This is a genomic window from Winogradskyella psychrotolerans (assembly GCF_018860565.1).
In the GTDB taxonomy this organism is placed as follows: domain Bacteria; phylum Bacteroidota; class Bacteroidia; order Flavobacteriales; family Flavobacteriaceae; genus Winogradskyella; species Winogradskyella damuponensis.
On sequence record NZ_JAHKPS010000022.1, the window covers coordinates 405,881 to 463,551 of the forward strand.

47 protein-coding genes (2 of these 47 running past the window's edge) are annotated in these 57,671 nt (G+C 33.5%); 30 read left to right on the plus strand and 17 right to left on the minus strand.

The genetic code is table 11. From position 1 onward, the window contains the following. The 4 genes from KO504_RS10710 to KO504_RS10725 form a co-directional block, all read right to left on the minus strand. Positions 1–724, minus strand: the 5' portion of a protein-coding gene (locus tag KO504_RS10710) for a flotillin family protein (protein WP_215926741.1). The gene continues 707 nt to the left of window position 1, outside the view; the window shows 724 of its 1,431 coding nt (coding positions 1–724); it begins with the start codon at positions 722–724; its stop codon lies beyond the left edge, outside the window. Positions 725–749: 25 nt separating this feature from the next. Next, a complete protein-coding gene (locus KO504_RS10715; protein ID WP_215926743.1) occupies positions 750–1,391 on the minus strand; it encodes a hypothetical protein in 642 nt (213 codons plus the stop codon). Between the two features lie 832 nt (positions 1,392–2,223). After that, positions 2,224–2,532: a GIY-YIG nuclease family protein gene (locus KO504_RS10720; RefSeq protein WP_215926744.1), complete on the minus strand. Its 309-nt coding sequence runs from the start codon at positions 2,530–2,532 to the stop codon at positions 2,224–2,226. Between the two features lie 1,002 nt (positions 2,533–3,534). After that, on the minus strand, positions 3,535–5,361 hold the full coding sequence (locus tag KO504_RS10725) for a TonB-dependent receptor domain-containing protein (protein ID WP_215926746.1): 1,827 nt from the start codon (positions 5,359–5,361) through the stop codon (positions 3,535–3,537). Between the two features lie 70 nt (positions 5,362–5,431). Between KO504_RS10725 and KO504_RS10730 the strand changes: the two genes are divergently transcribed. After that, the gene (locus KO504_RS10730; RefSeq protein WP_215926748.1) at positions 5,432–6,928 is read left to right on the plus strand and encodes a PLP-dependent aminotransferase family protein; all 1,497 of its coding nucleotides are present in this window, start codon (positions 5,432–5,434) and stop codon (positions 6,926–6,928) included. On the opposite strand, the gene KO504_RS10735 is transcribed toward KO504_RS10730, so the two are convergent. Both KO504_RS10735 and KO504_RS10740 read right to left on the minus strand, forming a co-directional pair. Then, positions 6,918–7,334 (minus strand): putative signal transducing protein, encoded by a 417-nt coding sequence (locus KO504_RS10735; RefSeq protein WP_215926750.1) that lies wholly within the window; start codon positions 7,332–7,334, stop codon positions 6,918–6,920. The two genes, KO504_RS10730 and KO504_RS10735, sit on opposite strands and share 11 nt — an antisense overlap. A 68-nt stretch (positions 7,335–7,402) precedes the next feature. Further along, positions 7,403–7,951: a hypothetical protein gene (locus tag KO504_RS10740; protein ID WP_215926752.1), complete on the minus strand. Its 549-nt coding sequence runs from the start codon at positions 7,949–7,951 to the stop codon at positions 7,403–7,405. Positions 7,952–8,176: 225 nt separating this feature from the next. On the opposite strand from KO504_RS10740, the gene KO504_RS10745 reads away from it, so the two are divergent. The 7 genes from KO504_RS10745 (at position 8,177) to KO504_RS10775 (ending at position 14,429) form a co-directional block, all read left to right on the plus strand. Continuing rightward, positions 8,177–8,686, plus strand: a complete 510-nt coding sequence (locus KO504_RS10745) for a DUF2975 domain-containing protein (protein WP_215926754.1) — start codon at positions 8,177–8,179, stop codon at positions 8,684–8,686. Positions 8,687–8,688: 2 nt separating this feature from the next. After that, positions 8,689–9,498 carry a DUF2975 domain-containing protein gene (locus KO504_RS10750; RefSeq protein WP_215926756.1) on the plus strand — a complete coding sequence of 270 codons (810 nt, stop codon included), beginning with the start codon at positions 8,689–8,691 and terminating at the stop codon, positions 9,496–9,498. Between the two features lie 2 nt (positions 9,499–9,500). Further along, positions 9,501–9,707 carry a helix-turn-helix domain-containing protein gene (locus tag KO504_RS10755; protein WP_092446321.1) on the plus strand — a complete coding sequence of 69 codons (207 nt, stop codon included), beginning with the start codon at positions 9,501–9,503 and terminating at the stop codon, positions 9,705–9,707. Positions 9,708–9,751: 44 nt separating this feature from the next. Further along, a complete protein-coding gene (locus KO504_RS10760; RefSeq protein WP_215926758.1) occupies positions 9,752–11,548 on the plus strand; it encodes a M61 family metallopeptidase in 1,797 nt (598 codons plus the stop codon). 152 nt (positions 11,549–11,700) lie between these two features. Next, entirely contained in the window at positions 11,701–12,957 is a 1,257-nt protein-coding gene (locus KO504_RS10765; RefSeq protein ID WP_215927419.1) for a Y-family DNA polymerase, read from the plus strand. A gap of 86 nt (positions 12,958–13,043) precedes the next feature. Next, complete coding sequence (locus KO504_RS10770) at positions 13,044–13,487, plus strand: LexA family protein (RefSeq protein WP_092446327.1); 444 nt, start codon at positions 13,044–13,046, stop codon at positions 13,485–13,487. Positions 13,488–13,661: 174 nt separating this feature from the next. Beyond that, entirely contained in the window at positions 13,662–14,429 is a 768-nt protein-coding gene (locus KO504_RS10775) for an XRE family transcriptional regulator (protein ID WP_215926760.1), read from the plus strand. 71 nt (positions 14,430–14,500) lie between these two features. On the opposite strand, the gene KO504_RS10780 is transcribed toward KO504_RS10775, so the two are convergent. The 7 genes from KO504_RS10780 to KO504_RS10810 form a co-directional block, all read right to left on the minus strand. Next, the gene (locus KO504_RS10780) at positions 14,501–14,776 is read right to left on the minus strand and encodes a F0F1 ATP synthase subunit epsilon (protein WP_115815700.1); all 276 of its coding nucleotides are present in this window, start codon (positions 14,774–14,776) and stop codon (positions 14,501–14,503) included. 97 nt (positions 14,777–14,873) lie between these two features. Further along, positions 14,874–16,382, minus strand: a complete 1,509-nt coding sequence (gene atpD, locus KO504_RS10785) for a F0F1 ATP synthase subunit beta (RefSeq protein ID WP_215926762.1) — start codon at positions 16,380–16,382, stop codon at positions 14,874–14,876. 190 nt (positions 16,383–16,572) lie between these two features. After that, positions 16,573–18,210 carry a G-D-S-L family lipolytic protein gene (locus tag KO504_RS10790; RefSeq protein ID WP_215926764.1) on the minus strand — a complete coding sequence of 546 codons (1,638 nt, stop codon included), beginning with the start codon at positions 18,208–18,210 and terminating at the stop codon, positions 16,573–16,575. Between the two features lie 10 nt (positions 18,211–18,220). Continuing rightward, complete coding sequence (locus KO504_RS10795) at positions 18,221–20,953, minus strand: TonB-dependent receptor (protein WP_215926766.1); 2,733 nt, start codon at positions 20,951–20,953, stop codon at positions 18,221–18,223. Between the two features lie 173 nt (positions 20,954–21,126). Next, positions 21,127–22,974, minus strand: coding sequence for a glutamine--fructose-6-phosphate transaminase (isomerizing) (gene glmS / locus KO504_RS10800; protein ID WP_215926768.1), 1,848 nt, complete (start codon positions 22,972–22,974; stop codon positions 21,127–21,129). A gap of 9 nt (positions 22,975–22,983) precedes the next feature. Then, the gene (locus KO504_RS10805; RefSeq protein WP_215926770.1) at positions 22,984–24,681 is read right to left on the minus strand and encodes a DUF4270 domain-containing protein; all 1,698 of its coding nucleotides are present in this window, start codon (positions 24,679–24,681) and stop codon (positions 22,984–22,986) included. Positions 24,682–24,690: 9 nt separating this feature from the next. Then, entirely contained in the window at positions 24,691–25,503 is an 813-nt protein-coding gene (locus KO504_RS10810; protein ID WP_215926772.1) for a glycogen/starch synthase, read from the minus strand. Positions 25,504–25,612: 109 nt separating this feature from the next. On the opposite strand from KO504_RS10810, the gene panC reads away from it, so the two are divergent. The 13 genes from panC (at position 25,613) to KO504_RS10875 (ending at position 42,831) form a co-directional block, all read left to right on the plus strand. Continuing rightward, positions 25,613–26,464 carry a pantoate--beta-alanine ligase gene (gene panC, locus KO504_RS10815; protein WP_215926774.1) on the plus strand — a complete coding sequence of 284 codons (852 nt, stop codon included), beginning with the start codon at positions 25,613–25,615 and terminating at the stop codon, positions 26,462–26,464. Between the two features lie 13 nt (positions 26,465–26,477). Then, on the plus strand, positions 26,478–26,828 hold the full coding sequence (gene panD, locus KO504_RS10820; protein ID WP_215926776.1) for an aspartate 1-decarboxylase: 351 nt from the start codon (positions 26,478–26,480) through the stop codon (positions 26,826–26,828). Positions 26,829–26,832: 4 nt separating this feature from the next. Then, a complete protein-coding gene (locus KO504_RS10825; protein WP_215926778.1) occupies positions 26,833–27,792 on the plus strand; it encodes a lysylphosphatidylglycerol synthase transmembrane domain-containing protein in 960 nt (319 codons plus the stop codon). A gap of 42 nt (positions 27,793–27,834) precedes the next feature. Continuing rightward, positions 27,835–28,983, plus strand: a complete 1,149-nt coding sequence (locus KO504_RS10830; protein ID WP_215926780.1) for an alpha/beta hydrolase — start codon at positions 27,835–27,837, stop codon at positions 28,981–28,983. Positions 28,984–29,061: 78 nt separating this feature from the next. Then, a complete protein-coding gene (locus tag KO504_RS10835) occupies positions 29,062–30,264 on the plus strand; it encodes an alpha/beta hydrolase (protein WP_215926782.1) in 1,203 nt (400 codons plus the stop codon). Next, a complete protein-coding gene (locus tag KO504_RS10840) occupies positions 30,251–30,400 on the plus strand; it encodes a hypothetical protein (RefSeq protein ID WP_215926784.1) in 150 nt (49 codons plus the stop codon). The genes KO504_RS10835 and KO504_RS10840 overlap by 14 nt, the downstream gene beginning before the upstream one ends. Positions 30,401–30,461: 61 nt before the next feature. Then, positions 30,462–31,820, plus strand: coding sequence for a DNA repair protein RadA (gene radA / locus KO504_RS10845; RefSeq protein WP_215926786.1), 1,359 nt, complete (start codon positions 30,462–30,464; stop codon positions 31,818–31,820). 394 nt (positions 31,821–32,214) lie between these two features. Beyond that, a complete protein-coding gene (locus tag KO504_RS10850) occupies positions 32,215–36,615 on the plus strand; it encodes a GEVED domain-containing protein (RefSeq protein ID WP_215926788.1) in 4,401 nt (1,466 codons plus the stop codon). Between the two features lie 184 nt (positions 36,616–36,799). Then, positions 36,800–40,204 (plus strand): isoleucine--tRNA ligase, encoded by a 3,405-nt coding sequence (ileS, locus tag KO504_RS10855; protein ID WP_215926790.1) that lies wholly within the window; start codon positions 36,800–36,802, stop codon positions 40,202–40,204. A gap of 6 nt (positions 40,205–40,210) precedes the next feature. Then, the gene (locus KO504_RS10860; protein WP_215926792.1) at positions 40,211–40,591 is read left to right on the plus strand and encodes a TraR/DksA family transcriptional regulator; all 381 of its coding nucleotides are present in this window, start codon (positions 40,211–40,213) and stop codon (positions 40,589–40,591) included. 109 nt (positions 40,592–40,700) lie between these two features. Beyond that, positions 40,701–41,321 (plus strand): hypothetical protein, encoded by a 621-nt coding sequence (locus KO504_RS10865; protein WP_215926794.1) that lies wholly within the window; start codon positions 40,701–40,703, stop codon positions 41,319–41,321. A gap of 66 nt (positions 41,322–41,387) precedes the next feature. Next, positions 41,388–42,005 carry a lipoprotein signal peptidase gene (locus KO504_RS10870; protein WP_215926796.1) on the plus strand — a complete coding sequence of 206 codons (618 nt, stop codon included), beginning with the start codon at positions 41,388–41,390 and terminating at the stop codon, positions 42,003–42,005. 31 nt (positions 42,006–42,036) lie between these two features. Further along, on the plus strand, positions 42,037–42,831 hold the full coding sequence (locus tag KO504_RS10875) for a hypothetical protein (RefSeq protein WP_215926798.1): 795 nt from the start codon (positions 42,037–42,039) through the stop codon (positions 42,829–42,831). 14 nt (positions 42,832–42,845) lie between these two features. Here the strand turns inward: KO504_RS10875 and KO504_RS10880 are convergent, their stop codons facing one another. From KO504_RS10880 to KO504_RS10895, 4 genes are read right to left on the minus strand one after another with little or no spacing between them, the layout of a single operon-like run. After that, positions 42,846–43,412, minus strand: coding sequence for a 5-formyltetrahydrofolate cyclo-ligase (locus KO504_RS10880; protein ID WP_215926800.1), 567 nt, complete (start codon positions 43,410–43,412; stop codon positions 42,846–42,848). Then, the gene (locus KO504_RS10885) at positions 43,412–44,377 is read right to left on the minus strand and encodes a succinylglutamate desuccinylase/aspartoacylase family protein (RefSeq protein WP_215926802.1); all 966 of its coding nucleotides are present in this window, start codon (positions 44,375–44,377) and stop codon (positions 43,412–43,414) included. Before KO504_RS10885 ends, KO504_RS10880 begins: the two co-directional genes overlap by 1 nt. 4 nt (positions 44,378–44,381) lie before the next feature. Then, on the minus strand, positions 44,382–45,257 hold the full coding sequence (gene rimK / locus KO504_RS10890; RefSeq protein WP_215926803.1) for a 30S ribosomal protein S6--L-glutamate ligase: 876 nt from the start codon (positions 45,255–45,257) through the stop codon (positions 44,382–44,384). Beyond that, entirely contained in the window at positions 45,254–45,682 is a 429-nt protein-coding gene (locus KO504_RS10895; protein WP_215926804.1) for an ATP-dependent zinc protease family protein, read from the minus strand. Before KO504_RS10895 ends, rimK begins: the two co-directional genes overlap by 4 nt. An 88-nt stretch (positions 45,683–45,770) precedes the next feature. Here KO504_RS10895 and uvrC point away from each other — a divergent pair, with 88 nt between their 5' ends. From uvrC to pgi, 9 genes are all read left to right on the plus strand, one after another. Continuing rightward, positions 45,771–47,564, plus strand: coding sequence for an excinuclease ABC subunit UvrC (gene uvrC / locus KO504_RS10900; RefSeq protein ID WP_215926805.1), 1,794 nt, complete (start codon positions 45,771–45,773; stop codon positions 47,562–47,564). Positions 47,565–47,600: 36 nt separating this feature from the next. Then, positions 47,601–49,838: a patatin-like phospholipase family protein gene (locus tag KO504_RS10905; protein ID WP_215926806.1), complete on the plus strand. Its 2,238-nt coding sequence runs from the start codon at positions 47,601–47,603 to the stop codon at positions 49,836–49,838. Positions 49,839–50,053: 215 nt separating this feature from the next. Continuing rightward, positions 50,054–51,214: a homogentisate 1,2-dioxygenase gene (locus tag KO504_RS10910; RefSeq protein ID WP_215926807.1), complete on the plus strand. Its 1,161-nt coding sequence runs from the start codon at positions 50,054–50,056 to the stop codon at positions 51,212–51,214. Between the two features lie 26 nt (positions 51,215–51,240). Then, positions 51,241–51,720, plus strand: a complete 480-nt coding sequence (locus KO504_RS10915) for a CCC motif membrane protein (RefSeq protein WP_215926808.1) — start codon at positions 51,241–51,243, stop codon at positions 51,718–51,720. Between the two features lie 43 nt (positions 51,721–51,763). Then, the gene (gene hppD, locus KO504_RS10920) at positions 51,764–52,924 is read left to right on the plus strand and encodes a 4-hydroxyphenylpyruvate dioxygenase (protein WP_215926809.1); all 1,161 of its coding nucleotides are present in this window, start codon (positions 51,764–51,766) and stop codon (positions 52,922–52,924) included. 359 nt (positions 52,925–53,283) lie between these two features. Further along, complete coding sequence (locus tag KO504_RS10925; RefSeq protein WP_215926810.1) at positions 53,284–54,072, plus strand: DUF3108 domain-containing protein; 789 nt, start codon at positions 53,284–53,286, stop codon at positions 54,070–54,072. 14 nt (positions 54,073–54,086) lie between these two features. Continuing rightward, the gene (locus KO504_RS10930) at positions 54,087–55,019 is read left to right on the plus strand and encodes a tryptophan 2,3-dioxygenase family protein (protein ID WP_215926811.1); all 933 of its coding nucleotides are present in this window, start codon (positions 54,087–54,089) and stop codon (positions 55,017–55,019) included. Positions 55,020–55,031: 12 nt separating this feature from the next. Further along, a complete protein-coding gene (locus KO504_RS10935; RefSeq protein ID WP_215926812.1) occupies positions 55,032–56,345 on the plus strand; it encodes a peptidoglycan DD-metalloendopeptidase family protein in 1,314 nt (437 codons plus the stop codon). A gap of 2 nt (positions 56,346–56,347) precedes the next feature. Then, on the plus strand, positions 56,348–57,671 hold the 5' portion of the coding sequence (pgi, locus tag KO504_RS10940; protein WP_215926813.1) for a glucose-6-phosphate isomerase. It continues 332 nt past the right edge of the window; the window shows 1,324 of its 1,656 coding nt (coding positions 1–1,324); the start codon lies at positions 56,348–56,350; its stop codon lies beyond the right edge, outside the window.

Genomic DNA, 57,671 nt, shown 5'->3' on the forward strand with positions numbered 1-57,671 from the left:
CAGCAACTTGAGTTCTTTCGTCTTGTACTGCGTTAGCTTCACCAATAGATCCATCTCTGGTTTTCTCTGCAACCGATTTACGTGCAGCGTTAATAGCGTGAGCTGCAGCTTCTTTACCAAGGGCTTCAATATAACCCGATTCGTCAACGATATCTGTTATGTTTACGTTGATGAGTTTTAAACCTACTTTCTTTAATTCCGTTTCAACAGATTGCGAAATGTTAGTTAAGAATTTGTCTCTATCATTATTAATTTCTTCAATATCCATTGAAGCCACTACTAAACGTAACTGACCAAAAATAATTTCCTTAGCTAATTCTTGAACATCTTGTGCTCCTAAACCTAATAAACGTTCTGCGGCATTTTGCATAATACCTGGTTCTGTAGATACACCAATAGTAAAACGTGATGGTACGTTAACACGAATGTTTTGTTTAGATAAGGCGTTAACTAAATTTACTTCGATAGAAATTGGTGTTAAATCTAAGAATTCATAATCTTGAATAACCGGAATGATAAAAGCCGCTCCACCATGAATACATTTTGCCGATTGGCCACCTCCAACTTTTCCGTAAACCACTAAAATTCTATCTGAAGGACAGCGTTTGTAGCGTTTTATTAAAATAATTAAGGTTACCACTATAAATAGTGCTACAAAAATGAGAAGCATTGGTCCGCCAAGACTCTCAGGGTTAAAATTTTCTTGAATGGTTAGTAAATACATAGTTTATAAATTTGAAGAATTAGTTTTATTTTGAAATTTTCTTTTGAGTAGCATTACTCAACAAGGGGTCTTTTATGTGTTTTGAGGGTTCAATAGGTTTCCGTGTTTGGTCTACGATGAGAATGCCGTTAGAAGTAACATCGACCACTTTTATGATGGTGCCTGATTTTAGTTCGGTTAATGCATCGGTAAGCGCATCTAATTCGCGCATGGTGCCTTGTACACTCACGGTTACTTTTCCCATTTTAGAGCGCTCTGCTCCAATAGTTAGATAGACTTCACCAACGGCATCGAGCGCATTTTTATAATTTAAAGTACCACTATCTGAAAGTTTGCTAATAAAATAAAATAGTGAAGCCATAATTACCATCATTAACAATCCGCAAATCACAGAAATAATTATAGTTAGTGGTGTAGAAAGTCCGGCATCTATACATGCAATGCCACTCCAACCAAATATGGTGAAAAAGCCCACAAGGTTTTTAAAAGATATAAATTGAAAACCAGCTCCATCAGCATCAATATCGGAGTCTAGGTCGCCAATATCATCGGCATCTCCTCCTGTAAAAGCCATAATCATAACAATAGAGAAAATGAGTGAGCCAATGATAGCCACTAACCAATACATTTTGGATAGAAATTCTAAATTTGAAAACCATTCAGCCATAAGATTTAGTTTAGAAATGAGTTAATAAATATACGACCATTGTGAGATTATACAATCTTATTTTGAAAGTAAATCGGTCCCAGTATAACCACCATTAAAAATTTTGAAATCTTTTAGTTCTTAATGAAATTTAGTTTGAATACTAATGGATTCAAATTTGGAATGTCAATTGTAATTTTGATGGTTATTGCAAGTACGGTCGTTTCTATACTTTGGGGTCTCAATATAGTTTTGAGATTTAGACCACTTTCAATATATAGGTAGTAGATGAAGGAATTTTGTTACAGGTTTTTTGAAAAATATTTTGTTTTGAAGCAGAAGTCATCAATTGATTTGTATCCTGTAAGGTTTCAAAACTCTTGTAGGCTATTACAAGACTAATTATGTTCTCTCTACTTGTCATTCCTGCGTGAGTAGGGGTCTACTTATTTACTTTTGTGCTTTATAATATTAATAGTTGTTGGAATTATAGGACATGTTTAAGCTTGGTGGTGGTGTTGTGGATTCCTGCTTTCGCAGGAATGACAAAGCGTATTGTTATTTGTAATGGCTTAGCTTGGATGCAGTTGAAGGTTTTTCTGCTTTGGCTAGAATGATAGAGCGTGTTGCATTTAGATTATACTATTCATTGTTTTTAGTCTTTTGTCATTCCTGCGAAAGCAGGAATCTACTTTATATGATTGATGTCTGTTTGATTAATTATTATGAAGAATTAAGTTATTTAACGCATAGTAATTGATTTAAAGGTGTAGTGTTGTTTTTGGATTCCTGCTTTCACAGGAATGACAGGCATAAAGAGAATATATGCTCTTAAATATTAATACATATTCTACTATTGAAAACAAGTCCAGTCTTTAGATAAATCTTTCCAGATTGGATTCTCTTCTTCAATAAGATCTATTTTCCATTGACGCTTCCATTTTTTCATATTCTTTTCTCTTTTTATAGCATCATTGACATATTGATAGGTTTCAAAATATATTAATCTATCTAAACCGTATTTTTTTGTAAAACCTTCGACTAATTTGTTTTTATGTTCAAACATTCTACGCTCTAAATCGTTGGTAACACCAATGTACAAAGTACCGTTATATTTGTTAGATAGTATGTAGAGGTAATATTGATGTACATTTCTATGCATATTTTTATAAATGCATTGTGGATGAGGTTTCTTTAAGTTGAAGGTTTGTCTTTTTTAAAATAGAGACAAAATATGTCGATTTTAATAAAGATATAAATTGTTTTCAAAGTTGTGAAATACAGAGGGTTACTTTTTTAAAATAGGTTTGTTTGATAAGTACTTTGTCATTCCTGCGTAGGCAGGAATCTACTTTATATAGTTGATGTCTGTTTGATTAATTATTATGAAGAATTAAGTTATTGAACGCATAGTAATTGATTTAAAGGTGTAGTGTTGTTTTGGATTCCTGCTTTCGCAGGAATGACAAGGTGTGTTGCTATTTGTAATGGCTTAGCTTGTATGTACCTGAAGATTTTTCTGCTTTGGCTGGAATGATAGAGCGTGTTGCATTTAGATTATACTATTCATTGTTTTTAGTCTTCTGTCATTCCTGCGTAGGCAGGAATCTACTTTATATAGTTGATGTCTGTTTGATTAATTATTATGAAGAATTAAGTTATTTAACGCATAGTAATTGTTTTAAACTAGGTTGTATTATTGTGGATTCCTGCCTACGCAGGAATGACAAAGCATGTTGTTATTTGTAATGGCTTAGCTTGTATGTACCTGAAGGTTTTTCTGCTTTGGTTGGAATGATAGAGCGTGTTGCATTTAGATTATACTATTCATTGTTTTTAGTCTTTTGTCATTCCTGCGAAAGCAGGAATCTACTTTATATGGTTGATGTCTGTTTGATTAATTATTATGAAGAATTAAGTTATTGAACGCATAATAATTGATTTAAAAATGTAGTGTTGTTTTGGATTCCTGCCTGCGCAGGAATGACAAGGTGTGTTGTTATTTGTAATGGCTTAGCTTGGATGTAGTTGAAGGTTTTTCTGCTTTGGCAGGAATGACAAAGTTTGTAGGGATGACAGTATTTTGTAGATTGGTTTAATGATGAAGTGTTGTTGTGGATTCCTGCTTTCGCAGGAATGACAGTATTCAAAGGAATGAAAATATTTATTTAAATTTATAACGCAAGCCAAACAACACATTACTTGGCGGCATTGGTGTAAAGCCAGATTCAATATAATCGGCATCAAAAATGTTGCTTGCTGTTACGGATAATTCCATCTGGTTCAATTTCATAATTATTGAAGCGTCCCAAACATTATAGGTTTGTCCTGTGGTGCGTTCGGCATATTTGTAAATGATGCTTTGGCTCACGTTTTTGAGTAGTTGTGTGCTTAATCGTGTGGTGTAATGATGTTTTAAGGTGTTTAAAGCATAACGTGATAGTTCCTCGTTTTGCTCTAAAATATCATCTTCTAAATAGGCATATCCAAAAGCTAAGGTTTGGTTAAAGCTATTTATTTCAAAATTATAAGCCACATCAATTTCGAGCCCTTTGGTATTGACTTCTGCAATGTTAGTGGCTGTAAAGATTTCTTCAATGGTGTTTGGTCTTATAAAATCAATCAAGTTTTTGGCATCGCGATTAAAAACGGATAGACTCGCTCTAATACTTTGGGAATTGTATTTAACACCAATTTCTTGCGCAAAGGCTTCTTCTGGTTCTAAATTTTCGTTGCCGTTGGTTCTTGGATCGCTGTAATATAAATCGGTATAGGTAGGGATTCTATAGGTAAATCCAATATTTCCGTAGGCTTTAAGGTTGTTGGTAATATCGAACCCTACATCTAATCCAGGGAATCCGTTAAATTTAAAATCCGAAAAATAGGTGACGGCAACACCAGGTGTAATATCTAAACGGTTATCGATAAATTGAAAACGGTGTTCTAAAAAAGCTGTTGCCATAAAACGGTTGTGATTACCTAAGTTATTACTGCGTAAATAGGTTTTAGAGAGGTCTATCCCAAAGCCTGTAATCCCTAATTTAGAGGTGTATGCCGCATTGGCCTCGGCTCCAATTTTGTTAGACAGGTGGAAATTTCTGAAGAATGCAGGTTCAAAACGTTTTAGAAGGAACATATCTTGGTTGCGTTTCCAATAGATACGCGGTTGAATTTTTAGTTTTTCAGATTGAAATTTCGTGGTGAAGGCGATTAAACTGTTTTGTGTTTCTTCATATTCATTATAAGCAGGATTGGTGGTGTAAAAATTTTCGGCACCAAACTTACGTTCAGAAAATGTGGCAATCATTTCAATAGGTTGATCTTTTTTGTTGAAGACACTTTTTAAGACATAGTTAGAATTGTCATAATCTGAATTGTTCCGGTAGCCTTCAGAGGTCATTTTTCCTATATGAAGGATGTGTGTTGAGTTTTCTAATTCATTACCAACAGTTACAGAACCATTAAGTTGACCAAAAGAACCCGTTTCAAGATTTGCAGACACGGCATTATCTAAACTCGATTTTGTGACAATATTAATAGCTCCTGTAAATGCATTTTGTCCAAAAACACGTGCCGCAGGTCCTTTTATGACTTCTATACGTTCAATAACTTCAAGCGGAAGCGCCGCATTTAAGGTATGATGCCCTGTTTGTGCATCGTCCATTTTAATGCCGTCTATTAATAACAATGTTTGATCGAAACCACCACCTCTAATAAATAAATCGGCCTGACTTCCTCCGGTGCCACGACGTCTAATATCGACACCTGCGATTTGCTGTAATACATCTGAAATGGTCACCGCAGCACTACTTTTAATATCTGCTGAGGTCATAATATTTATGGTTCTGGAATTGTCCTTGAAGGGTAAATCAATACGTGTTGAAGTGATGATTACTTCGTTTAAAGAATCGGTTTTTATGGTTTGCTCTTGTGCGTTTATTTGAGATATGAAAAGCATAATAAAAGCAAGGTGTATGTATTTATTTGTCATTGTGTTCTAAGTTTTAACGAGGCAAAAGTCGTAACTTTCCGGACGATTAAGATAGTCCAGTTTTAAAACAATGAATAGTCCGGTTAGTGATCTTATAAAACAGCTTGTTAGTTTTGACAAAGCTTCGGTGCAACCTGTATACATACAAGTAGCACAGCAAATAATTAATGGTATACAACGTGGTTATTTATCTAAAGGGAGCAAATTGCCAGGTACTCGTGTCTTTAGTGAGTTATTAAATATACATCGTAATACCGCTGTGGCTATTTATGAAGAATTAGCCTCTCAAGGTTGGGTAGATATTATACCAAATAGAGGGACTTTTGTTTTGGTGCCAGAGCAGGCTACTGCAAAAATAAAAGCTACAGCAGAGCGTATAGATCGTGCTTATAATTATCCTAAAGTCGCTGGTTTTCCATTTCAAAAATCGTTTCATTTGGCATCTACACTTCAAGAAACGTCGGCTAAATATATAATTAATGATGGTCAGCCTGATTTACGTTTGCATCCAGTACATCAGTTTTCGAGATGGTATAGTGCTGCTATGAAACGCAAACCTTTAATTAATAAATGGAATAGAGCATCGGTAGCAACGCCTTCGGTGTTTAAAACACAATTGTGTAATTATTTAAATGCGACACGTGGTTTTCGTATTAACCCGAACAATGTCATAAGCACGCGTAGCACAGAGATGAGTTTGTACATTGTATCGCAACTATTAATTAAGAAAGATGATGTGGTGTTGGTTGGGCAATTAAGTCATTATGCCTCAAATACAATTTTTCAAGAAGCCGGAGCAGCGTTAAAAGCTATTCCTGTAGATGACGAAGGCTTAGATGTAGATTATATAAAAAAGCATTTTATAAAACACAGCATTAGGTGTGTTTATGTCTGTGCACATAGACAGTATCCAACGACCAAAACATTAAGTGCTCAAAGGCGATTACAACTTTTGCAATTAGCAAAAACTTATGGATTTGCTATTATTGAGGATGATTATGATTACGATTTTCAGTTTGAAGGATCTGCTATGTTACCTATGGCAAGCGCAGATGCCAACGGTATGGTAATTTATTTGGGTAAAATGGGCCAATCATTGTTTCCTAGTTTTCAAACGGGTTTTGTGGTTGCGCCAGATAATTTAATTGCCGAAGCTCACAACTATTTAAGTTTACTTGATGAGCAAGGTGATTTAATACAAGAGCAAATGTTGTCTGAACTTATATCTGAAGGTGAAATTTATAGGCTAGTGAAAAAGAATATTGTGACCTATAAACAACGCCGTGATTGCTTGTGTAAATACTTGCAGCAATACTTTAATGGCATTATTAGCTATGAACAACCCTCTGGAGGTTTGGCTATTTGGTTACAATTTAAGCATCCTTTGTCGTTAGTAAAGCTTGCCGAAGAAGCAGCGCGTATAGATTTGTTTCTTCCAAAAACGATTTTATATCAAGATAAAACGACTTGTGCAATTCGTTTTGGATTTGGACATTTAAATGAAGACGAACTCGAAATTGTGATTAAAAAACTGAAACGTGCTTATGATAAGGTGCTTAATTTTTAATGGGAAATTCAGTTTTGCAATCTTCACATTTGTATTGGTAACGTGCGCTAAAAGGTAGTGTAAAGAATAGGAGGCCAATTAGAAAAGATATCAAGGATTTAAAATTAGTAATGGTGGTGTACATTTCAATATGTTCACCTTTACAATTGGGACAAACAATAGGGTGCCCTTCGTTGTCTACAGAATAGGCTTTAATTGATTTTAAAATGGCTCGCGCTCGTTCTTCGTCCTTGGCAAGTACTTTTAATTTTACACCTCCAATGGCTTGGCTCACTAAAGGATCTGTGTCTATGGTAAGATTATCTCTTAAAAAGACTTCGATACCATCGGCTTCTAATCGTCCTTTTGCTATTTGCGCTTCTGTAGAATAGGGGAATCTGGCTATGGTAACGAAGGTGTCTTGCATGAGGTAAAGATACTATATTCTTGTGGAGACCTGCTAGGTTTTTAAAACCTGATAGGTCTAAAGAGAGGTTATTCAATGTTGCCAGATGCCATCTTAGCTTTCCATTCGTCTTTATCAATCCATTTAAAGTCGTTAGGCACTGTAGCGTCTAGCAAATCGATGTTGAGTTGTTCTGAAAGTTCGTAACCGATGAGAAAGGCTTCTTTGTAGTTGTCTTCTTCGTACAATTCAAAATGCTTGTTGTTATCGTACCACAGATTGACTTCAAATATATAATCACCACCGACAATGGGTTGATGAAATACAGATACATATTGATAGTTTTTGATGGTTTGCCATGAGCCTATTTTTACAGGGCCAACTTCAATGGTTGGTCTAAACCGGGAATTAGCAATGTCTATATGGATGCGTTTTCTAGAGCAAAAACTGGCGCCAATACCAGTAAAATAAATAACACCTTCAAAATCTAATAACCGTATACCTAGCGGTTGGTTTGTTGTTGTCCATAGAAAAACTTTATAACCCATAATTCCGAAAGCCACCGTAAAGAATAGCGCAGCAATAGGTATTTGCCAAATAGGTCTAGGGCTTTCTGAAATGATGGTGTTGGGTTTCATGTGTTTATATGCATTGTTTTTTATCGGTCACATGGTACATCCATTTTATCATTCCCTTGGATATCAAAAGCTAGTTATGGATGTTTCATGTTTCAAATATATGAAAAAGACCTGCTAGGTTTTTAAAACCTGCTAGGTCTATTATATAAATCATCTATTTAATAAAAATTATTGTTTATCGATAATTTTAATATATTTGTTATCGTAAAACGATAATTATTTAAAATGCGAAAATTAATAATTTTAAAAAGTTTAATAGATTTTGTCTGGATAGTGACCTGTATTCCTGCACTATTGATACTTAGTTTTTTGGCTGTCTACATGTTTATTGAACCAGAATCGTTGGATATGATATTAGATGCAGACAAGTCCATTATTAAAACATTTTCAGTATCTGCTCAGTTATTTGGCTTGGTCTTTATTGCTTTGGGGTTTATAACTATTTATTGTGTGTATCTGTTTAGAAAAACCTTGCGTTATTTTCAGAGGGTTAAGCCTTTTCATGCTGATGTTATAACTAATTTTTATAAGATTGGTTATTTGCTTACAGGTGTTGGGATTATAGCTTCTGTATTAATTTTTGTAGGCCAATTAGTTTTTACAAGTCAACTAAAGATAAACCTCGGGTTAAGCCCTTACCTTATGCTCATCTGTTTGGGCTTATTTTTTATGGTATTAAGTGAGGTGTTTAAGGTGGCGAAAAAGGCAAAGGAAGAAAATGATTTAACGGTTTGATTATGAAAAAGGAAAATACACTTGTTGGGTTATTATATTGGTTTTGTAATATTTCATTTTATACGTTATTACTATGGTTTGTAGCGTCAATTAGTATTGATGTATTTACTACTGATGGAAAGATTGGCAATTTTTCTTCAGGAAGTCATCATTCTATTGGTTATCAGATGCCTGTAAAAGTTCAAATTAGTCCCAAAAAGGCAATGTATAATAATAGTCTTTTTAAATTAGAAAAAGAAGGTATTAATACTTTGGGGCAAAGTTATTCTAGTGGAACAGGTACTTATGTTAAACCAATAACTTCTGAAGATTCTTTAGATTTTAAATCGATAGTAAGTATTCATAATAAGGATATGGTGGATCATTATGAATTTACTTCAACACAACTCGTAAGCAATGGATTCATAACGGTTAATCCGAAAACGATGGTTAATAAATTTCTTATAATTGTTAGATCATATTCAGGTTTATTGATACTATTACTTGTGTTCCTTTTTCTTAAAAGAATATTTAAAGCTTTAAAAACGAATTTTTTATTTTCTCAAAAATTATATAAGAGTATTAACTTGATAGGTATATTGTTAATATGCTATGTATTATTAAATTCTATAATTAATTTTATCTTAGGTATTGATTTGCCTTATGTTAGTATTAGTCCTTTAGATTACAATTTAAAGTATGTTACTATTTCTATGAATCCACGTTTGGATTTTGATTTTGTACTATTTTTAATAGGATTTATGTTGCTTGTTTTAAGTACACTTCTTAATAAAGGAAACCAAATTCAACAAGAAAACGATTTAACTATATAACCATGCCCATAATAGTCAACTTAGACATCATATTAGCCAAACGTGGCATGAAGAGTAACGAACTTGCAGAACAGGTTGGGATCACAACCGCAAACCTTTCTATTTTAAAAACAGGAAAAGCAAAAGCCATTCGGTTTTCTACTTTAGAAGCGATTTGTAAGGCTTTAGAGTGTCAGCCTAGTGACATTCTAGAATACGTAGAGGATTAAAGGTTTTAAAAATTAGTATCTTGGGTGTCTAAAAAATTGAATAGATGCGAAGCCTAATTTTATTACTGTCTTTTTTATGTTTAGTGAATTGCAAAGACGACAAAACTTCTGAAACAGAATTAACAACTACAGGAAGTTCAAGTTATATAATTTCGTTTGAAAATGCAGCACATCATGAAGCTGAAATCACTGCCACTTTTAAAGGTTTAAAATCCGGTGAAGCTGAATTTAGAATGTCTAGAAGCTCACCAGGACGTTATGCTATTCACGAATTTGCTAAGAATGTTTATAACGTAAAGGTTACAGATGGGAAGGGTAATGTTTTAGAAACAACACGTCCCGATCCGTATTCTTGGATTGTGAATAATCACGATGGCACTATCATAGTCAATTACACCTTATATGCCAATCATGGAGATGGAACCTACGCACAAGTTGATGAAACGCATGCGCATCTTAATATGCCAGCGACGTTTATGTATGCTCCGAGTTTGGAGAATGACACCTTCAACATTGAATTTAAACCTCGCAAAGACTTAAACTGGAAAATTGCAACGCAGTTAAAGCTCGTAGAAGGCAACAGGTATTCCGCTGAAAACTTACAGTATTTTATGGATAGTCCAACGGAAATTAGCGACCATATGGTACGTTCGTTTGAGGTTGATGATCAAAAGATCAATTTTGCATTGCACCATAATGGAACCGCAGCGGAATTTGATGATTATTTTGAAAAGGTTAAAAAAACAATCTTACAACAAAAAGCAGTTTTTGGCGAATTACCAACTTTCGATTACGGAGAATACACATTTTTAGGCTGTTATATTCCTAATGCCACAGGAGATGGTATGGAACACCGGAATTCTACTATCGTCACCAGCACACGAAGTTTAGCTGATGGAGCCGATCGTAATATTGGTACTGTTTCTCATGAGTTTTTTCATTGCTGGAATGTAGAACGTATACGACCAGAAAGTTTAGAGCCTTTTAATTTTGAAGCCGCTAACATGAGTGGCGAGCTTTGGTTTGCTGAAGGATTTACCAGTTATTATGACGATTTAACCTTAACCAGAGCCGGACTTATCACACAGGAAGATTATATAAAAGGGCTTACAGGAACGTTTAATTACGTTTGGAATTCACCAGGACTACAGTTTTTTAATCCTATCGAGATGAGCTACCAAGCTCCGTTTGTAGATGCGGCACGTTCTGTAGATGATATCAATCGTGGCAATACTTTTATTTCCTATTATTCGTATGGCAGTATGTTAGGTCTGGCTTTAGATTTATCGCTTAGAGCCGAAAACCTGAATCTAGATGATTATATGACATTGGTTTGGAATACTTACGGCAAGACGGAAACCTATTATACCATTGCTGATTTACAGCAAACATTAAAGGATTATGCAGGTGCTGAATTTGGTGATGCTTTTTTCAACAATTATATCTATAAAAGCGACATGCCAGATTTTGAAAGCTTGTTTAAAACGGTTGGTGTGCAATTACAACAAAATACAGACCAGCCTGCTTTTGGATTGCGTTTAAACAATCAAGTCATTACAAGTAATACAATGGTCGGTTCTGGAGCTTATGCCGCAGGACTTGAAAAAGGAGATAAGTTACTTAAAATTGATGGTGTTGAGATCAATGAAACATCAGACTTAAATAAAATTTTAGGCACCGTAAAACCGAATCAAACCGTTGATGTTGTTTATGAACGCTTTGGAAAACGACACACTGTAAAACTCACTTTAGATGCTGATACGTCTTATACTATTTCAAGTTTTGATGATTTATCTGAAGCGGCTAAAGCAAATCGTGACGCTTGGTTGGGTGCCAAGTAAAATTAGTGATGTCTTATTTGGTTAAGCAGAAGAAAGAAGACCAAAGGGAAATTATAAGTATTTGAAGACGCTTAAATAATATTTTATAATAAATTTTAAACTAGACCTTACAGATTTTAAAAACCTGTAAGGTCTTTTTGTATTTTTACATTATGTATGCCTTAGTAGATTGTAATAATTTTTATGCCTCTTGTGAGCGGGTTTTTAACCCTAATTTGCGTCATCAACCTATTGCTATTTTAAGTAATAATGATGGTTGTGTTATTGCGCGCAGTGATGAAGCTAAGGCTGTTGGTTTGCCTATGGGAGCTCCAATTTTTAAATGGGAAAGCTTTTGTAAAGCTCATAATATTAAAGTGTTTTCATCTAATTATCCGTTATATGGCGATATGAGTAGTCGTGTAATGCGCATATTAGAGCAGTTTACTCCAGATGTTGAAATCTATAGTATAGACGAAGCTTTTCTTCAGTTTAAAGGTTTTGAAAATTATAATTTAGAAGCTTACGGTGGTCAAATAAGAACACGGATTTTAAAGTGGACCGGTATTCCTACTTGTGTAGGTGTTGCTCCTACAAAAGCATTAAGTAAAGTTGCCAATAAAATTGCACGTAAGTTTCCTAAAGAAACTAAAGGCGTTTATGTTATAGCTTCCGAAGCATCTCGAATTAAAGCCTTAAAATGGATTAAGATTGAAGACGTTTGGGGAATAGGTCGTGGTTTGCAAAAACGCTTAAAAGCAAAAGGATGCCATACAGCTTATGATTTTACACAGTTATCTGATGATTGGGTCCGACAAACATTTTCTATTACCGAGTGGAAACTTAAAAAGGACTTAGAAGGGGTTTCTAAAATTACTTTAGATGAGCCAACCACAAAACGCGCTATTGCTACCACACGAAGTTTTGAATATACCTATTCTGATATCGATAATATAAAAGAACGAATCTCTACCTTTGCAACAAGTTGCGCAGAGAAATTACGCAAGCAAAACTCTAGTTGTCACATGATTATTGTTATGCTAAGTAGTGATAGGCATAAAAAAGATTTAGAACAGCATAAGGTTAGTACAATGGTTAGTTTTCCGTTTCCTACAGATTCTTCCTTGTTAATTAGCACACAAGCTGTAAATGCAGTAAAATCGATTTATAAAAAGGGGATAAAATACAAAAGAGCAGGAGTTATTGTTACCGGTTTGGTGCCTACAGATAATTTTCAGTTAGATTTGTTTCATAAAGAAGATCCAAAGCATAAGCCTTTAATGTCTGTAATAGATGTTATAAATAGGAAATATAAAGGCAATAAAATAAAATTAGGAAATCAAGATTTAGAACGTACTTGGAAAATGCGTCAAGAACGATTATCTCCAAGATATACTACTAATATTAATGATATAATTGTTGTTAAGTAGTTTTATGTATAGCTATTAGCGAAGTAAAATATATAAGGTTAAGACCACATTTAAAAGTTTCTTATAAAGACAAATAAAATTAAAATATGATAACGTATAAGTCACAACATCTAACGTTTTTTATGCCAGAAGCCATTGAAGGCGCTGGTACTAATTTTTTTGATACAGGAATTTCTGCAGGGTTTCCATCACCAGCAGAAGATTTTAAAGAGCAACGTTTGTCTTTAGATGATGAGTTAGTTAAAAATAAGGAAGCTACATTTTACGCTAAAGTAAGTGGGCAATCTATGATTGGTGCAGGTTTAGATGATAATGATTTATTAGTTATAGACAGAAGCTTAGAACCTGCAAATAATAAAATAGCAGTATGTTTTCTAGATGGTGAATTTACTGTAAAACGCCTTAGAGTTTCTAACGGAGAGGTGTGGTTGCAGCCCGAAAATCCAAACTATCCTATTATAAAAATTACAGAAGATAATAATTTTGTGATTTGGGGAATAGTAACCAACGTAATAAAAAAGGTTTATTAATAATCCCTCAATCTTTTAAATTTAGTTTTATATGCAAAGCATTGCGGTTTTAACTGTATTGCTAAGATGTTGTATTGGTTTTTAAAATTGGCTATTATATGTAGTTTTTATTGCTTAGTTTTGTAGTAATTAATATTAAATAAAATAAGCTTCCCACTTTCTTGGGAAATAAATATGAAACCAATTCAGGCCAATATAAAACATTTGCGTACGCTAAAGAAACTGTCTCAGGAACGTTTTGCGGACGAACTTAACTGGACACGCTCTGTTGTGGGGTCTTATGAAGAAGGACGCTCTGAGCCGCCAATAGACCGTTTAATAGACCTGTCTAACTTCTTTGATATTCCTATTGATATTTTGGTTAAAAACGATTTGCGTAAAGCAAAAGACACCTCATTTATCGAAGTAGGGAACAAGCGTGTATTATTTCCTGTAACTGTAAACGAAGATAATGAGGATTTAATTGAGATTATACCAGCAAAAGCATCTGCAGGTTATTTGTCTGGTTATGATGATCCCGAATATATTGAACAGCTTCAAAAAATTAAGTTACCATTTTTGCCAACAGGGACACATCGTGCATTTCCTATTAAAGGAGATTCTATGTTACCTGTAAAAGATGGTGCGTTTATAGTGGCAAAGTTTGTGGATGATATTAGGGATGTTAAAAGCGGACGCACGTATATTATATTAACTAAGGATGATGGTTTAGTGTATAAGCGGGTTTATATTCCAGAAGGTGATGCTTCAAATTTATTATTAAGCTCAGATAATAAAACGTATGAACCTTATTTAATTGCACGTGAAAATATTTTAGAGATTTGGGAATTTACATGCTGCATTAATACTCAAGAATACGATGAAAAAGAATTGAAATTAAGCAGTATCATGATGCTCTTTCAAGAATTGAAAGTAGAGTTGGAAGCTGTAAAACGTATGTGATATTTTACGATTAGACATAAAAAAAGCGCGAAATGAAACATTTCGCGCTTTTTATTTATATAATGATTGGATTAATCTGCTAAAATAATTAGCTTATTATCTTTCATTTCAAGTGTTCCAGAATTGATTGCTAACCAAACGCCTTTATCAGATTTAGTGAATTTTGCTTCAACTTCTTCTTCTAATTGAACGTTACCAGCAACTTTTACATGTCCTTCTTTAAGAATAGAAACAATAGGTGCGTGATTGGTTAACATTTCAAATTCACCATTTACTCCAGGAACTGTTACTGAAGTAACTTCTCCGCTAAATAATGTGGCTTCTGGTGATACAATTTCTAAATACATAGTTAAACTTGTTTAACTACCCTGAATTTCCTTCAGGGTCTTTTAATGTTTCCTTTATTTTTGTGAGATACTGAAACAAGTCCAGTATTAGCTTTGTCTACGCCTCAGCTAACATTTTCTCTCCTGCCTCAATAGCTTCTTCGATAGAACCTTTAAGGTTAAATGCCGCTTCTGGTAAGTGATCTAATTCACCATCCATAATTAGGTTAAACCCTTTAATAGTTTCTTTAATGTCTACCAATACACCAGGAATACCTGTAAATTGCTCAGCTACGTGGAAAGGTTGCGATAAGAAACGTTGTACACGTCTTGCTCTACCTACAGCCATTTTATCTTCTTCAGATAATTCCTCCATACCTAAGATGGCAATAATATCTTGTAATTCTTTATAGCGTTGCAATAACTCTTTTACACGTTGTGCACAAGCATAGTGCTCATCACCTAATATTTCAGCAGTCAAAATTCTTGACGTAGAATCTAATGGATCTACCGCAGGATAAATACCTAACTCTGCAATTTTACGAGATAATACTGTTGTTGCATCTAAGTGTGCAAAGGTTGTTGCTGGAGCCGGATCCGTTAAATCATCCGCAGGTACGTAAACCGCTTGTACAGATGTAATAGATCCTCTTTTTGTTGAAGTAATACGTTCTTGCATCGCACCCATTTCGGTTGCTAATGTTGGTTGGTAACCTACCGCAGAAGGCATACGACCTAATAATGCAGATACCTCAGAACCCGCTTGTGTAAAACGGAAGATGTTATCTACGAAAAATAATACATCTTTTCCTTGTCCTTCACCAGCACCATCACGGAAATATTCTGCTATAGTTAATCCTGAAAGTGCTACACGAGCACGAGCTCCAGGAGGTTCATTCATTTGTCCGAATACGAAAGTTGCTTTAGATTCTTTCATTCCAGATTTATCAACTTTAGATAAATCCCATCCGCCTTCTTCCATAGAATGCATAAAGTCATCACCATATTTAATAATACCAGACTCTAACATTTCACGAAGTAAATCGTTTCCTTCACGTGTTCTTTCACCAACACCTGCAAATACAGAAAGTCCACCGTGACCTTTTGCAATATTGTTAATTAACTCTTGGATTAATACTGTTTTACCAACACCAGCACCACCAAACAATCCAATTTTACCACCTTTTGCATAAGGCTCAATTAAATCGATGACTTTAATACCAGTAAATAAAACTTCCGTAGATGTTGATAAATCTTCGAATTTTGGAGCTTGTCTGTGAATAGGTAAACCAGCATCACCAGCTTTTGGTAAATTTCCTAACCCATCAATAGCATCACCAATAACGTTAAAAAGACGTCCGTAAACATCTTCACCAACTGGCATTTGAATTGGAGCACCAGTAGCATGAACTTCTGTACCTCTACTTAAACCATCTGAAGAATCCATAGCGATAGTACGTACTGTATCTTCACCAATGTGAGATTGTACTTCTAATACTAATTTGGAACCATCTTGATTGTTAATTTCTAACGAATCATAAATCTTTGGAAGCTCTAACCCAGCAGCGAATTCTACATCAATAACTGGACCTACGATCTGTGCAACTTTACCTGTAACTTTTGACATTACTCTTATGTTTTTGTTTTGCAATTGTTTAAATGTGAAAAACGGACTTAATCAATCTACTTGAGTACCTCGGTTTTTCGCGCTGCAAAGATATAAGATTTAATTTAAATACCATGTCAAAAATTAGGCTTTTTTAAACAAAGAAAACGCCCTCAATTTGAGAGCGTTTTTTTTATCAATTTTTATAATATTATTGAAGCGTTGGTGGATAGTTAGTAGGGTAATTACCTATATCTAATAAGTTTCCTGAAGCCTCAAAGTTAGAACCGTAAGTCTCATCTATTGCTTTCATAAACTGGTTTGCAAGTAATGCATAACCTCTTGCTGTTGGATGTACACCATCTAAAGAAAATGCACCACCCGATACTAAACTAGATGTTAAAATAAAGTTTCCATCAGGGTAACCTCCATTATCTAATTGTGACATTAATGAGTTGGCATCAACAAAAGCAAAACCAGCAGAGGTTGCTGCCGCTTCTAACGTAGCGTTAAAGTTATCTGTTGCTATATTAATTTCATCTTGTTCTGTTGGTAGTAATACCCATTTGTCTTCTAAAGGAAGTGAAACACCTTCTACTGAGAATTGTCCAGCTAATGCTTGAGGAAGACCTTGGTTCATTAATGAAGCAACTGATTCCATATTAACGGTTCCTATTACACTACTACTTGGTAATACTAATAAATCATCTGCCGTAGCTTGTCTCGTTTGCCCATATGTTACACCCAATAAATTGGCAACTGAAGGAGCTGCTGCTGCAGGTAATCCAAATTGTGCTATAAAAGCTGGAAAAGTTGGACTTGCATTTAATGCATCAATTATTGTTGTAGAAATATCGTCTAAGCTTTCATCTCTTATTACTACAGCACTTGCCTCTGTTTCTGAAAAAACAATAGCTCTATTTGGATCAACAGCTTCAAAAATAGGATTTAGTGCACCGAAGATAGAGTTTAATAGAGGTATTTGCGGACCGAAATCTGGATTTGTAGGGTCTAAAGGATTATGAGGTACAGTAGTAAAATGTGGTATTGTTGTTACATAGGGGATGTTTGCCATAACACCTTGAACTCCTGCGTTTTGTAAGGCGCCCACAATAGTTTCAATTGTTTGATCAAAACCAACACCTGGAGGTCCATCACTAGGTGTAATTGATGCTAATGTAGCATCTCCACCAGACGTAGCGTAACCTAGTACGTCATTATTTCCAATCCATAAAGAAACAAATGTAGGTTGTTGTGCTAATGCATCACCTAAAACTGTTGCTGAAGGGTTTGAAGCCATACGTACAAAATAGGGGTTAGCAGAAGGAGGGTCTGTAACTAAGTTTGCAGGATTACCATAACCATCATATAACAAGTGAAAACTTGCCGCGCCAGGCACTCCCATATTATTTTGAGAACCTAATGAAGGTGCAAATGCTTCTGTTGATGACATACCAGGTAAACTTGCAGGACCTGAACCATCAAAATATAATCTAGGGCCAAAGCTGCCATCTTCGTTTTGGTTTCCTCCAAATAATAAACCACCAATATTGTCATTCATTAAAGGTTGTGTAAATGTACCACCACCTGCTAAAGCAAATTTTTGTGCCAACATATTTGGCATAGAATTCTCTTGACTCGCGATAAACAAAGCATTATCCGTGAAACCAGCCGTTAATGAATTACCAATAGCTACATAATTAGAAAAATCTGCCGTACCAGGATTTAGGTCTGGATATACAACCTCTTCCGTTGAGTTATCTAATTGATCTTCAAAATCTTCTTCGTCATTACAAGCTGTAAAACTAACTAGGACAGCTGTTAATAATATATATTTAATGTTTTTCATTTTACTGTTTTTATAAGTTATTAATTGTCCATGAAGCGTAATACATAGAACCGATGTAACCAGATCCGAATACGGTAAAGTATTCTTTTCCGCCTATATTAGTACCACCAATCTTAATCGTAGATTTTAAGGTCGGAATGGTGTAGCTAATTTGTGCATCTACAGTATGGAACTCTGGTACAATACCGTCTCCAAAGGTTGCTTCCCAGAAATAGTCATCACTAAATTTATAAGCGACATTGAAACCGAAATTTTTAAACAATTCTGTGTTACCAAAATGCGCTTTAAATTTGTGTTCTGGAGTATTAAAATTGGTTTCGAAATTAGGATTTGCTGCTTGGTCAAAATCTTGCTTAGTAAAGGTGTAACTTCCACCTAAATCGAAATTATTCAAGATTTTAGCTGATATCCCAATTGATGCACCATAAGAATTAACGTCTACATCAGAATTTGTATATGCACTATAAGTGGTATAATCACTATTTGCTATGGCTGCAATTCCTGAAGCATCTGCCACAGAACCATATAATGGAGCTATAACCACTTCTGAAGAAATAAAGTCTTTATATTTATTATAGTACGTGCTAAAATCTATGGTTACTTTGTTAAATTTTCCTCTATAACCCACTTCTACTGAAGATACTTTTTCTGGTGATACAAGGTCTGGATTGGCTACTGTTAAAACAGAAGGGTCACCAGTTGCAGCCAATTGTTGCACGGAAGATGCTGTGTAAGAATTGTTATATGCAGCAGCTCCAGTTTGTGTGTATACAGTTCCGTTGCTCGCTGTAAAATCTCTAGAGTAGCGATCTAAATTATCTGGTGCAGATCCAACCAAGATTGCTCTACCTGCATCTAAACCAATAAATAAATCTTGTGTAGTTGGGTTTCTAAAACCAGTTTGAGCAGAAGCTCTAATGTTATGATTTTCATTTAGGGTTAAGCCTAATGATACCCTAGGGGATACGAATCCATCAAAAAATTCTGATTTGTCATAACGTGCCGAAGCCGTTATTTTTAAATTCATGTCTTCATTTAGTTCAACCTCTTTTTGAATTTGTGTATACACACCAAATTCACTATAGTCAATTTCTCCGTCATAGTCTGTGTAGATAGAACCAAAGGAATTTAGTTTATATTGTCTGTAAGACCCTCCAACTTGGATGTCTGCAAAATCTATTAAATCACTGAAGTTATAGTTACCATCAGCGTGGTAGTATTTAGAAGCATCACGGAATTGTGAACCTGTAGCTAGATTAGGATCTTTAATGATTCTATTGAAAGCATTTTTAAACTCCGTAGAGCCTGGTTCAAATCTACCTGTTTCAGCAGCTGCTCTTGCCGCTGCATGCGCTTGCTCGTCTGTGGCACCACCACCTAAGGTTGCAGATACATAGGTGTTTATGTAATCTCCAAACCATTCTTCATCACTTTTCCATGCTCTGTTGATATTGATTCCTGTAAATACCATATCATAAGAGTCCCCAGCTTTATCTGCAACAACATAACCTCTTAGAAAGAAGTTGTCATTTTTTACTTCTAATTTATGTTGTTCTTGAAAGAATCCATCAATATTATAACGGTTAGTTCCTTGGTATATAGTTGTACCTGTACCCACTTTACCTACATATTGAATTTCGAAATTACTATCCTCTATTGGACGGTAGTATAATCCCCAATCTGCCTTAATACTTTGAGCTTTATGTTCTGTTAAATCACGTTCGTTATATCCCGTTCTACTAACAAATACATCTGGGACAATACCAGTACCACCAGCTAAGTCATTAATATTTGCTGATACTTCATCACCATATACGTTAATACCGTTATAGTTTAGGTTAGTTGCTCTTGTACCACCTAAGACATCGCTATCGACTTCGCTAGTTGCGGCCCAATCTGTACCATTTAAATATCCAAAGTTAACTTTGGCAGCAAATTTATCGCTAAACTTATAAGCCATACTAAGGCTTATATCAGTATAATCATTATCTCCAGCAGCTTCTTGAGTGGTTATACCTTGCTTAACTGAAACTCTAATACCTTGGTGATCAAAAGGGTTTTTACTTCGCATAAATAAAATACCGTTAAATGCATTTGCGCCATATAAGGCCGAAGATGCACCAGGTAATAACTCCACACTTTGAACATCTGTTTCTACCATTCCAACAAGGTTACCAATTGGGAAGTTTAAAGCGGGTGTAGAATTATCCATTCCGTCAACTAATTGCATAAAGCGCGTGTTGGCCGTTGTGGCAAAACCTCTTGTGTTTACGGATTTAAAGGTTAAACTACTCGAATTGACATCGACACCTTTTAAGTTTTCTAAACCTCCATAAAAATCGGCAGAGGCTGTATTTTTAATTTCTTTAAGACCAAAACGTTCTACGGTAACGGGCGACTCAAAAATACGTTCTGGAGTACGAGAAGCAGAAATAACAACTTCGTCAAGTGAGTTACCTTCATTTAATGTAACATCTACGGTTTGGTTTTTTGTTGTTACTTCGATAGTTTTTGTTTCAAAGCCAGTATAACTTATACGGATTGAAAACGGAGGTTCTTGATCTACAGATAAAGTATAGTTACCGTCAAAATCGGAAACTGTACCAGAGCTAGTACCTACTATAACAATATTTGCGCCAGGTAAGGGAAGTCCTGTATTGTCAATAATTTTACCTTTAACTGTGGTTTGTGCAAAGGATACTACGCAAAAAAGCATCGTGAAAAGCTTTAAGATTGTCTTCATTTTAGAGAATTAGTTAATTTGTTAGATGAGCAATTTAACTAAATATATGAAAATTCAATAAGAAATTCTCATAAAATTATGCGCGCATAGCATATTTTGAAAAAAATAAAGCCTAAAAATTGAAAAATTCTCAATTTTAGGCTTTATAAATTATATATTAATAATCGATTTGGTTACTCTACAGTAACGGATTTCGCTAAGTTTCTAGGCTGATCGACGTTTTTGTCTAACATTACAGCAATATGATAAGATAATAACTGTAATGGTATGGTGGTTAATAAAGGTGTAAGACACTCTAATGTTTCTGGAACTTCGATAACGTGATCTGCTAATTCCTTGACACTTTTATCTCCCTTTGTAACGATACCAATAATTTTACCTTTTCTAGATTTAATTTCTTGGATGTTGCTAACTACCTTTTCATAATGTCCCATTTTAGTTGCAATAACAAATACAGGCATTTGTTCATCTATTAAAGCAATTGGTCCATGTTTCATTTCTGCAGCAGGATAACCTTCTGCGTGTATATAGGAAATTTCTTTTAATTTTAAAGCGCCTTCTAAAGCCACTGGGAAATTATATCCACGACCTAAATACAAACAGTTTTTAGAGTCTTTATAAATTTCAGCTACAGTTTGTACATAAGCGTCAGATTTTAAAGCTTCTTCAACTTTGCTTGGGATAGTTTCTAGCTCAATAAGGTGTTGTCTAAATTCTGAACTAGACATTGTTCCTTTGGCTCTTGCTAAACGCAATGCTATTAAAGTTAATACTGTAATTTGAGTTGTAAATGCTTTTGTAGATGCCACTCCAATTTCTGGGCCAGCATGTGTATATGCTCCTGCGTCTGTTTCTCTTGCGATTGTAGAACCTACAACATTACAAACACCAAAAACAAATGCACCTTTAGATTTTGCTAATTTTATAGCTGCTAGCGTATCTGCTGTTTCACCAGATTGAGAAATAGCAATAACAATATCTTTTTCAGTTATTACAGGGTTTCTGTATCTGAACTCTGAAGCGTATTCTACTTCTACAGGTATTCTGGCTAAATCTTCAAAAATATATTCTGCAACTAAACCAGCGTGCCAAGATGTACCACAAGCAACAATTATAATACGGTCAGCTGCTAAGAACTTTTTCATATTATCTTCTACACCTGCCATTTTAATAATAGCCTCGTTGCTTAATAGGCGACCTCTAAAGGTGTCTAAAATAGCGCTTGGTTGCTCATAGATTTCCTTAAGCATAAAGTGATCATAACCACCTTTTTCTATTTGCTCTAGATTAAGCTGAAGTTCTTGTATATAAGGGTCTACGAGAGCATCATTTTTAATTTTTCTAACTTTTATATTTTTACCTCTTCTGATAATTGCCATTTCTTCATCTTCAAGATAAATAGCATTTTTGGTATATTCTATAAATGGAGAGGCGTCACTTGCTATGAAAAACTCATCATCACCAATACCTATAGCCAATGGGCTACCCAATTTGGCTACAACAATTTCATTAGGCTTGTTTTTGTCGAAAACAGCAATAGCATATGCTCCTACGGCTTGATTTAAGGCTATTTGAACAGCTTTACCAAGTTTAAGATTTTCGCTTTTTTGTACATCTTCAATAAGATTAACTAATACTTCTGTATCTGTATCTGATTGAAACGTATAACCACGTTTTATTAATTCTTTTTTTAATGAATCGTAATTTTCAATAATTCCGTTATGGATTATAACTAAATTTCCAGAATTAGAGTAATGTGGATGAGAATTTACATCATTTGGTACACCATGTGTTGCCCAACGTGTATGACCAATACCTAAAGTTCCATCAGTGGAAATTTCACTTTCCATTTTATTTTTAAGGTCAGAAACTTTTCCTTTGGTTTTAGAAAGCTTAATGGCGTTGCCATCGTATAATGCAATACCAGCACTATCGTAGCCACGATATTCTAATCTTTGAAGTCCTTTAATTACAATAGGATAAGCCTCTCGATGGCCAATGTATCCAACAATTCCGCACATAGGTTATTTTTAGTTATTTGGTTCTGTGTAATAGATTTCTAAATACACTTTTTTATCTTCATTTTCACTGTTGTTACCATGTAATATGGTACCTCTTGGTGTTAATACAGAACTTACAGGAACAGCTAATTCATCAGAACCTTGTACTTTACTTTGTGTGAAGCCTAAGCTAGGATCTTCTAAATTAATATTTAGAGAAACGGCTAAGCCAAGTTCAACATTGGTAGAGTCTCGTAGTAATAAATTATTGATATGCTCTGTGATTTTTAATTTGTATTTAACACCTTTACTACTTGGGTCATCTTCATCTACACGTTCTAAAGCACCAAGGTGATTATATTTCGAAAACGAAGGTAAGTTAGTGTTGGTAGCATCTAAATAATAATCGATTAAAGGTGTTTTATTGTCTATGTCATACAAATATAGGCGATTAGGTTCGTTGTTTGGGTCTTCATTTGCAGAATCTAATAGGTCTCTATCTACATAGAAAACAAGATTAGCCTCGTTAACCAAACGTTTAGAACTCTCAAACTCATCTCTAAATTTTTCAAAATTAGTAATGCCAGCCTCTTCATCGTAAAAACCATCAAAAAGTTTTATTTTGGCAACAGAGCCTTGTCCGCCTTTTAAATATATTTTACTATCTCCTGTGTCAGATTCTTCTTCATTAACAGTGAAATCGGTTTCTAAGAAATTAATTTTATTTGGACCAAAATTGAGGACAAATGCAGCTGTGTCTCTCTCGTCAGCATCATCTGAAGTAGATGGTGTCAGTCGGTTATAATATATTGTGACATTTGCACTGTTATTATTCGTGTCTAGAATGAGGAAGCTACCATCATCATTGTAAGCTTCTGCTTTAAAATAAAGTCCTCTAAAATATTCTAGGAAATTGTTTTGATTACTTAGGTCAATATCTCCTTCTTTGTCTATGATTTTGTTTTGCCAAAATGTAGGTTCTAACATTACTCTTATAGCTGGAGCTTGACTAAATAGTATAGGTTTGTTTCCATTATCATCTAAATTGTTGACGTCTTTTAACACATGACCATTGTTATTTATATCTATAACATTACCAACGACAGTCATATCAGTTCCTGTTTCATCATCGTAATCAACAAAAGTGAGTTCTTCTCCTTCTAAATTTGTTATCATTTCAGAAGTAGAAGCCGATTTATTAGAAAAATAAGCTTGATTTTCATTAAAGCCAGCATTAGGATCAAAATCTCTAATAAAATAGTTGTTTTCAAAGATTCTTAGTACAATGCTCTTATAACTATCTCCTTTAGAGATTACAGAATCTATCTCGTAAGTTGTATTGCCATCATCATCAACACCAGTAACTGTACTGTAATAAGGGATGGTTACGACTACAGAATCTATTTGTACATCATCACCAAAATTTGGATCGTAAGTGCTAGTTGTAAGTTGTGTTACAAAACTGGATGTGGTTCTGCCATAGATATCATCATAAACACCTAAAGTACTAAGACCAAGATTATTTGTTTGGACGGGATTTAGTATAGGATCAAAAGCTTTAGTTTTAGTAATGACATCGTATTGTTTTGAAAGAATATCAAAATTCGTAGCAACATCGTTGTTTATAACATCAGATTCTAGATTGGCATAGTCTTTATCGCAAGCAATAAAAGTTATGACTATTAAAGTAAATGCTATGATCTGTAGGGCAATTCTATTTTTTTTCATAGGTGGTAATTAACTGTTTAAGACAGTGTTATTGTAAAACTCTGTATAAGGGTCTGCAAATTCTTCAATAGAATAATAGTCTAAAACAGGTTTTGTTAAATCATTAATATAAGTGTCTAATTCTTCAGGTAATTCTTCAGAGCCTCTAATGATAGCATCAGAATTATCAATTGCAACTTTCATTAAATTTATATAATTAGGTTGTTCTAATAGTTTTGTTGCTTCCGCATCTAAACTATCAAAATTCACTTTAGAGAGCATGCTTTTATCTAACGTGCCTTCAAAGCTTTGATTGTATACAGAGGTTACAATTTTACTTTCAGTAAATAAAGGTTCTGTTTTATAAAACTCTTTTAAGTATAAAGGTAGTAGTGAGGCTAACCAACCATTAACGTGAATAATATCAGGAGCCCAGTTTAATTTTTTAACTGTTTCGATAACACCTTTAGCAAAGAAAATAGCACGTTCGTCATTATCGGAAAATAGTTTTCCGTTTTCATCTGTCAAAGTGGCTTTTCTTTTAAAGTAGTCTTCATTATCTATAAAGTAGACCTGAATACGTTCTTTAGGTATTGATGCTACTTTTATAATTAAAGGCATGTCTAAATCATTAATTACCAAGTTGATACCAGAGAGTCTGATAACCTCATGTAATTGGTGTCTCCTTTCATTAATATTTCCGAAGCGAGGCATAAATATTCGTATTTGACCTCCTTGTTTGTTTACCATTCGTGGTGCTTCAAATGACATTGAAGAGATTTCAGTTTCTGGTAAATATGGAACAACTTCCGAGGACACATACAATATTCGTTTATCTTTCATAAATCTGCTGCTTTTGAAATTAATAGTAAAAAACATGCAAAATTACAAAAATTTGTGCAGATTGCTAGTATTATATTATGTTTGCATGCGTTAAATTTTTGTTACGACATTGAAAAACTTTCAGAATAAAACCGAATTATCAAATTACATAAGTGCTTTAAAAGCAAAAGGAAGCTCAATTGGGTTTGTGCCAACAATGGGAGCTTTGCATAAAGGGCATTTGTCATTGGTAAATAAAGGATTGAGTGAAAACGACCTCGTTGTTGTTAGTATCTTTGTAAACCCTACTCAGTTTGATAATAAGGATGACTTGGTTAAATACCCAAGAACCTTAGACGCAGATATTGCGTTATTGAAAACCGTTAGTGATCATAAAATCATTACTTATGCACCAAGTGTTGAAGATATATATGATGATAATATAGCATCGGAATCTTTTTTTTATGATGGGTTAGAACATAAAATGGAAGGTGCTTTTAGGCAAGGTCATTTTGATGGTGTTGGTACTATTGTTAAGCGTTTATTTGAGATTGTAAAACCGGATTTTGCTTATTTTGGTGAGAAAGATTTTCAGCAATTACAAATTATTAGAAAATTAGTTGAGTTACACCACATACCTGTAACTATCGTTGGTTGTCCAATTCATAGGGCAAAAGACGGTTTGGCAATGAGTTCTAGAAATGCGAGACTAACACCGGAACATAGAGAAATTGCTCCTTTTATATATAAAACATTAGAAGCTGCCAAAGCAAAGTTTGGCACAAAAAGTGCTAAAGAAGTAACGGAATGGGTTTATATGCAATTTGAAAAACAATCGCTTTTAGAATTAGAGTATTTTATTATTGCAGATATAACAACCTTAAAACCAGTAAAAAGAAAGTCAATAAAAAAGTCATATAGGGCGTTTATAGCAGTATATGCAGGTGATATCAGACTTATAGATAATATCGCATTAAATTAATTATCTTTGTAATATGCAAATACAAGTTGTAAAATCAAAAATTCACCGTGTAAAGGTTACGGGAGCGGCACTAAATTATATTGGTAGTATTACTATTGATGAAGATTTAATGGATGCGGCAAATATTATACAAGGAGAAAAAGTTCAGATTGTTAATAATGACAATGGTGAGCGCTTAGAAACCTATTGTATTCCTGGTCCTAGAAAAAGTGGAGAAATTACTTTAAACGGTGCTGCAGCACGTAAGGTTGCTGTTGGCGACACCTTAATTCTTATTACATATGCGTTTATGGATATTGAAGACGCTAAAGTATTTAAGCCTTGTTTGGTTTTCCCAGATGAAGCTACAAATCTTCTAAAATAAGTAGGTGAGTAAGCCAAAATCTATCCTAAAAGTTGTATTACCCTTACTCTTAGGAGTGGGTTTAGTGTGGTATTCTTTATCTAAAATTTCGATTCCTATTTTAATACAGTATTTCAAGGACGCTAATTATAGTTGGATTATTCTTGGTGTTGTTATGGGAATTCTTAGCCATGTGTCTAGAGCTTATCGTTGGATTTATATGGTAGAGCCTTTAGGGTTTAAACCTAATTTTGGCAATAGCATTATGGCAGTTTATTCTGCGTATCTTATAAATTTTACTATTCCAAGAGCCGGAGAAATAGCTAGAGCTTCAATTTTAACCAATTATGAAGGGATTCCTTTTGATAAAGGATTTGGGACAATTGTTGCAGAGCGTGTGGCTGATACTATCATGTTACTTTCAATAGTTGCCATCGCTTTTTTTTTAGAGTTTGAATTTATTTATGATTTTTTTTCCAAAAAATTTAATCCTTCCTCATTATTACTAGGTGTTGCTGTATTGCTACTAGGAGTACTGTTGGTATTGCTATTTGTAAAGAAGAGTAGGTCTAAATTTGCTTTAAAAGTAAAGGGATTTGTTTCAGGTCTTATAGAGGGTGCTTTTAGTATTTTTAAAATGAAAAAGAAATGGGCTTTTATAGGTCATACGTTTTTTATTTGGCTAATGTATGTGCTTATGTTTTACGTTACCACGTTTGCATTACCAGAGTTGCAAAACATACCAATTGTAGCTATTCTTATTGGATTTATACTCGCTAGTTTTAGTATTGCAGCCACAAATGGAGGTATAGGTTCGTTTCCAGAAGCTGTAGTTATTGCCTTTTCGTTATTTGGTATGGCAGATGATCCAAGTAGAGCTTTTGGCTGGATAATGTGGTCTACCCAAACATTAGTTATTGTTGTTTTAGGAGGTTTATCATTATTATACTTGCCTATTTTCAATAGAAAGAAAACAACAGTATAGAAATATTTTTTACCTTGCTTTAAATTTTTAGTCCTTATAATTATGAAGAATTTTTACACACTTGTCCTCACTTTTTTTATCGTATGTAATCTTCAATCTCAAGCGATTTATAAAACAATAGATTCAGAAAGACTTGGTGCAACGCGTGAATTAAAAATTCAATTACCAAGAAATTATAATCCAGATGAAAAACGAACTTACCCTTTAATTGTAGTTTTAGATGGCGATTATTTATTTGAACCCGTTGCTGGGAATATAGATTATCAGTCCTATTGGGAGGATATTCCAGATTGTATAGTTGTTGGTATTAATCAAGCAGATACTAGACCAGAAGATTTATTCTATGATGATGAGAATTATTTTCCAAAAGATTCTGGAGCACAGTTTTATGAATTTATAGTGGCCGAATTATTACCTTATATAGAAAAAAATTATAAGGCATCAAATTTTAGAATCATTTTTGGGCACGATCTAAGTGCTAATTTTATCAATTATTACCTCTTTAAGGATGAACCTGTTTTTAGAGCTTATATTGCATTTAGTCCAGAGTTTGCTCCAGAAATGATTAGCAGATTGCAACAGCGCTTGTCTATATTAACAGAGCAAACGTTTTATTATATGGCAACTGCAGATGCTGATATAAAAGCATTAAGAGCCTCAACATTAAAGGCAGATTCCCTTATTTCTGCAATACAAAATGAAAAGCTACTTTATAAATTTGATGATTTTAAAGATGCCAACCATTATGCATTAGTAGGGAGAGGAATTCCTAAAGCATTGAATGAGATTTTTGGACTTTTTAAACCTATTAATGCTAAGGAATATAAAGAAAAGCTAATCCCTTTTGAAGGCTCACCTTACGATTATTTGATTAAAAAATACGAAGATATTGAGCATTTCTATGGATTTGAAAAAGAATTAATTGAAAACGATATCAGAGCAATCGCAGCTGCTAGTAACAAAAAAGATGATATCGATTCTTTAGAAAAATTAGCCAAATTGGTTAAGAAAAAATTCCCGGATTCTATGTTAGGTGCTTATTATTTGGGTATGTATTATGAAAAAGAAGGCAACTTTAAAAAAGCTTTGTTGCAATATAAATCGGGCTTGCTTTTACAGCCTTCACAGTTTATAGACAAAGAAATTATACTCGAAAAAATGTATGATGCAGAAGAGGCATTAAACGATTAGGTGTATTTCATCGAAAAAAATTGACAACTTAACGATAATTTAGTATGTTTGGAGTCCCAAATCTAAACCTACTTTATTATGAGAAAAACTACCTTAGTTGTTCTTACTTGTCTAATCTACGCGTTTTCATTTGCGCAAGTATCTTATAAAGAGATATCCTCATCGCGCCTAAATTCTGAGCGTAAGTTAAAAATTAAATTACCAAAAAATTACGATCCTAAAGCAGATGTAAAATATCCTGTCATTATTGTTTTTGATGGAGATTATCTGTTTGAACCTGTTGCAGGTCAAGTTGATTTTCAAACTTACTTTGATGATATGCCAAGTTCAATAGTTGTTGGTATTATGCAAGGTGAAGATCGTTTTTACGATGCCTATTACGATCCGTTAACAGGTTTACCAACAGAATCGGGTCTTAGATTCCATGAATTTGTCTCAGAGGAACTATTGCCCTACATAGATAAGCAATACAATACAAGTAAGTTTAGAGTAGCTGTTGGCCATGATCGTATGGGGAATTTTATTAATTCCTATATCTTTAAAGAAGAACTAGCATTTCAGGCCTATGTTTGTATTAGTCCAGATTTTGTTGGCTCATTAAATAATTTTATTTCAAAACGCTTAGAACTTTTTAAAGACGATATCTTTTATTATTTAGCAACGTCAGAAAAAGATATTCCAGAAATTCGTGAAAGTATCCTATTTACAGATTCAAAAATAAAAGAAGTATCAAACAAGCACTTAACTTATTATTTTGATGATTTTGAAAGTGATACCCATTACACTTTAGTTACAGGTGCCATTTCTAGGTCATTTGATAAAATTTTTGATATCTATAATCCATTACGAGAAAAAGAACTTGAAGAGAAAGTATTGCCATACGAAGGTACCTTAGATCAATATTTAATAGATAGATATAATAGGATAGACCGTTTATTTGGTATTGAAAAAGAGATTAGTGAAGCAGAATTAGAGAAAGTAGCAAAAGTAGCAGAACAACGCGAAGACTATAAATCGTTAGGTAAATTAGGAAAACTGGCCAATAAGCTATTTCCTGAGACACTATTAGGTACTTATTATATTGCTCATTCTACAGAAATGCTTGGAAAAATAAAGAAAGCAAAGAAACTCTACGAATCGGCATTAATACTAGATGATGCTACCAATATTAACAAAGATTATATCACCTTAAAAATTGAGGAACTTACTGTTGCCTTAGTAGATGTTGAAGATGAAGAGTTAGAAGAATTAAAAGTAGAGGATGATAATGAAGAGAAATAAAAAATACATATCTACCGACTATTTTTTTGAAGCATTATATATAAAAGTAAAGGCATTTTTATTTTCAGATTTGTCTCCAAAATTAGTGGCATTAAAGGTTTTAGCGATTATGAGTTGGTTTAAAGACATCAACTAAAATTGTCTTAATTTTGTCATGTTTATAATTAAAGAAATTTCCGATTTCACGGAGCATTAATATGGCTAAAGTAAAAACAACTTTTTTTTGTCAGAATTGTGGTAGTCAATACGCTAAATGGCAAGGTCAATGTACGTCTTGTAAGGAGTGGAATACCATTGCAGAAGAAGTCATTCAGAAACCAGAAAAAAGCGATTGGAAAACCCCAAGTGCTACGTCAAAACGAGCATCAAAACCATTGTTAATTAATGAAATTGATACTTCTCAGGAAGCGCGTTTAGACATGCAAGATGCAGAATTTAATCGTGTACTTGGAGGAGGAATGGTTAATGGGTCGTTAACACTTTTAGGAGGAGAACCAGGAATAGGAAAAAGTACACTTTTACTACAAATAGCCTTAAAACTACACTACAAAACTTTATATGTTTCTGGTGAAGAAAGCCAAAAACAAATAAAAATGCGTGCAGAACGTATTAATCCTAATAGCAATAACTGCTATATTCTTACTGAAACAAAAACCCAAAATATCTTTAAACAAATTGAAGCATTAGAGCCGGATATTGTGGTTATCGATTCCATTCAAACCTTACATAGTGATTATATAGAATCTTCGGCTGGGAGTATTTCTCAAATAAAGGAATGCACAACCGAATTGATAAAGTTTGCTAAGGAAACAGCAACACCTGTTTTACTAATTGGACATATCACTAAAGATGGACATATTGCAGGGCCAAAAATTTTAGAGCATATGGTTGATACCGTTTTACAATTTGAAGGCGACCGAAATCACGTATTTAGAATTCTTAGAGCAAATAAAAACCGATTTGGTTCAACCAACGAATTGGGAATATATGAAATGCAAGGCTCAGGATTGCGAGAAGTATCTAATCCATCAGAAATACTTATTTCTGAGAAGGATGGTGAATTGTCTGGAAATGCTGTTGCTGCAACTCTTGAAGGGTTAAGACCATTAATGATAGAAGTGCAAGCTTTGGTTAGTACTGCTGTTTACGGAACACCACAGCGTTCAGCTACAGGTTTTAATGCAAAACGATTAAACATGTTATTGGCTGTTTTAGAAAAACGAGCCGGTTTCCGGTTAGGAGCAAAAGATGTGTTTTTAAATATTACAGGTGGTATTACTGTTGATGATCCTGCTATAGATTTGGCCGTTGTTGCAGCCATATTATCTTCAAATGAAGATGTTGCTTTAGAAAGTGATTTTTGCTTTGCAGCAGAAGTTGGTTTGTCTGGTGAAATTAGACCTGTGCAACGTGTAGAACAACGTATTCTTGAAGCAGAAAAATTAGGCTTTTCAACAATTTTTGTGTCTAAATACAATAAAATAGCTTTAAAAAATACGGTAATTAAAATTCAATTGATTTCTAAGATTGAAGATTTAGTTGGCTTTTTAGTATAACTAAACCCTTTGAAAAATGAAGTCTTAATAATAGCTTAAAATAAATAATGATAAAAAGAGATCTTTAATTCTTCTAGTATTAGAAGTTGAAAAGCTATGCGTTCATTTTTAGATATATAGAATACCGTAATTATAAATTTAACCCAAAAATGGATCAAGGTAAATTATCTATGCTAAAATGTTGTTTAATTCATTTTTTATAATCATGTTTAATTTGAATGTTTTAAACTTTTTACTTGCGGAAATAAAATATAGTACGTAATATTGTTTTTCATCGGATTTTATTAACACATCATCTGATTTTTTAATCCAAACAAATGTAATTTTAACCTTTGTAATAAGATTATCTCCCTCAAGTCTTATAGTAAAATATAATACATTTTTTAACCTACTTATGAAAACAAATAGCATTACCCCTTCTCGTGGTATATTAGTATTGCCTTTTTTTGTGCTCTTTTTTTTAACAAAATTAAATGCTCAATATTGTGAGCCTGCCCATATTAATGGGGGTTACAATTGGACGTTTCATATCTCAAATGTTGAATTTGGCACCATGCAAAACCAGAGTACGGGAACTCTGGGTGATTACACGTATTATCCAGAGGTATCTCCAACAGACATTATAGCCGGTGAAACCGCTAACGGAACCATTACCGTGACCATGGATGGTTGGAACAAACAAAAACATACCCTTGCAGTGTGGATTAACTTCAATGAAATTGATGACGATTTTGATGATGCCGGAGAAGAATTTTTATTTCACTTTAAAGACAATAATAACGTCAACGGAACAAAAGAAGTACAAATACCCATAAGCATCCCTGTACCACTTGATGCTCAAGCAGGCCTTGCTAGAATGCGTGTAGGCTTGCTTAATGGTCAACAAAACAATGTTGATCCATGTGATTTTGTCTATAAAGCAGGTGAAGCAGAAGACTATTTGGTAAATATCATTTCAGACAATGTCCCTGGAGATGTAGAACCTAACTTTTGTGAAACTGCAAATATTCAATCCTACAGTACACTTTTTATTTCTAACGTTTCTTTTGCTGGGATTAATAATAGTAGTACAGGAGCAACAGGCGATTTTACTAATTATTCTGATTTTTCATCAGAAAACATCCCAATTGGTCAGCCGCTTACAGGAACCATTAGCGTAACTCTAAACGGTTGGAACACGTCTAAAAACACCATTGCTATATGGATTAATCTCAATGAGAGTTTAGATGATGATTTTGATGATCCTGGTGAGCAATTTTTATTTCCGTTTCAAGATACTAATAACGTAGGGGGAATTAAAGTTGTTGAGGTTCCTATTAGTTTAACCTTGCCAAGCAGTGCAGATGAAGCACTTTCTAAAGTGCGTATTGGTGTTAGAGGTGGTAGCGGAACAAACTTTACGGCTTGTAATTACAATTATTCTAACGGAGAAGTAGAAGATTATGTCATTAATATTGGTGGCGAGTTAACACCGCCAGCTCCCGATTCGGATAATGATGGTATAATTGATACGGTAGATCTTGATGATGATAACGATGGTATCAGTGATTTAGTAGAAAGTAATAACATAAACCCATCATTGGATGCTGATGGTGATGGTATTCCTAATTATAAAGATTCAGATTTTTGTACCTTAAATACACATGGAGTTTGTGCCAATTTAGATGCCGATGGAGACGGTATTCCAAATCATCTAGATATTGATTCAGATAACGATGGTATTCCTGATAATATTGAGGCACAGTCAACATTTGGATATATTGAACCTAGTGGTATGGCTAATGCTATTTTAGATACTAACGGAGATGGTATTGATGATGTTTATAATACAGGTCTTATTCCTGTAGATACAGATGGTGATGGTATATATGATTTTCTTGATTTAGATAGTGATAATGATGGCAAATTAGATATTGAAGAAAACGGAATGCTAAATGTGGTGTCTGGCAGTGATGCAGATTTAGATGGATTAGATGATAATTTTGAAGGTAGTGTTACAGCTGATTCACTAGATGTTAATGATGAAATTAACAATCCTGCTACATCAATTTTACCCGATACAGATAATGATTTGGCTTTAGGTGGCGACTTAGATTATAGAGATCATATTGATATTTATTTTTCTTCAGGAACTCTTAATTTTGATGGTGTAGACGATTATTTAGACACCAATCCTTTTATAACAGATTGGACAGAAGGAACTGTAATGGCTTGGGTGAAAATTGAAACTAACTCTGCCGGAAATCTAAATACCAATTATAGTATTGCAGGTCAGGAAAATATGAGGCTATACATAACCAAGGGAAGAAAACCATCTTTTGTTGTTATTACTCAAGACCAAGTCACAGCTTCAAGTAATTATCCTAGCAGTAATATTAGTGTACAACCACTACCTTCAGACAATAGGCAAATAGAGAATGATATATGGTATCATGTTGCTGGTGTTTTTGACTCCGTAACAAACTCATTAAAAGTTTATCTTAACGGAGAATTGTTAAATACGGTTATAGACCCTGATCTAAATTCAGAATTGCTTACCAAAAATTATAACGGTAGCTCTCACGTATATGCTACAAGACCATTTACAATAGGACGTTATCCAACTAACACAAGTGTTTCTGGTTCTGCTCATTTTAAAGGGAGTATCGATGAGGTTAGAATTTTTCAAGATGCTTTGACTGCTCAGCAAATACAGCAAATGGTATATCAAGAAATTGAAGATAATGGAGGTGCTGTTAGAGGGAAAATTATACCTAAAAACATTGAGGATCTAAAATCTTCACAACAAGTATCTTGGGATAAGCTACAAGCATATTATCCTATGTCTAATATTTTAAAATCAGAAATAGCTGATGAATCAAATTATGGACATACCTTAAAAATACATAATATAACTTCTGTTAAAGAACAAACAGCACCAATGCCTTACATTACTGGTGCAGATGGAGATTGGTCGCATTCTAATTCGTGGTTATATGGTAATGTATGGGATATTACAGCAGATTTAGGCGCCAGAGATTGGTCTATTGTTAAAATAAAACATGATATAACTACAACAAATTCCCATAAAAGTTTAGGTCTTTTTATAGATACCCATAAAACACTTACAGTTAAGAATGATAATGCGATTTTTAATAATTGGTATCTTGAACTCAAGGGAACATTAGATTTAAAAGAAGATTCTCAACTTATTCAAAACGAGTATAGTGATTTAGTGACTTCTGTAAGTGGTAAAATTTTAAGACGTCAAGAAGGAACGGCAAATAAATATTGGTATAACTATTGGTCTTCACCTGTAGGAGTTCCTAAAAACACCTCTTTTATAGATAATAATAGTAGCGCTAACAATGTTAATAATTCAACGTATAATTTAGGGCTACTCAAAGATCAGGATGGTAATAATTTTGCATTTACAAATCAATATGATGAAACAGGCAAAATAAGCAGATCTTGGCTCTATACATACAAAAATGGAGTCACTTACTATGACTATGAATCCTTAGATGAAAATTCTAGTCTAAGTCCAGGAGTTGGTTATACGCAGAAAGGAACAGGTATTTCAGAAGCAGAACAACAATACCTGTTTGAAGGTAAACCTAATAACGGTACTATTCTTATAGATGTATTAGATAAAGGTGGTAATGGTTCTGTTCCTGCGACTTCAAAAACCGATTACTTACTAGGAAATCCGTACCCATCTGCTATAGATATACATAAATTTATTGATGACAATCAAGGGGTAATTAGTGGATCATTATTTCTTTGGCAACAATGGAGTGGTTCTTCACATTATTTAAATGAATATAATGGAGGCTATGCACAAGTCACTAAAACAGGATCTACAAGAGCTTACCAGTTTGTTGATATCTATGGAGAAACAAATGGAGAGCAATTAGGGACTAAGATGCAGACAAGATACTTGCCCGTTGGACAAGGTTTTATGGTAGAGATTGTTGGTGATGGTAATGTGATTTTTCAAAACAGCCAAAGAGTGTTTGTTAAGGAAGATGATGCTAACGGCTCGTATAATAATGGAAGTGTGTTTTTTAGAAGCGCTAATTCAACCAATGACACTATTGAAGACGATACAGATACAGAAGAAAGTTTAATGCAAAAAATTCGTTTAGAATTTAATTCTGTTGATGGTCCTTTAACCAAAAGAGAGCTGCTTTTAGGATTTAGCGAAAATACATCAGATGACTACGATTATGGTTATGAAGCCGTAAACGTTGATGAAAATAATGACGATTTAAATTTAATTTTAAATGAAGATCTCATGACTATTCAGGCTTATGCTCCCATAACTGATGATAAAACAATTCCGTTAAGTTTAAAAGCTTCTGGAAATTTTAATTATACTTTAAAGGTTACAGAAACAGAAAATATCCCTGAAGACCAAGACATTTACGTAAAAGATAATCTTACTGGAGACTATTTTAATTTGAGAAATGAATTGCCTTTTGAATTTTCTTCAGAAGCTGGTAAATACGACAATAGATTAGAAATTGTTTTTAGAGATAGTTCTCAAACACTTTCTCAGGTAGATAATACCATTTCGTCACTTAAATTTTACTACACTTCAAGTAGAAATAAAATAGTAGTCTTAAATCCTACTCATGTTGAAATAAAAACCTTAGAGGTTTATAATATGTTAGGACAATCGGTTTACAGTATAGAGAACTATTTTGATGGCTCATATAATGAGTATCAATTAACCGGAGTTAGTACTGGGAGTTATGTTATTAAAATAACTACGAAAGACGGAATTTTAACAAAGAAAATTCTAGTCAACTAAATTGAATAGGTCTTGTTAATATTTAGCAAGACCTATTTTTTTTTAAGGAGTATAAAGCCTGTTGCCATTTAGTGAAAATTTAAGTTATAAAAGTGAAAAATAAGCTTTAGGGACATAGCTTATAAAACTTTTAATTTTTCCCTCAAAATTCTGTAATTTCGCAGACTTATAAGAAAACAGAATAATGAGCACAAAGTTCCCTGAATACAAAGGACTTAACTTGCCAAACGTTGCAGATGAAATCGGTAACTATTGGGAAGCTAATAATATCTTCGATAAAAGTGTAACTACAAGAGAAGGAAAACCTCCTTTTGTGTTTTTTGAAGGACCACCTTCGGCAAACGGTTTACCTGGTGTACACCATGTTTTAGCACGTGCGATTAAAGATATTTTTCCACGTTATAAAACCATGAAAGGTTTTCAAGTAAAACGTAAAGCAGGTTGGGATACGCACGGTTTACCTGTAGAACTTGGTGTAGAAAAAGAATTGGGTATTACCAAAGAAGATATTGGTAAAAAAATTACCGTAGAAGAATATAACGAAGCTTGTAAAAAAGCAGTCATGCGTTATACAGATATCTGGAATGACCTTACGCAAAAAATGGGCTATTGGGTAGATATGGATGATCCCTATATTACTTACAAGTCTAAATACATGGAGAGTGTATGGTGGTTGTTAAAACAGATTTACGAAAAAGACTTAATATATAAAGGCTATACGATTCAACCATATTCACCTAAGGCAGGTACTGGTTTAAGTTCGCATGAGCTTAACCAACCAGGAACGTATCAAGATGTTACAGATACAACAGTTGTAGCTCAGTTTAAAGCTAACGCAGATTCATTGCCAGATTTTCTTCAAGATGAAGGAGATATTTTCTTCTTAGCTTGGACCACAACGCCTTGGACATTACCGAGTAATACCGCACTAACGGTTGGGCCAAAGATTGATTATGTTTTAGTAGAAACCTATAATCAATACACCTTTAAACCTATGAATGTGGTATTGGCTAAGAATTTAGTCAACAAGCAATTTGATGGTAAATTTAAACGTGTTGAAACCAAACCAGAATTAATTGAGTACAAAGAAGGCGATAAAAAAATCCCTTATTACGTCGTTAAAGAATTCGTTGGAAAAGATTTAGTAGGTATAACTTACGAACAGTTATTACCATACGCTTTACCAAATGATAATCCTGAAAATGCCTTCAGAGTCATTTCTGGAGATTTTGTAACCATTGAGGATGGAACAGGTATTGTACATACGGCACCAACATTTGGGGCAGATGATGCCATGGTCGCAAAACAAGCCACACCAGAAGTACCACCACTTTTAGTAAAAGACGAAAATGGTAATTTAGTGCCATTGGTAGATTTACAAGGAAAATTCAGACCAGAAATGGGCGAATTTGCAGGTAAATATGTGAAGAACGAATATTATGAGGATGGTGAAGCGCCAGAACGTTCTATAGATGTTGAGCTTGCCATTAAATTAAAAATAGAAAATAAGGCCTTTAAGGTTGAAAAATATAAGCATAGTTACCCAAATTGTTGGAGAACGGATAAACCAATTTTATATTATCCATTAGATTCTTGGTTTATTAAAATTACCGATGTTAAAGGGAGAATGCACGAGTTAAACACTTCAATTAATTGGAAACCAAAATCAACAGGCGAAGGACGTTTTGGAAATTGGTTAGCTAATGCAAACGACTGGAATTTATCTAGATCTCGTTTTTGGGGTATTCCATTACCAATCTGGAGAACAGAGGATGGAAAAGAACAAATTTGTATTGGTTCTGTTGCTGAATTAAAAGCGGAGATGGCAAAAGCTGTTGAAGCTGGCGTGATGTCTGAAGATATTTTTGCAGAATTTGAAGTAGGTAACATGTCTGAAGCCAACTACGAAACGATTGATTTACACAAAAATGTAGTGGATAAAATCGTTTTAGTATCGGCATCTGGTCAACCCATGAAACGCGAAAGCGATTTAATAGATGTGTGGTTCGATTCAGGGTCTATGCCTTATGCACAATGGCATTATCCTTTTGAAAACAAAAACTTAATTGATAATAACGAAGCCTTTCCTGCAGATTTTATTGCTGAAGGAGTAGACCAAACACGAGGATGGTTTTATACCTTACATGCTATTGGGACTATGGTTTTTGATTCTGTAGCTTACAAAAATGTTGTGTCTAACGGCTTGGTTTTAGATAAAAACGGTCAAAAAATGTCTAAGCGTTTAGGTAACGCCGTAGATCCTTTTGAAACCTTATCTAAATATGGTGCAGATGCCACACGTTGGTATATGATAAGCAACGCTAATCCTTGGGATAACTTAAAATTTGATAGCGAAGGTATAGCTGAGGTGAGTCGAAAATTCTTCGGAACACTTTATAATACGTATTCATTCTTCACCCTTTATACCAATATTGATGGGTTTAGTTATAGTGAAGCGGATATGCCTTTAGAAGAACGTCCAGAAATTGACCGTTGGATTCTTTCAGAATTAAATTCATTAATTCAGAAAGTAGATGCCTATTACGCGGCATACGAACCAACAAAGGCTGCGCGAGCGATTTCAGACTTTACACAAGATTATTTAAGTAACTGGTATGTGCGTTTAAGCAGAAGACGTTTCTGGAAAGGCGATTACCAAACCGATAAAATTTCGGCATATCAAACATTATACACGTGTATGGAAACCATTGCAAAGTTAGGCGCACCTATTGCACCTTTTTTTATGGACCGTTTGTATTTAGACTTGAATGCTGTGACTAAAAAAGAAGCTTTTGAAAGTGTGCATTTAGCAGATTTTCCAAAGGTAAATGAAAGTGTAATAGATAAAGTTTTAGAGCGAAAAATGGAGAGCGCTCAAACCATCTGTTCATTAGTACTGTCGTTACGAGCTAAAGAGAAAATTAAGGTACGTCAACCACTTCAAAAAATTATGATTCCTATTGACAATAAAGAACAGAAGGAAGAAATTGAAGCTGTAGCTGACTTAATAAAACATGAGGTAAATATTAAAGAAGTTGAACTATTAGAAGATGCTTCAGATATATTAGTAAAACAGATTAAACCAAATTTTAAGGCCTTAGGACCTAAGTTTGGTAAGGACATGAAATTGATTGCAGGTGCCGTAAATGCATTTAGTTCGGATGATATTAAAAAAATCGAGCAAAATGGTAATTTTGATGTTGACATTAACGGAAAAATGATTAATTTAGGGCTAGAAGATGTAGAGATTACCTCGCAAGATATTGAAGGATGGTTAGTCGCAAATGAAGGTGCTTTAACAGTGGCTTTAGATGTTACTATTAGTGAAGATTTACGTAAAGAAGGTATTGCAAGAGAGCTTGTAAATCGTATTCAAAATTTACGAAAAGATTCAGGATTTGAGGTTACTGACAGAATTGATGTACAACTTCAAAGCGACGCACATGTCGTAGAAGCAGTTTCTTCAAATGAAGCGTACATTAAATCAGAAACATTAACGGAAGATTTAAAAATTATAGACCAAGTAGACAATGGTATAGAAATTGCTTTTGATGAAGTAAATACCAGATTGTTTATTAAAAAACATTAAAAAAATATGTCAACAGAAACTAAAAACAGATATTCGGATAAAGATTTAGAAGAATTTAGAGCAATAGTTCAAGATAAAATTCAAAAAGCAGAGCACGATTTAGAGTTAATAAAAAGTGCGTATATGAATGACCATGACAATGGTACAGATGATACGTCTCCTACTTTTAAAGCATTTGAAGAAGGTAGTGCAACAATGAGTAAAGAAGCGAACTCTGCCTTAGCTATTCGTCAAGAAAAGTTTATCAGAGATTTGAAAAATGCGTTAATTCGTATTGAAAACAAAACCTATGGTGTTTGTCGTGTAACTGGAAAATTGATAAACAAAGAGCGTTTAAAATTAGTGCCACATGCAACATTGAGTATTGAAGCAAAGAATATGCAGTAACATTCCTGCGACAGCAGGAATCTCATTATATTGAGATTCTATTTTGAATAAAAACAAAATCATAAAGCCTTGTAATTATTGTATTACGAGGCTTTTTCTTTTAAAGTCTTTGAGGTATATAATCTGTATTATTTTTCTGTTTAGCTTTTTAAGCGTTCGGTCTCAGAATACATTACAAAAACAGTTATCGGCAACGTCTATTAAAACGATAGCTATTAATGGAAATCAAATTTTTAATATTTCTGTTTCCGCTTCAAAAACCGATAAAATTACAGTAATATCTATATTAGATGGTGAGTATCAGAATGATTTTCAAGTTGTTATTGAGGAAGAAAATCATGTGCTTAATTTAGGTTTAGAGCATTTGTCGTTATTTGAAATTCCAGATGATAAACGAAATGCACATAAGGTTATAGCGGCAACCTTACACCTTGAAATTCCAGAAGAACTGATGTTAACGATTCGTAGTGATATTGGTTCTGTAGATTTAAAAGGGAGTTTTAAATCATTATATATTGAATTATTACAAGGGCAATGTCATGTGGTTGGTGAAGCAGAAACAGCAACTATAAACACTTTAGATGGCGATATTTCTATTGAAACTAAAAGTGCAAAAATTGAAGCCAGTTCTAATCATGGAAAGGTTGTTTTAGATCAATTTAAAAGTGTAAGGACATATTGGAAATTGACGTCTATAAATGGCAATATTAAGGTTGCCAAACAGGAATAATCGGTTATTTTTGTTTTAATACTATTATTTAACTTAAAATAGATTCTCGCTTTTGTGGGAAAAATTATGTCTTTAAAGAAAGCTACATTTGTTATTGTTGTAATTCTGCTGATTGACCAAATTAGTAAAGTGTATATAAAAACACATTTCCAATTGGGAGAAGATATTACTGTGTTTTCATGGTTTAAAATTGCTTTTATAGAAAATGACGGCATGGCTTGGGGTACAAAATTGAGCGATTTTGTGAGTTTTATTTCAGATGAAACTGCAAAATTAGTTTTAACCTTATTTAGAATTGTTGCCGTAACTGGTATTGCATTTTGGCTTATAGATGTAACGAAAAAGAAGAGATCTAAAACTTTGATATTTGCGATTTCTATAATATTTGCAGGTGCTTTAGGTAATATTATAGATTCAGTATTCTATGGTGTTTTGTTTAATGATAGTGTAATGCAAGTGGCTTCATTTTTACCAGAAGAAGGCGGTTATGCTAAGGTATTTCATGGAAATGTTGTAGATATGCTTTACTTTCCTATTTGGAATGGTGTAATACCAGATCATATTCCTTTAATAGGCGGAAATTACTTTTCGTTTTTTGATCCAGTCTTTAATGTGGCTGATATGGCAATAAGTACTGGTATTGGGATTTTAATTGTGTTTAATAAGAAGGCTTTTGAAAATTAATATACTATTTTAGTTACCTTATATGAGAATTATGAAATACAAAATAACCTTTCTTTGCTTCATGTTCTATTTGATTACTAATTGTGGTTCTAGCGATAGTAATGATGATTCCGTAGAATCAAACTTTGAGATAGAATTATTTTATGCTGAAACGGTTTCAATTGATGAATTAGTTGAGGTAACAATAGTTGGTAATGAGGGTTTTAGAGAGGTGAAAGCTTCGCTTGATGATAGTTTTGACAACAGTTCTGGAACACTATTCTTTGAGCCAGAGACAACACATGTTCGTTATTTTACTTTTGATAAACTTGGAATAAATACCCTGTATATTAAAGCATACAATGAAGTTGGAATAGCGTCGGTTAAAGAGCTTAATGTAAATGTAGTAAGAGGGAATGCTGTAAAAATTAATGCAGTAGAAATTGTTTCTTTCTCAGGTATAGATGACACATGGGATGAGGAGTTTGCGGAAACAGATATTAATCGTTTAGCTGATGTTGTCTTTTTAATTCAGAAGTCTCAAGCTTTTTTTAGTGATGGTGAATATAATTTTAATAGAGATTGGTTTAGGTCAGAAGTACTAGAGAATCAAGGTAATTTAACATGGGATTTATCAGAAGAAGAATTGTACGCAGGTTATGGGTTTCCGTTGAATTTTCTAGCTGCAGATATGGATGAAGAAGGTCAAGTAGGTGACCTTATGTTAGGTAGTTATTATAATTATATAGGTTTTTCTGAAATTGAGGGTGCTCAACCAGAAACATTCACTTTTAGTTTTCCAGATATAGACCTAGAATTTATTATTACAGTTGAATGGCCAGATTAAAAGCCTAATGAAGGCTATTTAAATTGTATTATTTGCTCAGGCGTAACACAATAATCCAATTTAATATCATTTTCTGAAGTTTCAAAAATGTCGTCTTCAGCTTCAAAAAAAGACAGTCCTATTTTTAAAGTTTCAGACTTACAATCTGCTAAAAAGCGATCGTAAAACCCTTTTCCGTAGCCAATTCTGTTACCTAATTTATCAAAAGCTAAAAGCGGAATAAATACCACTTCTAATTGTGAAGACTGAATTTCAATACCATCTACAGGTTCAGGAATGTTATAACTGTTTTTTTTAATGGTTGTACTATCCGTTAGCAGAAAATGTGACATGCTGTAATCTTCAAAGTTACTTTTAGAAATCACAATGTGTTTGTCTTTTCCTGCTAAAATATTTAGGATAAAATCGGTATCAATTTCTTTTTGTTCTGCAATAGTTAAGAAAATATGATAAAAGGATTTATTCCAAATATCTAGTGTTAATAATTGATTAGCAATGGCCAAGCTAAAATTGTCAATTTCAGTATTAGATAGCTGTTGGCGTAACTCTTTATATTTTTTTCTTAATAAAGGCTTTTTCATTAGTCTTCAATTTCGGTAGAAATATGGAAAATAGCATCACCTTGATATATAATAGGAGATTCATTTACATTAAAAATATAACCTGCATTTGGTGATTTTACAAAGTAATTAAAACTGCCATAAGGATCTGTAATATTACCTAAAACCTGCCCTTTGTTTACAAAGGCATTTATGTTTACTGTGGCTTTAAACATTCCAGAGTATTTAGCTCTTAGCCATTTGCTATCTTTAATTACGACAGCGTCTACCTTAGGTTGTGATACTTTATATTTACTTCTTAGCATTCCTAAGTGATGTAATACACGTTTGGCTCCATTAACACCTGTGTTGGTAATAGTATTATGAATATTGAAAGATTTTCCTCCTTCAAACAGTAGCATAGGTATGCCTGCTTTATCGCAAGCATTTCTAAAGGATTTATTTAGATTTTGTGAATAATAAATAAAAGGAGCTCCAAAAACATGTGCAAGTTCTGTAAGTTTTGGATTGTCTTTTACTATTCTAATTTGAGCTGCATTAAATCGGTCTGATCCGCCAGTGTGAAAATCCATAGCAAAATCAACATGTGGTACCAATTCTGTCATTACAAAATTAGCCACTCTACTTGCTAAAGAGCCTTTAGGATTTCCGGGGAAAACACGATTTAAATCACGACCATCAGGAAAAAGGCGGTCCATATTTAAAAAGCCAAATACATTTATTACAGGCACGCAGATGGTTGTGCCAATTTTGGGTTTGTTTATGCCTTTTGCTATAATTTGTCTTACAATTTCTACACCATTGACTTCATCTCCATGAATACCAGCAGTCATTAATACGGTTGGGCCAGGCTGCTTGGAGCGTTCAATTATAATAGGAACAGCCAAAGTATTTCTGGTGTGTAATTTTGCAACTTCAAAAGTTACAGTAGTACTTTTACCAGGAGCAACTTCAACTCCTAAAATATTTAAAATATCTTTTGGCATCTGCTTATCTTTTGTTTCGTTCTATAAAAGTAATAATGGCTTTTGCTATATTTCTCTGTGTTGCTGCTTCAATACCTTCTAATCCAGGTGTTGAATTTACCTCTAATAATAATGGGCCACGCGAAGATTGTAGCATATCTACACCACATACAGGTAGTTTTAAAACTTTAGCAGCTTTCATTGCTAATTTTAGTTCATCATCATCTAATTTAATAATATTAGCAGAGCCGCCGCGATGTAAATTAGATCTAAACTCTCCTTCTTTACCTTGGCGTTTCATGGCACCAACTACTTGGCCATCTACAACTAATGCTCTTAAATCTGCACCTTTGGCCTCTTTTATAAACTCTTGAACAATAACCCTCGCTTGTAAGCCATTAAAGGCTTCTAAAACAGATTCTGCTGCATTTTTTGTTTCGGCTAAAACCACACCAAGACCTTGGGTGCCTTCAAGTAATTTTATAATTACAGGTGTGCCTCCTACATAATTAATAACTTCCTCTACATCTCTAGAATAATTGGTAAATACCGTTTTAGGCATGCCAATTCCAGCTTTACTTAAGCGTTGTAAGCTTCTTAGTTTATCTCGAGAACGTGTAATAGCATCAGAAGGAGCAATGGTAAAAACGCCCATTTCTTCAAATTGTCTTACAACAGCACAACCATAAAAGGTAATAGAAGCTCCAATTCTAGGAATAATCGCATCAACATAATCTAAGTAACGATCCTTATAATAGATGGTTGGTTTTTCCTTTTCTATAATAATATCGCATTTTAAGGGGTCAATAATTTCAATTTTATGACCTCTTTTTTCACCCTCTTCAACAAGGCGTTGTGTAGAGTAGAGTTCGGCGTTGCGCGAAAGAATTACTATGTTCATTTAGTTATGGTTTGTTTATAGGATTGGTTTTCGATATCAACATCGACTAAAAATTTGTGTTTTAAAAACTGGCGACCTATTAATACAGGGAATTTCATGTCTTCTCTGGTGCTTAAAGTTAAGTTAATCTTATAGCTTTTACCAAAAAACACAACTGTTGTTTTTATTTTGTAGCGATTTTCTTTGTGTCCATTACTACTTTTTACGTCTGTGTAAGTGTAAGTGTCAAAAATGACTTCATCACTTTTAAAATTTGGATGTCCTTTACTTTCAAAAATACAATAGAGTTTATTGTCTACTTCTCTGATTTTTGAGCAATGAATAGCAGAAGTATAAGCTCCGGTATCTATTTTAACATCAATAGCCTTAAGTTTTAGTTCGGGAAAGTCAACTTTATCAACACGTCCCAAAATCTTTTTTGTCATAAATTAAAAATATAAAAAGAGGCACAAGGTAATGATAAAGTGCATTAATTATACACGAATATTTTTACGAATTATTACCTTTGGTTAAATGCCAGAATCGACCTTACAAATTCAGATAAAAACGCTTCCTCACCAACCAGGTGTATATCAATATTTTGATGTAGACGAACGTTTAATATACGTTGGAAAGGCTAAAGATATAAAAAAGCGTGTAAGCAGTTATTTTAATAAGCATCACGACTATGGTAAAACACGTGTTTTGGTGAAAAATATTGCGTCAATAAAACACATTGTTGTAGAAACAGAAAATGATGCTTTACTACTTGAAAATAACCTCATAAAAAAATACAAACCAAAGTATAATGTTTTACTCAAGGATGATAAATCTTATCCGTGGATTTGTATTAAAAAGGAACGATTTCCAAGAGTGTTTTCTACCAGGCGTGTTATTAAAGATGGTTCAGAATACTTTGGACCATACACCAGTATGAAAACGGTGAAGACTCTTTTAGGTTTAATAAAAGGTTTGTATCAATTGCGAACTTGTAATTATGATTTGTCTGAAGCTAAGATAGAGGCGGGAAAGTATAAAGTGTGTTTAGAATACCATTTAGGAAACTGCAAAGGTGCTTGCGAAGGTTATGAAAGCGAAGAAGCGTATGCTGCTAATATTACGGCAATTAGAGAGATTCTAAAAGGAAATTTTAAAGATTCCCTACAGCAATTTAGAATACAAATGCGGCAGTATGCAGAAGCTATGCAATTTGAAGATGCCCAGAAAATAAAAGAAAAGCTAGAGGTTTTAGAAAATTACCAAGCCAAATCTACTATTGTAAACCCTAAGATTAGCAATGTAGATGTGTTTTCTATTGTAAGTGATGAAACGTACGCTTACGTTAACTTTTTACAACTGAGTTATGGCTCAATAATTAGGTCGCATACCTTAGAGTTAAAAAAGAAGTTGCAAGAGTCTGATGTTGATTTGTTAGAATTAGCAATTACAGAAATAAGGCAGCGTTTTAACTCTAATTCTAAAGAGATTTATGTACCTTTTAATGTAAATTTAGGTGCGGACTTAAAGATAACAATACCGAAACTTGGAGATAAAAAAAGTATTTTAGATTTGTCTATTCGAAATGCGAAGTATTTCCGAATGGATAAACTCAAACAAGTAAAAATTGTTGATCCAGATAGGCATGCTAATAGAATAATGGCACAAATGAAAGCCGATTTACGATTGTCTGAAGAACCAAGGCATATTGAGTGTTTTGATAATTCTAATATTCAAGGCACAAATCCAGTAGCAGCATGTGTAGTTTTTAAAAACGGAAAACCGAGTAAAAAGGATTACCGTCATTTTAATATAAAGACAGTTGAAGGTCCCGATGATTTTGCATCTATGGAAGAGGTTGTGTACAGACGTTATAAACGCTTGTTAGATGAAGATGAGCCTTTACCACAGCTTATAATTATAGATGGAGGAAAAGGACAGTTGTCATCTTCGTTAAAAAGCTTAGATGTGTTAGGATTACGAGGAAAAATTGCTATCATTGGCATTGCTAAACGATTAGAAGAATTATTTTATCCAGATGATCCTATTCCGCTGTATTTAGATAAGAAAAGTGAAACTTTAAAAATCATACAACAGTTAAGAAACGAAGCGCATCGTTTTGGTATAGAACACCATAGGAATAGAAGGAGTAAAGGAGCATTGACAACAGAGCTAGAAAACATTCCAGGTGTAGGAGAGCAAACTATTATAGATTTAATGAAGCAATTTAAAACGGTAAAACGAATTGCGAATGCTAAATTAGATGAATTGGAAGCTGTTGTTGGAGTCTCGCGAGCAAATAAAGTGTATAACTATTATCATAAAGAATAAATTAAAAAAAACAAATATCTTGAGAGGTTCAGCATAATGAAAAATAAACATCTAATAGTATTACTATTTCTAATGGTGCTTTTTTCTGCAAAAGCACAAAATAGCACTGCTAATTCTGAACCAAAAGTAGGTTTAGTATTAAGTGGTGGTGGTGCTAAAGGGTTTGCTCATATTGGAGTCTTAAAAGTAATAGATAGTCTAGAAATAAAAGTAGATTATATTGCTGGTACAAGTATGGGGGCAATTATAGGGTCGTTGTATGCGTCTGGATACTCTGGTAAGCAACTCGAAAAAATGTTTGAAGCTCAAGATTTTGATGAATTAATTAATGATGCATTTCCAAGAAGTTCAAAATCATTTTACGAACGCGAAAATTCAGAACGATATACTGTAACCTTACCTTTTGATAAATTTAAAATCAGTTTGCCGTCAGCCTTATCTCGTGGACAAAATGTCTATAATTTACTATTTCAGCTCATGCTTCCGGTTAATTCTATTTCAGATTTTGATCAATTGCCTATTCCTTTTTTTTGTATTGCCACTGATATTGAAACAGGAGAATCTTTAATTATGGATAAAGGTAAATTGGCAGAAGCAGTTACAGCAAGTGGCGCTTTGCCTTCTTTATTTCAGCCTGTAGTAATTGGTGAGCGCATTTTAATTGACGGAGGAGTTACTAATAATTTTCCGGTCGAAGAATTACGAGCCAAAGGCATGGATATTATCATCGGAGTTGATGTTCAGGACGGTTTAAAAGATAGAGAATCTTTAAATTCGGCGCCAGATATTCTAATGCAAATCAATAATTTTAGGACTATAAATGCAATGAAAAATAAGTCGGAATTAACCGATATTTATATTAAACCTGATATTAGTAATTTTTCCGTAATCTCTTTTGATGAAGGCGAGAATATTATCGCTAATGGTGAAGCTGCTGCTAGAACTCAACTGACTAAATTGCAAGATGTAAAACAGCAACAATCAACTTACAAAAAGCGAAAAGAAGTTAAGGTTTTAGATAGTCTTAAAATTAGAAATGTGAATATTGATGGTAATGAACGTTATACCAGAGCATATCTTCTTGGAAAATTAAAGTTAAAAGAAAAAGTAAAAATAAGTTACGCAGATTTTAAACAAGGAATAAACAACCTTATTGCCACTAATAATTTTGATACGTTTAGATATCAATTAGAAGCTACAGAAAATGAATCTGAATATAGTTTAGTAGGCAGTATAAAAGAGTCCGGAACTAGTACATTCTTAAGATTAGGTTTGCATTATGATGAATTATATAAAAGTGCCATACTTGCAAATATTACGCAAAAAAAGTTATTGTTTAGTAATGATATAGCTTCATTAGATTTGGTGTTGGGAGATAACAGTAGGTATAATTTTGACTATTTTATAGATAAAGGGTTTTATATTAGTGTTGGAGTAAAATCGCGCTTCAATCAGTTTAATAAAAATGTTAATCCTTTATTGGCCTTAGACGCAGATTCGCCTTTTTTAGTAGGTTTAAATAAAATTGATGCAAAAATTTCAGATTTTACAAATCAGTTGTATTTACAAACTATTTTTAGAAAGGATTTTGCATTAAAGATAGGTGCAGAGCATAAGCATCTAAAAATAACTTCGGAAACTATTATTGATAACGTACGAGAAGATAAAATAACTTTTGAAAACACAGATTACTTTAGTGTGTTTGGAAATTTAAAGTTCGATGATTACGATAATGCGCTTTTACCAAAAAGTGGATTTTACTTTGATGGAAACTTTCATTTGTATTTAAAAGCATCAGGGTTAAACAAGAGTTTTGACAAGTTTTCAATAGCTAAAGCAGATTTTGGTTATGCCTTTAGTTTTAATGATAAATTAGCATTAAAAACGGAAGCAAGTGGTGGTTTTAAAATAGGAGATAAATCTACAAAAGCATTAAGTTTTGCTTTAGGTGGTTATGGCGAAAACTTTATAAATAGTTTTTATTCTTTTTACGGTTACGATTATTTAACCCTAACTGGAGATAGTTTTGTAAAAGGAACACTAACTTTAGATTATGAGATTTTTAAAAATCATCATATTCTTTTGGCTGGTAACTTTGCTAATATAGATGATGGCCTTTTTGAGTCGGGTGAATTTTTCTTATCGCCAAGCTATAGTGGTTATGCTGTTGGATATTCTTTAGAAACGTTTTTAGGGCCTTTGGAAGGTAAATTTACGCATTCGCCAGATACAGGTAAAAGCTATTGGCTTTTTAATCTTGGGTTTTGGTTTTAAAAACTTATTTTCTAGTGTTGAATTTATTTCAGCATCTCACATAAATTTTCGATATTTGTGTATTATGAAACCCTTTTGGCAAAACATAAAATTACATCTTCACTTCCTTATGAAAAGGAATCCAGAATAAATACACATTTTTTGTACCTTTAAGCATAGTTTGATATATACCAAATAAACGGATAATCAATTCAACTTTTTAAACCATTCAAAAAATGCCATTTTATCATAAATTAGGGAAAATTCCACCAAAGCGCCACACACAGTTTAAAAAACCAAACGGCGATTTTTATTACGAACAATTGTTTGGAACTATTGGTTTTGACGGTATGTCTACCAACAGTTACCATGAGCAACGACCAACTCAGGTAAAAGAAATAAAAAAGCAATATAGCGTAGCGCCCAAAATTGCGAAAGCTAACAATATACAATCGTATCGTTTTAGAGGATTTCAAGTAAAACCAGAAAACGATTATTTAGATAGTCGTAAAATTGTATTAACCAATACAGATTGTAATATCATTTTAGCTGCACCAAAAGCATCTACAAGAGATTATTTTTATAAAAACACGGATGCAGACGAGTTAATTTTTATCCATAAAGGCACAGGGAAATTAAGAACCATGTTAGGTAATCTCGATTTCAAATACGGAGATTATCTTTTAGTGCCAAGAGGAATTATCTACCAACTAGATTTTGATACAGAAGATAACCGCTTATTTATTGTAGAATCGTACAGGCCAATTTATACACCTAAACGTTACCGTAATTATTTTGGGCAATTGTTAGAGCATTCACCTTTTTGCGAACGCGATTTACGCCAACCTCAAGAGTTAGAAACCTATAATGAGTCCGGTGATTTTTTGATTAAGGTCAAAAAACAAGATGAAATTATAGAAATGGTCTATGCCTCACATCCCTTTGATGTTGTAGGTTACGATGGTTACAATTACCCATATGCATTTTCAATTCACGATTTCGAACCTATAACGGGGCGTGTACACCAACCACCACCAGTACATCAAACATTTGAAACTGATGCTTTTGTGGTTTGTAGTTTTGTGCCAAGACTATACGATTATCATCCGCTTGCAGTTCCTGCGCCATATAACCATAGTAATATAGACAGTGATGAGGTGTTATATTACGTCGATGGTGATTTTATGAGTAGAAACGATATTGATGCAGGTCATATTTCTTTACATCCTGCAGGTATTCCACATGGTCCGCATCCAGGAGCTATGGAGCGCAGTATAGGTAAGGTAAAAACAGATGAACTAGCAGTAATGGTAGATACATTTAAGCCTTTAAAAGTAACAGAAGAGGCTTTAAAAATAGCTGACGAAGATTATTTTAAATCTTGGTTAGAACATTAATTATTAAAAAAAAGTATTCAAAATAAATGAATCAAAACAAATTATCAGCAGACCCATTAGCACTTATTTTAGGTGTGCTAGCTTTAGTTATTGGTATTGCAAGTTGTTGCTGTTACGGAATAACAGCAATTGTACCATTAATTATGGCCATAATAGGTCTAGTTGTAGCAAATAAAAGCTTAAAAGAGTTTGGAGAAAATCCCGAAGCTTTTTCACCACAGTCTAGAAGTAACGTTAATACGGCTAAGATTATAAATATTATCGCTATTGTAATTAATGGATTAATAGTGCTTATGGCCGCAGCCGTTTTAATTTTTTACGGAACGATGTTGTCTTCGGGAATGTTAGAAGGTTTTAATGATTTTGAAAATGATGATTATTACTATGATTCAGAAATGGAGTCAGACTCATTAAATACATGGGAAGATGATACTTATGAAGATGATACTTATATCATTGAGGAGGATTCTACAGAGGTAGATACAAACGAAAAAGAGTTTTTTTAATAAGCAATAAAAGTTTTGATTTTAAAACATTAAATAAAATAGTATGGCAAAAGAAGTTAAAAGTGTAAACTACGGTTTAGAAAAAATATTTGAAGGAGCGCAAGATTTTTTGCCGCTTTTAGGAACAGATTACGTCGAGTTTTATGTTGGTAATGCAAAGCAATCAGCTCATTTTTATAAAACAGCATTTGGTTTTCAGTCGTATGCATATAAAGGATTAGAAACAGGTTCTAAAGACTCTGTAAGCTATGTGCTAAAACAAGATAAAATTCGTATTGTACTTACAACTCCGTTAAATAGTAGTTCTGAAATAAACAAACATATTGTTAAGCATGGAGATGGTGTTAAAGTTGTTGCACTTTGGGTAGAGGATGCACGTAAATCTTACGAAGAAACAACAAAACGAGGCGCAAAATCTTACATGGAACCAACGGTAGAAAAAGACGAGTTTGGAGAAGTTGTAAGAGCAGGAATTTATACCTACGGAGAAACAGTGCACATGTTTGTAGAACGTAAAAACTATACAGGAACATTTATGCCAGGTTTTGTAGAGTGGAAGAGTGACTACAATCCAGAACCTGTAGGTTTAAAATACATTGACCACATGGTTGGTAATGTAGGTTGGGGACAAATGAATAAATGGGTAAAATGGTATGAAGACGTAATGGGATTTGTAAACTTTTTATCTTTTGATGATAAACAAATCCATACAGAATACTCTGCTTTAATGAGTAAGGTAATGAGTAATGGAAATGGCCGAATTAAATTCCCAATTAACGAACCAGCAAAAGCAGCTAAAAAGTCTCAAATTGAAGAATACTTAGATTTTTACGAAGATTCAGGAGTACAACATATTGCAGTTGCTACAGACGATATTATTAAAACCGTTTCACAATTAAAAGCAAGAGGTGTTGAGTTTTTACCTCCACCACCACAAGCCTATTATGATGATATTCCTAAACGATTAGGTGAGCATATGGACATGATGAAAGAAGATATTAGTGAGCTTCAAAAGTTATCTATAATGATAGATGCTGATGAAGAAGGCTATTTATTACAGATTTTTACAAAACCTGTAGAAGATAGGCCAACATTATTCTTTGAGATTATTCAGCGAATGGGAGCTCAAGGTTTTGGTGCAGGTAACTTTAAAGCCTTGTTTGAATCTATTGAGAGAGAGCAAGCCAAAAGAGGGACATTGTAAAAAAAAAAGCGCGTTTAACTTCTTGCAAGTAAACGCGCTTAAAATTTTAATTTCCATTTCATATAATCTTAACTCAAATGAGGAGAAATGGATAGCTCTATATTAAGATTAATTGAATTTAAGAAGGTAAGCATTAATCTAAAAATAGTTTTAAATTAACTAAGGTTTTTGCGTTGTGTTTTAATGATTTATTACATTTGGAATAGTAATTGTATTTAAGATAATTGTAACAGAAAAAATCCGTTACAATAATTACATTTACAAGCTAAAGGTTATAAGGCGAGCATTTAAAAAAATATATTGCCCAAACAGAAAACTAATAGTGGACTACATGTGACTTAAAACAAAAATATAAACACATGAAATATTTTTTTACAATCATATTATTCTTAGTCGGATTTCAAACATCAAATATTGAAAAGGAATCCGCATTTCAAGATGGAGAGTGGTTTAAATTCAAAATGAGCTATAGTGGTTTTCTTAAAGCAGGTAACGCAACACTATCTGTAAAAGATACTAATTTAGACGGAAAACCTGTTTTTCACGTTGTAGGTAAAGGGTGGACTACTGGAGCCATAAAATGGTTTTTTAAAGTTAAAGACCGTTATGAAAGCTATTTTGATAAAGAAACAGGAGCACCTTATAAATTTATAAGAAAAATTGATGAAGGTGGTCACACAAAAAATATTGAAATTAAATTTGATCATGCTAAAAAAATAGCAGAAGTAAATAATAAAGAGAAAAATGAAATTAAGACCGTAGCCACAGAAAAGGATGTACAAGATATGGTTTCCATGTACTATTATCTAAGAAACAACATAGATGTAGCTGCTTTAAAAATTGGTGACGAAATAAAAACCAACATGTTCTTTGATGCAGAAAATTACGGATTTAAACTCAAATACTTAGGCGAAGAAACTATTAAAGTAGATGTTAATGATTCTGATGTAAAAGTAAAAACTTTAAAATTTAGACCTTATGTTATGGCTGGTCGTGTTTTTAAAGAAGAAGAAAGTTTAACACTGTGGGTAAGTGCCGATAAAAATAAGATCCCTTTAAGAATTAAAGCAGATTTAGCCGTAGGTTCTCTACGTGCAGATCTTGTGGAGTTTAAAGGATTAAAACACTCCTTTCAAATAGAATTTTAAGATTAACCAAATATATGTCAGATCAACCAAATTACGACGAAATTATAAAAGCACTTCAAGAGAAGTACGAAAAAATAGACCAAGATACAGACGATCATTTATACGGTTTATTATATAGCAAACCAATAACGTATTGGGATTATATTCAGACAGATGCTTTGTTGAACTTACAAATTCAGCGTACAACACTTCCTGATGAAATGGTGTTTATCGCTTATCATCAAATTAATGAGTTGATTTTTAAAATGATACTTTGGGAAATTTCTCAAGTAGCAGAAAAAGAAAATATGGATGTTACTTTTTTTGAAAGTAAACTCATGAGAATTAGCCGCTATTTCGATATGTTATCAACCTCATTTAATATTATGAGAGAAGGTATGGATGTTGAACAGTATATGAAATTTAGATATACCTTAACTCCTGCGAGCGGTTTTCAAAGTGCACAATATAGATTTATAGAATTTGCATCTACAGAATTGATTAATCTTATTGATTATAGGTTCCGAAAAAATATTGATAGAGATACTCCTTATACACATGCGTTTGAACATTTATATTGGCAAGCTGCAGGAAAAGACTATAAAACAGGAAAAAAATCCACACTTTTAGTTAATTTTGAAAAACGATACAAGGATGAGTTTTTAAGGTTTATGAAAACCTATAATACTAAAAATCTTTGGACACGTTTTAAAGAATTACCAAAACAAGATCAGGAAAACGAAGAGCTTATTAAAGCAATGCGTCATTACGATTACACTGTGAATGTCTCTTGGGTAATGGCACATTATAATGCAGCCAAGCATTATATAGATAGTGGTATTGGTGATGGAGAAGCAACTGGCGGAAGTGATTGGAAAAAATACATGCATCCAAAATATCAAAGACGTATTTTCTTTCCAGAATTATGGAGTGCAGAAGAATTAGAAAATTGGGGAAATAATTTATAATTAGCTTAATTAATGCAGTTAAAACGATTAATAACAATTGCTGTAATTGCAGTAAGTGTATATGCTTGTAAAGAAGATAACTCAGCAGAAGTAGCATACGAAAAAGAATTAGCAGAAATAGTTGAAGAAGAAAAAATTCTAGAGTTTGGTTTTGATATCAATAACTATATTGTAAAACGAGATACCATTCAAAAAGGAGATAGTTTTGGCGAAATTTTGCAACGAAACAATATAGGATATCCAGATATTTTTCAAATTGCCGAAAAAACAAAAGATACTTTTGATATCAGAAAACTTCATCCAGGGAAACCTTATACATTACTATTTTCAAAGGAATCAGAAAAAGATAGCCTGCCAAGTCCAGAAACGTTTATTTATCAAACAGATCAAGTAGAGTATGTTGTGGTAAATTTAAAAGATTCTATTCACGCTTATACAAGTAAAAAGCCAGTAACGTATATTGAAAAAGTAGCGACTGGTGTTATAGAGAGTAGTATTTCTAAAACATTAGAAGATAAAGGGCTGAGTCAGCGATTAGCTTATAAAATGGCTGATGATATATATGCATGGACAATAGACTTTAGAAGACTTCAAAAAGGAGATCGCTTTAAGGTTATTTATACAGATAAATATATTGATGATAGCATATACGCAGGAGTACATGATGTAAAAGCGGCATATTTTGAACATAATGGAGATTCTTTGTATGCTTTTCGGTTTCAAACAGATTCTGTAAAAGGGATTGTAGATTACTTCAATGAAGATGCAAAAAACCTAAGACGCGCCTTTTTAAAAGCTCCTGTTCAATTTAGTAGAATATCATCGCGCTATAATTTAAAACGCCGTATTGCGGTTTATGGTTATAAAGTGCGCCCTCATAAAGGAACCGATTTTGCAGCACCAATAGGAACACCAATTATGGCAACAGCAAATGGAACAGTTGTAGAGTCTACAAGACGAGGTGGGAATGGTAAATATGTTAAAATAAGACATAACGATACCTATTCTACACAATACCTTCACATGAGTAAGCGCTTAGTTCAAAAAGGGGATTTTGTAAAACAAGGAGATATTATTGGTAAGGTTGGAATGACAGGGAATACAGGTGGCCCCCATGTGTGTTACCGCTTCTGGAAAAATGGACAACAAGTAGATCCTTTTAAACAAAAACTGCCAGAAGCTAAACCAATTTCAGACAGTTTAAAAGTTAAATTCTTAGAGCATATTAAGCCTATAAAACAAAGATTAGATAATATCTTTTTCTTAGAAGCAGATCCAATTCAACCAGAAAACACAATCACTGAAGATACTAACGTAGAAATATAATAATGGCATTAAAAGCAACCAACCCAACCACTACAAAAGCGTGGAAACAACTACAAGCGCATTTTGAATCTATTGCGTCTCAGCATTTAAAAGATTTATTTAACTCTGATGCTGAAAGAGCAAATAAACTAACTGTACAATGGGAAGATTTTTATGTTGATTTTTCTAAAAATAGAATCACTACAGAAACAATTGATTTATTGGTTGCGTTAGCAAACGAGTTGGATTTAAAAGGTGCAATTTCAAAATATTTTGAAGGAGATGTCATCAATGCTACAGAAGGAAGAGCTGTTTTACATACAGCGTTAAGAGCACCTAAAGATGCAGCGGTTTTTGTAGATGGTGAAAATGTGATTCCTGAAATTTATGAAGTAAAACAAAAAATAGAAGCGTTTACCAATTCAGTTGTAAGTGGTAAGCACAAGGGCTTTACAGGTAAAACCATTACAGATGTCGTAAATATTGGTATTGGAGGCTCTGATCTAGGACCAGCAATGGTTGTAGATTCGCTTCAATATTATAAAAATCATCTAAATACACATTTTGTAAGTAATGTAGATGGAGACCACTATCAAGAGGTTATTAAAACTTTAAATCCCGAAACAACATTATTTGTAATAGTTTCAAAAACATTTACCACACAAGAAACCTTATCTAATGCCAATTCAATTAGAGCTTGGTTTTTAAAGTCGTTGCCACAAGAAGCAGTGTCTAAACATTTTGTAGCGGTTTCTACAAATATTAAAAGTGTAAAAGCATTTGGAATAGACGAAGCTAATATTTTTCCTATGAAAGATTGGGTTGGTGGTCGTTTTTCATTGTGGAGTGCTGTTGGTCTTTCCATAAGTTTAGCTTTAGGCTACAAGCATTTTGAAAGCCTTTTAGAGGGAGCACATCAAATGGATGAGCATTTTAAAACGACAGATTTTAACCAAAACATACCTGTTATTTCTGCATTATTAACAGTTTGGTATAACAATTTTTTTAATGCCGAAAGTGAAGCTATAATTCCATACACACAATACTTAAATCAATTTGCGACGTATCTTCAACAAGGTATTATGGAGAGCAATGGAAAAAGTGTAGATAGAAATGGGAATAAGGTAAACTACCAAACAGGAACCATAATTTGGGGAGAGCCAGGTACAAATTCACAACATGCGTTTTTTCAGTTAATACATCAAGGTACAAAGTTAATTCCAACAGATTTTATTGGTTATGTTGAGTCCTTACATGGTAATAAAGATCATCATAATAAATTAATGTCTAATTACTTTGCGCAAACCGAAGCCTTAATGAATGGTAAGACTGAAGAGGACGTCTTGT

Excerpts from the sequence above, each read along its gene's own strand:
- hppD (WP_215926809.1), top strand. The coding sequence starts at position 51,764 with ATGGCAAAAGAAGTTAAAAGTGTAAACTACGGTTTAGAAAAAATATTT.
- KO504_RS10760 (WP_215926758.1), top strand. The coding sequence starts at position 9,752 with ATGCGAAGCCTAATTTTATTACTGTCTTTTTTATGTTTAGTGAATTGC.
- KO504_RS10830 (WP_215926780.1), top strand. The coding sequence starts at position 27,835 with ATGAAGAATTTTTACACACTTGTCCTCACTTTTTTTATCGTATGTAAT.
- KO504_RS10775 (WP_215926760.1), top strand. The coding sequence starts at position 13,662 with ATGAAACCAATTCAGGCCAATATAAAACATTTGCGTACGCTAAAGAAA.
- KO504_RS10840 (WP_215926784.1), top strand. The coding sequence starts at position 30,251 with ATGAAGAGAAATAAAAAATACATATCTACCGACTATTTTTTTGAAGCA.
- rimK (WP_215926803.1), bottom strand. The coding sequence starts at position 45,257 with ATGAACATAGTAATTCTTTCGCGCAACGCCGAACTCTACTCTACACAA.
- KO504_RS10835 (WP_215926782.1), top strand. The coding sequence starts at position 29,062 with ATGAGAAAAACTACCTTAGTTGTTCTTACTTGTCTAATCTACGCGTTT.
- KO504_RS10750 (WP_215926756.1), top strand. The coding sequence starts at position 8,689 with ATGAAAAAGGAAAATACACTTGTTGGGTTATTATATTGGTTTTGTAAT.
- KO504_RS10935 (WP_215926812.1), top strand. The coding sequence starts at position 55,032 with ATGCAGTTAAAACGATTAATAACAATTGCTGTAATTGCAGTAAGTGTA.
- KO504_RS10810 (WP_215926772.1), bottom strand. The coding sequence starts at position 25,503 with ATGAAAGATAAACGAATATTGTATGTGTCCTCGGAAGTTGTTCCATAT.
- KO504_RS10805 (WP_215926770.1), bottom strand. The coding sequence starts at position 24,681 with ATGAAAAAAAATAGAATTGCCCTACAGATCATAGCATTTACTTTAATA.
- KO504_RS10880 (WP_215926800.1), bottom strand. The coding sequence starts at position 43,412 with ATGAAAAAGCCTTTATTAAGAAAAAAATATAAAGAGTTACGCCAACAG.
- KO504_RS10850 (WP_215926788.1), top strand. The coding sequence starts at position 32,215 with ATGAAAACAAATAGCATTACCCCTTCTCGTGGTATATTAGTATTGCCT.
- KO504_RS10895 (WP_215926804.1), bottom strand. The coding sequence starts at position 45,682 with ATGACAAAAAAGATTTTGGGACGTGTTGATAAAGTTGACTTTCCCGAA.
- KO504_RS10790 (WP_215926764.1), bottom strand. The coding sequence starts at position 18,210 with ATGAAAAACATTAAATATATATTATTAACAGCTGTCCTAGTTAGTTTT.
- KO504_RS10875 (WP_215926798.1), top strand. The coding sequence starts at position 42,037 with ATGAAATACAAAATAACCTTTCTTTGCTTCATGTTCTATTTGATTACT.
- KO504_RS10870 (WP_215926796.1), top strand. The coding sequence starts at position 41,388 with ATGTCTTTAAAGAAAGCTACATTTGTTATTGTTGTAATTCTGCTGATT.
- KO504_RS10780 (WP_115815700.1), bottom strand. The coding sequence starts at position 14,776 with ATGTATTTAGAAATTGTATCACCAGAAGCCACATTATTTAGCGGAGAA.
- KO504_RS10715 (WP_215926743.1), bottom strand. The coding sequence starts at position 1,391 with ATGGCTGAATGGTTTTCAAATTTAGAATTTCTATCCAAAATGTATTGG.
- KO504_RS10770 (WP_092446327.1), top strand. The coding sequence starts at position 13,044 with ATGATAACGTATAAGTCACAACATCTAACGTTTTTTATGCCAGAAGCC.
- KO504_RS10725 (WP_215926746.1), bottom strand. The coding sequence starts at position 5,361 with ATGACAAATAAATACATACACCTTGCTTTTATTATGCTTTTCATATCT.
- KO504_RS10885 (WP_215926802.1), bottom strand. The coding sequence starts at position 44,377 with ATGCCAAAAGATATTTTAAATATTTTAGGAGTTGAAGTTGCTCCTGGT.
- KO504_RS10905 (WP_215926806.1), top strand. The coding sequence starts at position 47,601 with ATGAAAAATAAACATCTAATAGTATTACTATTTCTAATGGTGCTTTTT.
- KO504_RS10755 (WP_092446321.1), top strand. The coding sequence starts at position 9,501 with ATGCCCATAATAGTCAACTTAGACATCATATTAGCCAAACGTGGCATG.
- KO504_RS10765 (WP_215927419.1), top strand. The coding sequence starts at position 11,701 with ATGTATGCCTTAGTAGATTGTAATAATTTTTATGCCTCTTGTGAGCGG.
- KO504_RS10930 (WP_215926811.1), top strand. The coding sequence starts at position 54,087 with ATGTCAGATCAACCAAATTACGACGAAATTATAAAAGCACTTCAAGAG.
- KO504_RS10730 (WP_215926748.1), top strand. The coding sequence starts at position 5,432 with ATGAATAGTCCGGTTAGTGATCTTATAAAACAGCTTGTTAGTTTTGAC.
- KO504_RS10915 (WP_215926808.1), top strand. The coding sequence starts at position 51,241 with ATGAATCAAAACAAATTATCAGCAGACCCATTAGCACTTATTTTAGGT.
- KO504_RS10860 (WP_215926792.1), top strand. The coding sequence starts at position 40,211 with ATGTCAACAGAAACTAAAAACAGATATTCGGATAAAGATTTAGAAGAA.
- panD (WP_215926776.1), top strand. The coding sequence starts at position 26,478 with ATGCAAATACAAGTTGTAAAATCAAAAATTCACCGTGTAAAGGTTACG.
- uvrC (WP_215926805.1), top strand. The coding sequence starts at position 45,771 with ATGCCAGAATCGACCTTACAAATTCAGATAAAAACGCTTCCTCACCAA.
- KO504_RS10925 (WP_215926810.1), top strand. The coding sequence starts at position 53,284 with ATGAAATATTTTTTTACAATCATATTATTCTTAGTCGGATTTCAAACA.
- KO504_RS10740 (WP_215926752.1), bottom strand. The coding sequence starts at position 7,951 with ATGAAACCCAACACCATCATTTCAGAAAGCCCTAGACCTATTTGGCAA.
- atpD (WP_215926762.1), bottom strand. The coding sequence starts at position 16,382 with ATGTCAAAAGTTACAGGTAAAGTTGCACAGATCGTAGGTCCAGTTATT.
- KO504_RS10735 (WP_215926750.1), bottom strand. The coding sequence starts at position 7,334 with ATGCAAGACACCTTCGTTACCATAGCCAGATTCCCCTATTCTACAGAA.
- KO504_RS10720 (WP_215926744.1), bottom strand. The coding sequence starts at position 2,532 with ATGCATAGAAATGTACATCAATATTACCTCTACATACTATCTAACAAA.
- glmS (WP_215926768.1), bottom strand. The coding sequence starts at position 22,974 with ATGTGCGGAATTGTTGGATACATTGGCCATCGAGAGGCTTATCCTATT.
- radA (WP_215926786.1), top strand. The coding sequence starts at position 30,462 with ATGGCTAAAGTAAAAACAACTTTTTTTTGTCAGAATTGTGGTAGTCAA.
- ileS (WP_215926790.1), top strand. The coding sequence starts at position 36,800 with ATGAGCACAAAGTTCCCTGAATACAAAGGACTTAACTTGCCAAACGTT.
- KO504_RS10910 (WP_215926807.1), top strand. The coding sequence starts at position 50,054 with ATGCCATTTTATCATAAATTAGGGAAAATTCCACCAAAGCGCCACACA.
- KO504_RS10795 (WP_215926766.1), bottom strand. The coding sequence starts at position 20,953 with ATGAAGACAATCTTAAAGCTTTTCACGATGCTTTTTTGCGTAGTATCC.
- KO504_RS10745 (WP_215926754.1), top strand. The coding sequence starts at position 8,177 with ATGCGAAAATTAATAATTTTAAAAAGTTTAATAGATTTTGTCTGGATA.